Genomic DNA, 57449 nt, shown 5'->3' with positions numbered 1-57449 from the left:
CTAAGGATTGGGCGATTTCGGGCGAGTTCACCGGCGCTCGGCGGTGTGTTCGTCAGGCGCCTTCGGGATCGATGAGGTCCGGATCGACGCCGAGATAGGTGGCGATCTGTTGGACGAGGACCTCGCGCAGTAGATCGACCAGATCGTCGGGATCGCCCGCGCGAAGTTCGAGTGGCTTGCGGAACAACACAACTCGGGCGCGGGTGGCCACTCCGTGCCGGTCCACTCCAGCCGGAATGAGTCGCGAAAGCGGCACCGGTCCGTCGGCCACCACCTCATCCGGCCAGGTGACCGAATCCGGGTGCAGCGGACGAATTTTCGGCACATCGTCGACTGCGATATCGAGCTTGGTCAGTCGATCGTGCCACCGGGTGTCCAGGGGTGCGAAGGCTTCGAGGACCAGCCGGTCGAACTGCTGCCCCCTGGTGCGCCAGGCCGGCACCGTCGGTGGGAGCATCGGCCCGCGCACCCCGCGCCCACGACGGATCACCGATCGTGCGGTCGGTGGACGACGATTACGTGAACGGGCCATGACTAAAACTTAGGCTAATCCGCTTCCCCGGACCTGCGGTGCCCCGCCGGGGTGCCGTATCCGCCGCATCGGCGGCCGATGGTCGGGTTCGGATCGACTTCTGGGCGTGCCCCCGGAGTTACCCATTTGCCAGCGAAATCAGGTGTCACCTCGGTGACTCGCCGTGTTCGAAGGCAACTCCGGGGCAGGCCCCAAGTCTCTAGCCGATGCCGCGCTTCAGGCGGCGCCGCTCTCGTTCGGAGAGGCCGCCCCAGATACCGAAGCGCTCATCGTGTGCGAGTGCGTATTCCAAGCACTCGTCGCGTACCTCGCAGCCCATGCAGATCCGTTTGGCCTCACGGGTCGAGCCGCCCTTCTCGGGGAAGAACGCCTCCGGATCGGTCTGTGCGCACAGGGCACGTTCCTGCCACTGCTCCTCGATCGATTCGAACATCTCGTCGAAGCCCGTCACGATCAAGCTGAGCCGGGGGGCTGTCACTCCGTCGGCCAGCTCGGGCCCGATCCGATCCGGTTCGATCCGACCGATCTCTGCGCAGACGCCACGTGCTGCGCCTGCTGTGGAATCGGTTTGCGATACGCCGCCCGGCATGCCCGAAGGGGCCAGCTCATTGGCCATCGCTCCGCCTCCTCACTGTGTGTTAGCGCAGATTGATTCTTTCCGTCGGACCAACACGCACACCGACGGCCGTACCCCGCGATGTTGTCCCGCGGACATCCCCGAGCTTGCCACCTCGGTGCGAACACTTGTTCGAAAAGCTGTCCGCGCCTTGAACTCTCGCGCGAACCCGAAATGACATGACTGTGATTAGACACGCCGAACGTGTCGATGGTCAAGCCGCCGTCGCAATTCCGTTACTATCCGCTACCGCTTTCCCGAGCTGATCTTGAACGTGGAATAGCAAATGAACAGCAAATACGGGGCGAACCGCGGCCGCTCGGGCAGCGCATAGGCTGTGTCGATGTGACTCCACAACAAGCGGACACCGCACCCGCAAGTGGGCCCAAGATCGCCGTCCTGGTGGGCGGGGTCGGCGGCGCGCGCTTCCTTCAGGGCGTCCGGGAACTACTGCCCGACGCGGACGTTTCCGCCATCGTCAACGTCGGTGACGACGTCTGGATGCACGGCCTCCGGATCTGCCCCGACCTCGATACCTGCATGTACACCCTTGGCGGTGGAATCGATACCGAACGCGGCTGGGGCCGGGTCGCCGAAACCTGGCACGCCAAGGAAGAACTGGCCAAATATCATGCCCGACCCGATTGGTTCGGTTTGGGGGATCGCGATATCGCGACACACTTGGTTCGGACCGAAATGTTGCGCGCCGGGTACCCGCTCTCTGCGGTCACCGAGGCGTTGTGCAACCGATGGCAGCCGGGCGTAAAACTCATCCCGGCTACCGACGATCGTTGCGAAACACATGTCGTTGTCAGTGACCCGGACAACCCTGGCGAACGTCGCGCGATCCATTTCCAAGAGTGGTGGGTTCGCTACCGTGCGGACATCGAGACGCACGGATTCGCCACAATTGGGGCCGATGACGCTAAACCGGCGCCAAATGTGACGCAGATCATATCCGAGGCCGACGCCGTGCTGCTGGCCCCCTCCAACCCGGTGGTGAGCATCGGCGCCATCCTCGCGGTGCCCGGCATTCGCGGCGCACTGCGCACCACCGAGGCGAAGGTGATCGGCATCTCCGGCGTGATCGACGGAAAACCGCTGCGCGGCATGGCCGATGAATGCCTTTCGGTGATCGGTGTGGAAACCACCGCCGAGGCGATCGGGCGCCACTACGGTGCGCGCTCGACCACCGGCATCCTGGACGGGTGGCTGATCCACAGCACCGATACCGCGGATGTGCCGGGTGTGGAAGTGCGCAGCGTGCCGCTGTTGATGACCGATCCGCCGACTACCGCCGAAATGGTGCGGGAGGCGCTCGACCTCGCCGGGGTGAAGTGATGACCACGCAAGAGCCATTGACGGGACAGGCCGATCACGCGGCGGGGGAGTTGCGCATCCTGCCGATCACCGGTCTGCCGGAATTCCGGCCCGGTGACGATCTCGCCGAACACATCGCCGCGGCGGCGCCCTGGCTGGCCGACGGGGACATCCTGGTCGTCACGAGCAAGATCGTCGCCAAGGCCGAGGGGCGCATCGTCGAAGCACCGCTGGATCCGGAGGAGCGCGATACCGCGCGCCGCGCGCTGGTGGAGCAGGAAGCGGTGCGCGTGCTCGCGCGTAAGGGCCGCACGCTCATCACCGAGAACAAGCTCGGCATCGTGCAGGCCGCCTCCGGAGTGGATGGATCCAATGTCGAGCAGGGCGAACTCGTCCTGCTGCCATCGGATCCGGATGCGAGCGCGAAGGCCTTGCGCACCGCGCTGTCCGAGCGACTCGAGGTGAATATCGCGGTAGTCATCACCGACACCATGGGGCGCGCCTGGCGCAACGGGCAGACCGATACCGCCATCGGCGCCTCCGGCTTGCGGGTGCTGCACGACTATGCGGGCGCGGTCGATGGGCAGGGCAATGAACTGCATGTCACCCAGGTGGCGGTGGCCGACGAATTGGCCGCGGCCGCGGATCTGGTGAAGGGCAAGCTCGGCGGCGTCCCCGTGGCGGTGGTGCGCGGGCTGCCGGTCACCGACGACGGCTCCTGCGCCGCGGACCTGCTGCGCGGTGGCATCGACGACCTGTTCTGGCTCGGTACGGCCGAGGCGATCCAGCGAGGACGCTCCGAGGCGCTGCTGCTGCGTCGCTCGATTCGTCAATTCGCCGATACCCCAGTCGATCCCGACCGTATCCGCGCCGCGGTGGCGAAGGCGCTCACCGCGCCCGCGCCGCATCACACCCGTCCGGTGCGTTTCGTCTGGGTCCGCAAACCCGCTCTGCGCGCCCAACTGTTGGATGCCATGGCCGAGAAGTGGCGGGTCGATCTCACCGCGGACGGCCTCGAGCCAGAGCGGGTGGCACGCCGGATCGCCCGCGGCCGCATCCTGCACGACGCGCCCGAGGTGATCATTCCGTTCTGCGTGCCCGACGGCGCACACGACTATCCGGACGAGCGGCGGCGCGGGAACGAGCGCACCATGTTCACCGTCGCGGTGGGGGCGGCGGTACAGGGCCTGCTCGTCGCACTGGCCAGCGAGGGCATCGGCAGTTGCTGGATCGGCTCGACCATCTTCGCCCCGGAGATCACCCGCGACGTCCTCGGCCTCGCCGACGACTGGAATCCCTTGGGCGCCATAGCGATCGGCCATCCACTCGAAGAACTCACGCCACGTCCGGTCTTCGGCCCCGGCCCCGGCCTGGTCGAACTGTGACCGCGAGTTCGCTGCACACCTCGGCCACGGGGTTGCTCGAGGCGTGGAAGCCGACGGGGATCGATGCCTCGCTGCGCGAGGCGATGCTGGCCTTCCTCGGAGCCGCGCCGCGCGGGTGTCTGCGCGAACATGCACCCGGGCACATCACAGCCTCGGCCGTTGTCTTCTCGCACGACGAGCGCCAGGTGCTGCTGACGCTGCATCCGCGGGTCGGCCGTTGGATCCAACTCGGCGGGCACTGCGAGGAGGGGGACGAGACGGTGGCCGACGCCGCCCTGCGCGAGGCGACCGAGGAGTCCGGCATAACGGACCTGCGCATGGATCCGGAACTTTACGGGGCGCAGGCCCATCCGATCACCTGTTCGCTCGGCCTCCCGACCCGCCACCTCGACCTGCTGTTCCGCATTGCCGCCCCGCCCGGTGCGGTCCCCGTCCGCAGCCACGAATCCACCGACCTGCGCTGGTGGCCCATCGATGCGCTGCCCGACAACGCCGACGTCCTGCTTCGCTGATCGACCGACTCGCGCACATCAGCGCACGATCGCCGCATCGCCCCGCATTCGAGGGATGGTGCGGCGATCGTCGTTTCGGCCCCGCCGCACTGCCGCGGGTGTCCGATTTGCCGTTTCCGCCAGACTTTACAAATTGATAAATTTGTATAGACAGAAGACAAGTTGATCTCTAATGTCCAGAGTGAGTGGTACTGCACATCACATGTGATGTGTCGCTTGAATGAGGAGACAACGATGTCAACGGAAACCCATGCGCCCGGTCGCCAGGCTGCGGCAACAGACTGGCGCGACCGCAAGCGATACCTGTGGCTTTGGGGACTGTTCGCGCCGACCGGCCTTTTCACCATCGGCCTTCCGCTGATCTGGGCGTTCAACGAATTCGGCTGGCACAGGCTGGCCCAGGTCCCGTTCTGGCTGGGCCCGGTGCTGGTCTACGTGGTGATCCCGCTGGCCGATATCTTCTTCGGCCCGGACGGCGACAATCCGCCCGACGAGGTGATGGAGTACCTGGAGAACGACAGGTACTACCGCTATCTCACCTACCTCTACCTGCCGTTCCAGTACGCGACGCTGGTGATGGGGTGCTACCTGATCACGGCCGACAACCTGAGCTGGCTCGGCGTCGACGGCGGACTGCACATCATCGACAAGATCGGCCTGGCCATCACCGTCGGCATGATCGGTGGCATCGGCATCAATACCGCGCACGAACTCGGCCACAAGAAGGTCGATCTGGAGCGCTGGCTCTCGCGCATCGCCCTGGCCCAGTCGTTCTACGGCCACTTCTATATCGAGCACAACCGCGGCCATCACGTGCGGGTCGCGACGCCCGAGGATCCCGCGAGTTCCCGTGTCGGGGAATCGTTCTGGGCCTTCTGGCCACGCACCGTGTGGGGCAGCTTGCGCTCGTCGTGGCGGCTGGAGCGGATCCGGCTGGATCGGCTCGGCAAGAAGTCCTGGAGTCTGCGCAACGAGGTGCTCAGCGCCTGGCTGATGTCGGTGGCGCTGTACGCGGTCCTGCTCGCGGTGTTCGGCATCGGTCTGCTGCCGTATCTGGTACTGCAGGCGATCGTCGGCTTCAGCCTGCTGGAGGCGGTGAACTACCTCGAGCACTACGGTCTGGTCCGCCAGCACACCGCATCCGGTCGGTACGAGCGGCCCGCTCCCGTGCACAGCTGGAACAGCGACCACATCGTCACGAATATCTTCCTGTACCACTTGCAGCGGCACAGTGATCACCACGCGTATCCGACCCGCCGCTATCAAACGCTGCGCAGTTGGGACGGTGCGCCGAATCTGCCGAGCGGCTACGCCAGCATGATTCTGCTCGCCTACTTCCCGCCGCTGTGGCGACGCGTGATGGATAAGCGGGTGCTCGCGCACTACGGCGGCGATATCACCCGCGCGAACATCCATCCGGCCAAGCGGGACAAGGTGATCGCGCGCTACGGTACGACCGCGTCGGAGGCGTGATCATGAGCAGGTTTCGTTGTCCCGTCTGCGATTACGTCTACGACGAGCTGAAAGGCGCACCACACGAAGGGTTTCCGGTGGGAACCGTGTGGGAAAAGATACCCGATGACTGGTGCTGTCCCGACTGTGGCGTCCGCGAGAAGATCGACTTCGAACCGATGGAGGTTCCCAAATGAGTGAAGCATCGCGAAGCGATTCGATGAGGGTGGTGGCCGGGTGACGGGTGGTCGTGAATACAAACTGTTTCAATGCATCCAGTGCGGCTTCGAATACGACGAGGCGAAGGGCTGGCCGGAGGACGGGATCGAGCCGGGCACCCGCTGGGACGACATCCCGGACGACTGGACCTGCCCGGACTGCGGCGCCGCCAAAGCCGACTTCTATATGGTCGAGATCGAACGGTCGTGAATTTTGACTGCGGCAACCACCCGTGACAACCTCGCGGGTATGCCGCGCAACGGACCCCCGCGGCGCGAGCGACGGTCCCGGAGGCGGGAGCCGAGCGTAACCACGGAGGACCCGGGAGTGACGCGAATCAGACCCAAGCTTTCCTATCAGGAGGCGGCGCGGGAACTTCTGCGCACCTCTGTCCTGGATTCGATGCGCGAGCTGCTCACCGAGCGGGACTGGTCCAAGATCACCCTCGGTGATGTGGCCACCCGCGCCGGTGTCAGCAGACAGACCCTCTACAACGAATTCGGTTCGCGCGCGGGGCTCGCGCAGTCCTATGCGCTGCGCCTGGCCGACGATCTGGTCGATCATGTCGGCTCCGCGATCGACGGCAATATCGGCGACGCGCGCGCCGCATTCGAAGAGGGGTTACGCGATTTCTTCCAGGCGGCCGCCGCCGACCCGCTGGTACAGTCGCTGGTCGCCGGTGAGGTGAAGCTGGATCTGTTGCGGCTCATCACCCTTGATGCCGAGCCGTTGCTCGAACATGCGACCGCACGGCTGTCCATCGCATTCGAGCACAGCTGGGTACAGGCGACCACCGCCGAATCCGATGTGCTGGCACAGGCTCTGGTGCGTATCGCGCTGAGCTACATCCCGACGCCGCCCGCGGCCGGCCGCAATGCGCCCGCCGAATTGAGTGCCGTCTTCAGTCCGTATGTCGAGGCGATTCTGGCCTCGCGCGAGCGGCACTGATGCCACCGCTGGGAAGTTGACGGTTTGCGATGTGTATGCCCAAATTATGACCACATGTGAGCGTGCTTGAAAACCAACTGCCAGGCATGTAACAGTTGTCGCTTTTTGGCGCCAAGCTGCTGTTGTAACGGCCGTAGGGCCTGTATGTATTGTCATGCGTCGGAGTTAGGGTTACTTATTTAGCGGGGCAAACGTGCAAGCGGTTGGCAAACCGGCGGGGTCGCCCGACCCCAAACGCCATCTGTGGGTCCTGGGACTGATCGCTCCTGCGATCGCATTGTTGCCGTCGCAGCTGGTCTTGCGCACCGGCTCCCCGGTCTTCTGGTGGATCGGACCGATCATCGTGCTGATCGTCATCCCCCTGCTGGATTGGGGCGTCGGTGTGGACGGCACCAATCCACGCGACGAGGATTACGAGCTGCTGTCCAACGATCGGTACTACCGGTGGTGTACCTACCTGTTCCTGCCGGTCCAGTTGATCGGCCTGATCGTCGCGGCCGCCATGTGGGCGGGCGACGAGCTGGCAGTGGTCGACAAACTCGGGCTGGCCGCGACTCTCGGGTTCGTCAGCGGTATCGGCATCAATGCGGCGCATGAACTCGGGCATCGGGTCGAACATCTGGAGCGCTGGTTGGCCAAGATTTCGCTCGCGCAGTCCGGATATGGACACTTCTTCGTCGAGCACAATCGCGGCCATCACGCGCGCGTGGCGACACCGGAGGATCCGGCCAGTGCCAGGATGGGTGAATCGCTCTGGGAGTTCTTGCCGCGCAGCATTTCCGGCGGTTACCGCTCCGCGATGCGGCTCGAGCGCGAGCGGCTCGCCCGCAAGGGCAAACGCTGGTTCTGCGTGGAAAACCACATCCTGCAGGCGTGGGCGATGAGCGGGGTGCTGTTCGGCACGCTGCTCGCGATATTCGGCTGGCGCGTGCTGCCGTATCTGGCGCTGCAGGCGGTGATCGGCGTCATGCTGCTGGAGACGGTGAACTACATCGAGCACTACGGACTGCTGCGGGCCCGCCGACCCAATGGCATGTACGTGCGCTGCTCGCCGCGCGACAGCTGGAACAGCGACCATCTGGTCACCAACATCTTCCTGTTCCATCTGCAGCGGCACAGCGATCACCACGCGAATCCCGGGCGCCGGTACCAGACCCTGCGCAGTTCGATGCAGGCGCCGCAGTTGCCTGCGGGCTATCTCTCCATGATCGTGTTCGCGGCCATTCCGCCGCTGTGGCGGCACATCATGGATCACCGCGTACTGGCCCATTACGGCGGCGATATCACCCTCGCGAATATCCAGCCGCGTAAGCGACGTCGGATCCTGATGTCCTATGGCGTGACCGCGTAATCCGTCGGGGGCGCTCAGCGGTTAGCCTTAACCCGGTACTGACGAACCAGGAGAGGCTGATAGAGGCAGATGACGACCTCAGAACTTCCCGCACGCACGTCCCTGACCGCCGATGTCCGCAACGGCATCGAATACAAGGTGGCGGACCTGTCGCTGGCCGAATTCGGTCGCAAGGAGATCCGCCTCGCCGAGCACGAGATGCCGGGTCTGATGGCGTTGCGCCGCGAGTACGCGGAGGTGCTGCCGCTGAAGGGTGCGCGCATCTCCGGTTCGCTGCATATGACAATCCAGACCGCCGTGCTGATCGAGACGCTGACCGCGCTGGGCGCCGAGGTCCGCTGGGCCTCGTGCAATATCTTCTCCACCCAGGACCACGCCGCCGCGGCGGTCGTCGTCGGACCGCACGGCACCGTCGACGAACCCAAGGGCACCCCGGTCTTCGCCTGGAAGGGCGAGACCCTGGAGGAGTACTGGTGGGCCGCCGAACAGATGCTGACCTGGCCGGGCCAACCGGCCAATATGATCCTCGACGACGGCGGCGACGCCACCATGCTGGTGCTGCGCGGCGCGCAGTTCGAGAAGGCGGGGCTGGTACCGCCGGAGGACGAGGACCACTCGGCGGAGTACAAGGTCTTCCTGAACCTGCTGCGCGAGCGCTTCGAAACCGATAAGACCAAGTGGGGCGCGATCGCCGCATCGGTGCAGGGCGTCACCGAAGAGACCACCACCGGCGTGCTGCGGCTCTACCAGTTCGCCGCGGCGGGTGAGTTGGTGTTCCCGGCGATCAATGTCAACGACTCGGTCACCAAGTCCAAGTTCGACAACAAGTACGGCACCCGCCACTCGCTCATCGACGGAATCAACCGGGGCACGGATGTTTTGATCGGTGGCAAGAAGGTACTGATCTGCGGCTACGGCGACGTCGGCAAGGGCTGCGCGGAATCGCTTGCGGGACAGGGCGCCCGGGTGCAGGTCACCGAGATCGATCCGATCAACGCGCTGCAGGCGCTGATGGACGGCTACGACGTCGTCACCGTCGAGCAGGCGATCGACCAGGCCGATATCGTCATCACCTCGACCGGCAACAAGGACATCATCACCCTCGACCATATGAAGGCGATGAAGGACCAGGCCATCCTCGGCAATATCGGTCACTTCGACAACGAGATCGATATGGCGGCACTGGAGCGTTCCGGCGCAACGAAATTGAATATCAAGCCGCAGGTCGACCTGTGGACGTTCAAGGAGTCCGGCAAGTCCATCATCGTGCTGTCCGAGGGACGCCTGCTGAATCTCGGCAATGCGACCGGACATCCGTCGTTCGTGATGTCGAACAGCTTCTCCAATCAGGTGATCGCGCAGATCGAACTGTGGACGAAGCCGGACGAGTACGACAACGAGGTCTACCGGCTGCCCAAGCATCTGGACGAGAAGGTCGCGCGCATCCATGTCGAGGCGCTCGGCGGCACGCTGACCAAGCTCACCAAGGACCAGGCCGAATACATCGGCGTCGACGTCGAGGGCCCGTACAAGCCCGAGCACTACCGCTACTGAGCCGCCGCCGGTAGCGCGGAAAGACCTGTGCCCCGTCGACCGAGTCCGGTCGGCGGGGCGCTGTCGTTCGGTGTCGTGCCCTGGCGGTAGCCTGCTCGCCATGGGTGGCTTGATTGCGGTCGAGGGCCTCGACGGCGCGGGGAAGCGGACGCTGATCGACAGTGTCATCGCGAACCTGCGCGCGCGGGGTCTGCGTGCGGAAACACTTGCTTTTCCGCGCTATGACCGGTCCATCCACGCGGATCTCGCGGCCGAGGCATTGCGGGGCGCGCATGGCGATCTCGCCGATTCGGTACACGGTATGGCGCTGATGTTCGCACTCGATCGGGCCGCGGCGCGTGATGACCTGTCGAAGTTGTTGGCCGACAACGACATCGTGATTCTGGACCGCTACGTGGCCTCCAATGCCGCGTATTCGGCTGCGCGCCTGCATCAGTCGGCGGACGGCGAAATCGTGCGCTGGGTGGGCGAATTGGAGTTCGGCCGATTCGAGTTGCCGGTGCCGACGCTGCAGCTGTTGCTGGACGTGCCGACCGAGGTCGCCGCCGAGCGTGCCCGGCTGCGTGGCGAACTCGACGACACTCGTGCGCTCGATGCCTACGAGCGCGATGGCGGACTACAGCGGCGCACCGGTGAGGTGTACCGTGAGCTGGCCGAACGGGACTGGTACGGGCCGTGGTCGAGATACCGATCCGGTGACGATCCGGCGACGCTCACCACTCGTTTGGTCGAAATTGTTGCTGGATAAGGTTGGATGTGCGGCGGGATTGCACCAGTGTTGGCGTGGCGGCCCGTTCCGAGCGCGAGAGATGACAACATAGTACTTATGAAGCCGAAGATTCTGGTCGTCGACGACGATATGGCACTCGCTGAGATGCTGACGATCGTCTTGCGCGGGGAAGGGTTCGACCCGCATGTGGTCGGCGACGGCACGCAGGCACTAGCGGCGGTTCGGGAGATCCGTCCCGATCTGGTGCTGCTCGACCTGATGCTGCCCGGTATGAACGGTATCGACGTGTGCCGGGTGCTGCGGGCCGACTCCGGAGTTCCGATCGTGATGCTCACGGCGAAGACCGATACGGTCGACGTCGTGCTCGGTCTGGAGTCCGGTGCCGACGATTACATCGTCAAACCCTTCAAGCCGAAGGAACTCGTCGCGCGGGTGCGTGCCCGCCTGCGCCGTACCGAGGAAGAGCCGGCCGAACTGCTCTCCATCGCCGATATCGTCATCGATGTGCCCGCGCACAAGGTGACCCGCGGTGGTGCACAGATCTCGCTGACGCCGCTGGAGTTCGATCTGCTCGTCGCGCTGGCGCGCAAGCCGCGCCAGGTCTTCACCCGTGAAGTACTGCTCGAGCAGGTCTGGGGCTACCGGCACGCCGCCGACACCCGTCTGGTGAACGTGCACGTGCAGCGGTTGCGCGCCAAGGTCGAGAAGGATCCGGAGAATCCGGAGATCGTGCTGACCGTCCGCGGTGTGGGCTACAAGGCCGGACCCCCGTGATCGGAGGCGACGCGGATCGTTCGACCGCCTCGCCCGGTGTGGTACAGCGTCTCGAACGATCCCTCGCGCCGGTGGTCGCCTGGCTGAAGGAAGTCGGCAGCGCACTCGGCCATGTTTGGCGGCGTTCGCTGCAATTGCGCGTCATCGTGTCCACACTCACCCTGTCGCTGATCGTCATCACGATCCTCGGCGTGGTGCTGACCAGTCAGATCACCGATCGATTGATCGACGCGAAGATCAACGGTGCGGTCGAGGAGATGGATCGCGCCCGCAATACGGTGGAGAGCCAGCTTGCCGGTGTGCACGATATCGGCACCCAGCAGCAGCGGCTGATCGATGCGCGCAATGCGCTGTCCAACCGCGGTGGGACCGGCCAATCCACCGGTGTGGCAGGCAGTTTCGATTCGGCGCTGAGCATTGTCGGCGGTACGCCACAGCAGCAGATCTCGACCGGGCCGATCCAGGAGGTACCCGAGGAACTGCGCCGCTTCGTCGCGCGCAACCAGGTCAGCTACCAGTTCGCCACGGTCGCGGACCCGGATGGCTATCACGGTCGGGCGCTGATCATCGGCAGCCCCAGCGCGGAGATCCCGACGTTGCAGATCTATCTGATCTTCCCGCTGACCAATGAGGAGCGCAGCCTGGCGCTGATGCGCGGCACCATGCTGATCGGCGGCATCGTGCTGCTGGTGCTGTTGGCCGCGATCACCGCACTGGTCACCCGGCAGGTGGTGCTGCCGATCCGCTCGGCCGCGCGGATCGCGGGCCGTTTCGCCGACGGCAGGCTCAAGGAACGCATGCTGGTGCGCGGTGAGGACGATATGGCCCGGCTCGCCCAGGCATTCAATGAGATGGCCGAAAGTCTGTCCAACCAGATCAACGAGTTGGCGGAGTTCGGAAATCTGCAGCGCCGCTTCACCTCCGATGTCAGCCACGAACTGCGCACCCCGCTGACCACCGTTCGCATGGCCGCCGACCTGATCCACGGCAGCAGCGACGATCTCGATCCGGCGCTGGCCCGCAGCTCCGAATTGCTGGTCACCGAACTCGACCGCTTCGAGGGTCTGCTCAACGATCTGCTCGAGATCAGCCGCCACGACGCCGGTGTTGCCGAACTGCAGGTCGAATCACTCGATGTGCGGATGTGTGCGCGGGCGGCGATATCGACGGTACGACATCTGGCCAAGGAAACCGGTGTCGAGGTGATCATCGATATGCCGGACGAGCCGCTGGTCGCCGAGGTCGATCCGCGACGGGTGGAGCGGGTGCTGCGCAATCTGCTGGCCAATGCGATCGACCACAGCGAGGGCAAGCCGGTGCTGATCCGGATGCGCGGCGATCTGGAGGCCAACGCGGTCGCGGTCCTCGTGCGCGATCAGGGGGTCGGCCTGCGGCCCGGTGAGGAGAAGTTGGTCTTCAACCGGTTCTGGCGCTCGGATCCGTCCCGGATGCGGCGCTCCGGCGGCACCGGACTCGGTCTGTCGATCAGCGTCGAGGACGCCAATCTGCACGAGGGCAAGCTCGAAGCGTGGGGCGAGATCGGTATCGGCGCGAGCTTCCGGCTCACCCTGCCGCTGGTGCGTGGCAAGAAGATGGGTGTGAGTCCGCTGCCGCTGGAACCGGTGCTGCGCAAGGCATTGCCCGCGCCACAGGTGGATCCGGAACCGGCCGAGTATGCGGCCGCCGATGAGGCGGACACCGAAGCAACGGTCACGGAGCTGTCCGTGATCCGCGTCGAGACGAACGGTGGTGCGGCTGCTTCGGGCGGAACCGGTGCGGCCGCCGAGGATACGGCGGACAGCGATGCGGTGGATGCGAACGACTCGAACGGCGTCGGTTCGACCAATGGCACGACACCGGAGGCCGAGGAAGCCGAATCCACCGAACCGAAGCAGGCCGGGCACAGCGTGCCGGGTGACGGCGGGGACGTACAGTCATGAGGATGCGTAGCTGGTATCCGAGGCGCAAATCGCTACGGCTGTCCGCCCTGAGTGCGGTTGCCGTGGCGGCGCTGTTGGTACTCACCGGATGCGCGAGCCTGCCGGAATCCTCCGCACCGCAGGCACTCGGCACCATCAACCGCCAGCCCACCTCCGACGGGCCGCCACCACCCATCGCCGGTCGTGACCCGGACCTGTTGTTGCGCGATTTCCTGCAGGCCACGGCCGATCCGGCGAACCGACATCTGGCCGCGCGGCAGTACATGACACAGTCCGCCGCGACGCAGTGGGACGACGCAGCCGGCACGCTGATCGTGGACAAGGCCGATACCCTGCGCGAATCGCGCTCGGGCGATAAGGCGACCTATGTGATCCGGGCGCACAAGGTCGGCGAACTGGCCGCCGACGGCGCCTATCGGGCCATCGACGCACCCTTGGAAAACAAGATCGAGATGACCAAGGTCGACGGCGAATGGCGCATCGATGAGCTGCCCGACGGCGTCGTGATGGAGCAGACCGCCTTCGCGAAGTCCTACCGTCGCTATGTCCTGTACTTCGTCGACCCGACGGGTACCACGCTCGTCCCCGATCTGCGCTGGATCTCGGTGGCCAAGAATCAGCTGACCCAGCGCCTGCTCGGCCTGCTGGCCGAGGGCACACAGCCCGCGCTCGCTCCGGTCGTGCGCAATGTGCTCGCACCACCGGTGACCGTGCGCGGACCGATCACCAAGCCGAACAACGACAACAACGATGTCGGTGTCGGGCTCGGCGGCGTCCGCATCGATTTCGCCGGTGCCTCCGGGTTGTCCCCGCGCGATAAGGAGCTGCTCGCCGGACAGGTGGTGCTCACGCTCGCGGGCGCGGAAATCCTCGGCCCGTACATGCTGCTCGCCGACGGTAAACCGTTCGACGATCGCTTCGCCGCCAACGGTTGGTCGGTCGCCGATGTCGAACAGCTGAGCCCGGCTGTCTATGCGCGTAACCAGGTCGGGCTGCACGCGCTGCGCAATGGCTCGCTGGTGCAGGTCACCGACAGCGGGATGATCACCCCGCCGGGCTACTTCGGCGCGGTGAACAATCTGCAGTCGGTCGGGCTCTCTCCGGACGGTCAGTTGGTGGCCGCGGTGGCCGATGCCGGACGTCCGCCACCGGAGCCGCCGCGCACGCTGATGGTCGGCAGCTACGGCGGCAACGCCTTCCCGGTCGCCGAGGGGTCGACCATCAGCCGACCGTCCTGGAATGCGGACGGCACCGCCGCCTGGGCCGTGATCGATGGCGAACGGGTCATCCGCGCGGTCAACGATCGAGCCACCGGAACCGTCTCGAGACAGGATGTGGACATCTCGGCGCTGACGGCCTCGGCCCAGGGAGCGGCGCTGCGACTGCCGATTACCGAGCTGCGGATCTCGCGTAGCGGTGTGCGTGCGGCGCTCATCGCCGACGGCAAGGTCTATGTGGCGATCGTCGAACGACATCCGGACGGCAAGTACGCGCTCACCTCACCGCTACAGCTGGCGCTCACACTCAGTACGCGGGCGGTGTCGTTGAGCTGGCTCACCGCGGACACCATCGTCATCGCGCGGGAAGGCAATGTCGATCCGCTGACGACTGTTGCGATCGACGGATCGCAGCCGACCCCGCAGATCAGCCAGAACCTCACCGCACCCGTTCGGGTGGTCAGTGCCTCGCCGGACGCGGAGTATGTGGGAGATTCACGCGCGGTGCTCCAACTCCAGTACAGCGATCAAACCGCCGACCGCTTCTGGCGCGAGGTGCCCGGCCTCAACGGCGACAACTCGGTCCCGGTACTCCCCGGCTGATCGTCGGCGCCGAAACGAATACCACGGCACCGATATTCGCGAATCTGTCGGTGGGTGGGCGCAGACTCGGGCGATGCGAACCCTGTTGGATCTGATCCTGGCCACCAGCTGTGCCGGATGCGGTGCGGTCGGGGTCGGCTGGTGTGCGGACTGTGCGACCTCCCTGGTTCGGCCGCCGATGCGAGTGCGCCCGCGTACCGATCCGGGGGTGCCCTGTTGGGCGCTTGCGTCATATGGGGGTCCGGCGCGGCGGGCGGTGCTGGCGGCGAAGGAGCACGGGCGTCGCGATCTGTCCGAGCCGCTGGGGCTGGCACTCGCCGATGGTCTGACCCGGCTGCGCGCGGCCGACCGGCCACTGGTATTGATTCCGGCGCCCAGTCGGCGGGTGGCCGCGCGCCGCCGCGGCGGGGATCCGGTGGTGCGCACGACGCGGGCGGCGGCGAGATGGCTACCGGATAGCCGGGTGATACCGATGTTGCGTATGTGGTGGGGTGTGCGCGATTCGGTGGGCTTGACAGTCGGTGAGCGGCAACACAATCTGCGCGGTCGGATTGTGGCGCGAGCTGGTATCGGAGCCGTGGCGGCAATCTCGGCGAATGCCGAGGTCGTACTGGTCGACGATGTGCTCACGACCGGTGCGACAGCCCGCGAATCGGTCTATGCGCTCGGTCGGGTCGGAGTGCCGGTACGTGCCGTGCTGGTGACGTGTTCGGCTTGACTCCGGGAAATTTGCGTGAACACTGGCGGACCGCCCGTTGGCGTACTAGCGTCGCGATCACACACCCGAACCGGGAGTTTGGAGGTGGCGCCTCGGACATCATGTGCCGAGAGATTGTCTATCGGCACGGCTCATCCCGCCGCACGCACGTTGGTCTGTGCGGCCATATCCGGGAGGTACGCGTGACGACTTCTTCACGACCTTCAGTGAAAGACGCCCTCGCTGTGAACGAAACACAGGCCTCGGTGCTGGATGACAGCGCCCTGGATGCGACAGAGCAATCCACAGCGGACCGACCTCGCGCGCCGCGCGGCGATGTCGTGGTGAAGGGCCGCAACGTGGAGGTTCCTGACCATTTCCGAATTTACGTCGCGGAGAAACTCTCCCGTCTCGAACGTTTCGACCCGTCGATATTTATCTTTGATGTGGAGTTGTTCCACGAACGCAATCGTCGTCAACGCAAGAGCTGCCAGCGCGTCGAGATCACCGCGCGCGGCAAGGGCCCCGTTGTCCGGGCGGAGGCATGTGCGGACAGCTTCTACGCTGCTCTCGAATCGGTGACCGCGAAGCTGGAGAGCCGATTGCGTCGGACGAAGGATCGCCGCCGCGTCCATTACGGGGACAAGACCCCGGTCTCGGTGGCCGAGGCGACCGCCGATCTGATCGATGAATCACTGTTCGCTCAGGCGAACGGGACTATCGCACATGAGCATCCCGAGGCCGATCGCGGTCGGTCCGGATCGGAATCTGCGGAGTATGCGGCCGGACCTGGCCATATCGTCCGAACCAAGGTCCATACCGCGACCCCGATGTCCGTCGACGACGCCCTCTACCAGATGGAACTCGTGGGCCACGACTTCTTCCTCTTCCAGGACAAAGAGACCGACCGACCGTCGGTCGTCTACCGTCGCCACGCATTCGACTACGGCCTGATCAGGCTCGCGTAGGACTCCTCCGCCTCCCCGCGCCTTTTGCCGGTCGTGGGTGCCCGCGACGTTACGTCGCGGGCTGGCCGGTGAAGTGCCGGTCGATTTCTGGGTGTACCCGACGAGTTACCCATGTTCGTCCGAGATCAGTCGTCACGTCGGCAAGCCCATAGCGAGGCCCCTCAGTGCCGCCGTTCGCGGAAAAAGGTTCTGTGCAGCAAGGAGTCTCGGCGCTGCGGGCGCATGGCCTGCAGCATGACCAGGTCGGCGAAGGTTTCGGCATCGCGTTCGCGGGCGGTTGCGTAATCGCTGCGCCCGAGTACATATGCGATGGACTCCGGGGAGATCGACGGGAGCAATTCCGCGAGGGCCGACATCGGCTGTGGTGCAGGGGTTTCGGTCGCCGATTCCGGTCCGTGACCGAGCAGCATATGGCCCAGTTCGTGGACGATGATGTGCTCGGCATGCCATTCGGTGGTATCGGCGCCGTAGACGATGATGTCGCTGTCGCGCTTGGCAATCCACAGACCGCTGCCGGTACCGCAGCCGGTGCCCGCGAGTAATGCGGTATCGACCGGTTGCAGGGTGATGGTGCGACCGCGATGGTCGGCGACGGCATCGAGGTACGCGGTCAGATTCCACGGGGACGGTATCGGTACGTCCCGGGATACCTCCCGGAACCGGTTCTCCATACCGGGCATTCGTCGGCAATCTCCTACAGCGCTGCGGTCCCGCCCCATGCAACCGACGATGCTACCGAGGATCCTGACCGGAGGTCCACGGGGCGCAGTCCCGCAGCGCCGGGGTCTTCCCCACAGTGTTCGGAAACTGCCGGTCTACGGTTGCTCGACCGGCTGATTCGTGCGGTGGACGAGCGCGGTGAGCGTGGCTGGATCGACATCGGATCCGCGCAGCGCGATGCTGGCGACATTGGCATCGCGCATGGTGGCAAGCAATTCGAGTTGCCGATCGATCGCGGCCGCCGCCGCGCCGGTGGTGGTCAGGTAGTCGGCGCTCACGCCGAAGCACTGTGCGATGGCGGTGAGTAGTTCGGATCCGACCGGCGCCGAATCGAATTCGCCGCGCCGCAGCCGGTCGAGCTGATCTTCCGGGACGGTGTGGCCCAATTGCGCGCCGACCTGTGCGGCCACCACGGCCGTCGTGCGCTCGGGCTCCGACCGCGGGTGCACGGTCGCGAATAGTCGATTCACCTTGTGGCTGAGCGTCAGTCGTGCTCGGCTCGTCACATCGTCGGTCATCTTACTGCCTTCTACTGCTTGCCGTTTCGAATCGGTGCCGCACCGGCCGCCAGCCAGCGTGCTCGGAAGCGGGCCTCGGTGCCGGCGTCCACATCCTCCGCGCGGCCGGCCAGCCAGCGGCGATAGCGGCGTTCCTCCAGGTCGGCGGGATCGCTGGACTCGGCGGGTACGTCGAGCAGATGGGAGAACGCCATCGCGACCAGCGGGTGCAGGGTTTTGCCTGGTCCGCCGTTGCGTTCCAGCATCGCGGTGGCGTAGCGCGCGGAGAGCCGGGAGACGACCCCGTTGAGATCCGAAATGGCCGACACCACATGCGGTTCGGTGGTCCGGCCGCGCTCGACCGCATCGTTGAGCCGACCGGCGGCGGCGAGCAGTCCGGTCAGGTCGGATAGTTCGAAGCGGATCGAATCGGGTCCGGAGACGATCGACTCGTCGGTACTCGGGGTGGGCGCCTCGACCTCACGCGCGGTCGGATCCCCGCCCGCGTAGGCGCGTGCCGCACTGCCGGGCAGCCAGCGCAGTGGTGCGTCGAGTTTGTTCAGGGTGTGTGTGCTGATGGTCGCATCGCCGTCTTCGATCTTGCGGATCGTCGGCGCCGAAGGCCCTCCCAGATCGCCGATCTGCATCTGGGTGAGGCCGAGTTCGTCCCGGCGCTCCTTGATGATTCGGCCGAAGCGCTTATGTCGCGACAGCTCCGAAGGGCTTTGCATAGTGAGCCTCATGCTAGAGCTCATCGGGGAAAAAGCCAACTTCATAGAAAATATTTGAAAAACCAATGGAAAGATTGCTACTGTTTGTTCGCGCCGAGCAGTGTCGAGTCGACCTTGCGGGTTCCGGGACGGGCAGGGGCGTTCGCCGGGACGGGCGCTCCGGTCTGTTGTGCAACGACGCGCGGCAGGCCGGGTCCGCGGTGTGGGGACCCGGCTCAGCGGCGATGGAGGGGATCGCTGAGCCGGGTGTTCCAGGTATCTGTCATTGGATCCATCAGCGACAATTGATTTCGTGCGTACATGGGTAACTCGTCGGGTACGCCCAAAACTCGGCTGGCCACCCAACACAGGATCTGAACGCTGATCTCGCGGCTCACAACCTGTATGGCCTGAATATTCGGAGAGGCGGATGAGCCCACATGGCTACCGATATCGCTCGTCGTGCCGTCATCGTTTCCGGTGCGCGGACGCCATTCGTCAAGGCGTTCGGTGCGTACACGCGGCTGGATTCGATCGCGCTTGCCGATGCCGCGGTGCGTGGGCTGTTGGAGCGGACCGGACTGCCCGGCGGGCAGGTGCAGGCGATCGTATGGGGTGGTGTGATTCTGCCGAGTGCCGCGCCGAATATCGCGCGGGAGATCGCCTTGGATCTCGGCCTCGACGCCGGATGTGAAGGGTACACGGTGACGCGGGCCTGCGCCTCCGGGTTGCAGGCGATCACCTCGGCGGTGGCGGCCATCGAGCGCGGCGAATACGACATCATGATCGCCGGTGGTAGCGATTCGACCAGCAACGCCGAGGTCAAGCTGCCGCAGAAGCTGGTGCATGCCGGTGCGCCGCTGGCGCTCGGCAAGCCGAAGCCGAAGGACTATCTCGCGGCAGCACGCCAGCTCGCGCCGTTCACCGATCTCTTGCCGAGCCGACCGAAAATCGCCGAACGCACCACCGGTGAGGTGATGGGGGAGTCGGCCGAGAAAATGGCCCGCATCCACGGGATCAGCCGTGCGGATCAGGACGAATTCGCGGCGCGCTCACACCAACGGGCCGCCGCGGCCATCGACTCGGGCCGCTTCGATGACGAGGTGCTGCGGGTGCGCACTCCGGACGGCGTCGATGTCACACGCGACGGACTGGTGCGCGCGAACACCAGCGTCGAGAAGTTGGCCATGCTGAAGCCGGTCTTCGCCCGCGACGGCAGCGTGACCGCGGGCAATGCCAGTCCGCTCACCGACGGCGCGTCGGCGGTGCTGCTGATGAGCGAGGAGCGTGCGCACGCCCTCGGCTACCGTCCGCTGGCTGCCTTCCGCTCCTGGAGCTACGTCAGTGTGGACCCGACCGATCAGGTGCTGATCGGCCCGGCCATCTCCATGCCACGTGCACTCGACAAGGCCGGAATGTCCCTGGGCGATATCGATTTCGTCGATATTCACGAGGCCTTCGCGGCCCAGACGCTGTCCGTGCTCGCCGCATTGAACAGCGATGAATGGGCCAAGACCCGCCTCGATCGCGATACCGCGGTAGGCGAGGTCGATGTCGACAAGCTCAATGTGCACGGCGGCTCGGTCGCCCTCGGACATCCATTCGGCGCGACCGGTGCGCGCATGGTCACCACAATGGCCAACGAACTCGCCCGCACCGGCAAGAACAGCGCCCTGCTCGGCATCTGCGCCGCAGGCGGGATCGGTGCATCTGCCGTGCTCGAGCGAGTCTGACCGTCAGGCGTTCCCCGACAGTGCCGCCCCGCTGCGCTAGGTGGGCGGCAACGGGACGCGGTTGCGTCGGCGCCGATCGGTTGTCGTAGACGCAGCGGTCGCCGCACACCGGCTATGCGTTGTGCGAGGCGGTGGCGCCTTCGTGGGGCCGGGCGCGGAAGGTTTCCTGGTGGACGGCGTCGGTGAGTGGACGGCCGGTGCGCCAGCCGAAGCGTTCGAGGTCGGGGATGCGTTGGAATTCGTGTACCGGGCCGACGCACAGCCATGCGACGGGGCGGATGCCGTCGGGTAGGCCGACCAGGTCGGACAGGAATTCGGCATCGTAGAACGAGACCCAGCCGACGCCGATCTGCTCGGCGGTCGCGGCCAGCCACAGGTTCTGGATGGCGAGAACCGCCGAGTAGATGCCGGTTTCGGGGACGGTGGCGCGGCCGAGGACCTGCGGGCCGCCGCGGTTGTGGTCGTAGGTGACCACGATGCCGGTGCCGCTCTCGGTAATGCCCTCGATCTTGATCGGTTCGAAGGTTGCCGCCCGTTCCGGTGGCAGCGCATCCCGGAATTCGATCCGCCGCTGCGCGACATGCTCGGCGAACTTCCGCAGCGTCGCATCCTCGCGCACCACCACGAAGTCCCACGGCTGCGAATTGCCGACACTCGGCGCGTGATGTGCGGCATCGAGTATCCGCCACAGCGTCGCATCGTCAACGCGGTCACCGGTGAATTCGGCCCGTACATCCCGCCGTATCCGGATGGCCTCGTAAACGCTCAGATCTTCCGCACCCACGCCCTCAGTCAACCAGTACCAAACCAGTTGGCATCAACCACTGGCCCTTATCACCTTTTGCGGTGCACCCGACAACTGATTTCGTACGAACATGGGTAACTCGTCGGGTACGTCGAAAACCGAGCCAACCGTCTGACCGTCGGCCCGCAACGGTGCTGTCGACCCACTTACGACCGGCTGAATTCCCGGGGAGGCGGGGGAGTCACGGCCCGCCGCGTGATCCGGCGACGGCCCTGCTTCAGCGCTGTGCGCAGCCCGCGACGCTTACCGGTGACCGGGTCGAAGCTCGGCATGGTGGCGCCGTCGAATTTGCGCTCCGAGGCGGTTTCGGGGGCGTCGTCGGCGGTCGCACGCAGGTACTTGTTCGGCAGTGCCAGCTTCAGGATGGTGCGCCAGGACTTGAAGTACTGCACCGGAAGCGAGCCGGTGGTGTAGGGCAGGTCGTATTTCTCGGCTAAGGCGCGCACCCGCACCGCGATATCGGCGTAGCGGTTGCTCGGCAGATCCGGGAACAGGTGGTGTTCGATCTGGTGGCTCAGATTACCGGTCATGAAGTGCATGACCGGACCGCCGGAGATGTTGGCGCTGCCCAGCATCTGGCGCAGGTACCACTGGCCCTTGGATTCGCCGTCGATATCGGCCCTGGTGAATTTCTCCGCGCCGTCCGGGAAGTGGCCGCAGAAGATCACCGCATTGGTCCAGACATTGCGGATGATGTTGGCGGTCAGGTTCGCGGTGAGTGTCGAGAAGAAGGCGGGCCCGGTCAGCAGCGGGAACAGCAGGTAATCCTTGCCGACCTGCTTGCCGATCTTGACCAGCACCTCGCGGCGCTTGACCTCGAATTCGGCCCGCTCCGGCGAGCCCTCCTTGTACCGATGCACCTTGCCCAGCTCGAGATGCTGGATCGCGACGCCGTATTCGAAGAACAGCTGCAGCACCAGGTTGTAGACCGGATTGCCGATATTGAACGGCTTCCACCGCTGATCCCTGGTGACGCGCAGCAGGCCGTAGCCGATGTCGTCGTCCATGCCGAGCACATTGGTGTACTTGTGGTGCAGATAGTTGTGCGTCTGCTTCCAGTGCTTGGACGGGCCGGTGTTATCCCATTCCCAGGTGCTGGAGTGGACTTCCGGATCGTTCATCCAGTCCCACTGCCCGTGCATGACGTTGTGCCCGATCTCCATGTTCTCGATGATCTTGGCCGTGCTGAGCAGGGCCACACCGGCGAACCAGGCGGGCGGCAGGAAACTGGCGAACAGCACTGCGCGGCCGCTGATCTCGAGCGCACGCTGCAGGCGGATGACATTGCGGATGTACCGCGCGTCCCGAGCACCGCGCGTGGCCTCGATATCGCGCCGGATCGCGTCGAACTCCGCACCGAGCGCCTCCACATCGGCTTCGGTGAGGTGCGCGTATTCCTTGACATCCGAGATCGCCATGGCGGCTACAGTACCGTAAGTTACGAGACCGTAGGTTGTGAGCGAGGTCTCCGAAATGTGGTAAATCCCGCATTGCGAAATGTGGCTGCGAGATGTTAGCTCACCTGCGGCGTCGGCTGCGGCGGAGAGCCCGCTCGCGCATGGCCCTGCGCTGCAATGTCGCCTTCTCCTGACGTGCCTTTTCCTGCAGCACCAGCTTGGCCTCGCGCAGCACTTCCTTCTCGTGCCGAGCCTTCTCCCGCAGCACCACCTTGGCCTCTTTGAGCGCGGAACGCAGGCCGCGGCGCTTGCCGGTCTCGGGGTCGACGGGCAGCCAGTGCGTCTCGTTCCATTTGTCGGCCCAGCGCTCGGCATTCGGCATCGACGGCAGGGCGGGCAGCGAGACACCGGCGAATTTGCGCTCCGAGGAGGTCTCCGGTGCGTCGTCGGCGGTGCGCTTGAGGAAGCGGTCCGGCAGTGCGAGCTTGTGGATGGTCCGGAAGGCCAGCAGATACTGCTTGCCGAGGGAGCCGGTGGTGTAGGGCAGGTCGTACTTGTCGCACAGCTCGCGGACCCGCTCGGCGATCTCTGGATAACGGTTGCTTGGCAGGTCGGGGAACAGGTGATGTTCGATCTGGTAGCACAGGTTGCCGCTCATGAAGGCCATCGCGGGTCCGGCCTTGAAGTTGGCGCTGCCGAGCATCTGGCGCAGATACCATTCGCCACTGGTCTCGCCCTCGAGCTGTTCGATGGTGAATTTCTCGGCGCCGTCGGGGAAGTGGCCGCAGAAGATCACCGCGTAGGCCCACAGGTTGCGCACCAGATTGGCGGTCGCATTCGCCTTCAGCGTGGACATGAACGCCGGTCCGGTGAGCGCCGGATAGATCAGGAAGTCCTTGGCCACCTGACGACCGATCTTGCGACCGAAGTCCTTATTCGGCTCCGACATGAGCTGGTAGCGGGGCGCGCCCGAGAGCTCCTTCTCGATGCTCCAGTCGTGCAGTGCGATACCCCATTCGAAGGTGGCCGCGAGCAGGATATTGGCCAGCGGCTGGATCAGATGGATCGGCCGCCACTGCTCGTCGCGGGTCATCCGCAGGATGCCGAAGCCGAGGTCCTCATCCTTGCCGAGCACATTGGTGTAGGTGTGGTGCGAGTAGTTGTGCGCACGGCGCCACTGCACCGACGGCCCGGTCATATCCCACTCCCAGGTGCTGGAGTGGATTTCCGGGTCGTTCATCCAGTCCCATTGACCGTGGCTGATGTTGTGCCCGAGCTCCATATTCTCGATGATCTTGGCGACCGAAAGCAGTGCCGTCCCGGTCAGCCAGGCCCACCGATTGCGGCTGCCGAACAGCACCGCGCGCGCGAGCACTTCGAGGCCGCGCTGTGCGGCGATCGTGCGCCGGATGTACTTGGCGTCGCGCTCGCCGCGCGACAGTTCGACCGAGCGCCGGATGGAATCGAGTTCCTGCCCCAGTGTTTCGATGTCGGCCGCCGTGAGATGGGCGAATGCCTTGATATCGGTGATGGCCACCGGGGTCCTTTCCCCTGACTGGATGTATCTCGAGGGTACCTGTCGGATCCCCCGGACGGTGCGTCTGTGAGCGTCGCTGTCTCAGACGTCGAGTGTGCAGTCGCCCGCCGCGGCCGAGATACAGGTCTGCACCTTGTCACCCTCGCGACGCTCGTCACCGTTGCGCAGATCGCGGGTATGCCCGGAAGCCAGTGTGACGACACAGGTTTGGCAGATGCCCATCCGGCAGCCGAACGGCATCTGCACACCGGCGGACTCGCCCGCCTCCAATAGGCTGGTCGCGCCGTCGACCGTCACGGTGCGACCGGTCTTCCCGAATGTCACGGTGCCGCCCTCACCGACGGCGGAGCGTTCGATCTCGAAGCGCTCGACATGCAGGCGGTCGCCGATGCCAGCATCGCGCCAGTGCTGCTCGATCTCGTCCAGCATCGCGGCTGGACCGCAGGCCCAGCTCTGACGCTCACGCCAATCCGGGAAGTGTTCGTCCAATGCCGTGAGGGAAAACCGGCCCTGCTCATCGGTGAGGTGCAGCTGCGAGGAGAAGCTCGGGTGTCGATCGTGTAGATCGCGCAGTTCGGCGCCGAACATCACATCGTCGCGGGTGCGCGCGGAGTGCACATGCACCACATCGGTGACCGCATCGCGGCGGTCCAGCGCGCGCAGCATGGCCATGACCGGGGTGATACCGCTGCCCGCGGTGAGGAACAGCACCTTTTCCGGCGGCGGCGACGGCAGTACGAAAGCGCCCTGCGGCGCGGCCAATCGGACGATGGTGCCCGCGGCGACACCGCTGACAAGGTGGCTGGACAGGAAACCCTCTGGCATCGCCTTGACGGCGATCGAGATCAGGCGCTTTCCGCGATGTTCCGGATCGGTCCAATTGGGCGGGCAGGTCAGCGAGTACGAGCGCCAGTGCCAGCGGCCATCGATCAGAATGCCGATCCCGATGTACTGACCTGGCTCGTATTTCCAGTCGAAGCCCCAGCCCGGTTTGATGACCAGGGTGGCCGAATCGGCGGTTTCCTTGCGCACCTCGACAATTCGGCCGCGCAACTCACGCGCCGACCACAGCGGATTCGCCAGGTGCAGGTAGTCGTCGGGCAAAAGTGGCGTGGTGACACGGGCGACGGCGCCGCGCAGTACGTTCAGCCGGCCACCGCGTTCGGCGACCTCGGCCGCCGGAGCCTCCAGCCACTCCCGGACCGTACGCACCGAGGATGCCGCTTTTTTCAAGACCATTGCCGCCGTTCGTCTCCCTGTCGTAGCGACCGGTGGGTCGCCTCGCAGCCAGGTTACGGCATCGTAGGTTAGTCCGGGGTGCGCAGGTTCGCCGTCACAGCAATTCGAGCAGGAACGGCAGCTCTTGGGCCGCGTACCAGGCCAGCTGATGGTCCTCGGCGTCCCCGAGCACGAATTCGGCATCGGCGTCGCCGAGGTCGGCGGCGTCGACGACGTCGACCGCCTTGGCCACCTCGGGTTCGGCTTCGGCCAGGTCGACATGTACCGAGGCGATCCGGTCGTAGCCGATCGGTCCGGTCAGCCGGACAACCGCGTCGTCGAGGTCGGGGCGCAGCTTCGCACCGGTCACATCGGCGGCGATGACCGCACGTCGATAGACCGGGCTGTGATAGGTCGTTTCGGGGTCGTCGGCGTCCTCGTCGTCGGACGCCTCGGTGGCCTCCTCGCGCTCGGCCGCCAGCAGACGCAGCGAGGCCCGCGCTGCCTCGGCCATCGCCACTTCGGCCAATTCGTCGTCGTCACCGGAGGCGTAGGCCTCGCGCAGGGTCGGTGTGACCGCGAACGCGGTGCCGCCGGCTGCGCGCAGTTCCCGATTCGCGACGAGCTCACGCAGCATCGGCACGGTGGCGGGGATATATACCCGCATGGTGTTCTCAGACGCAGGCACCGAGCATCTCCTCCATGGACTCGTGCACCGACGCGGCCAGTACGGCGATATCGGCCATCGCGTCGCGGTCGGCGTTGAGTCCGTAGAAGACGCGTCCGTCATAGGACGTGATCCCGATGCTCGAGGCCTGGTTGCGCAGCAGCGGCGACACCGGATACATCTCCAGCATCCGCGCGCCGCCGATATACATCGGGGTCTGCGGACCCGGTGCGTTGGTGATCACCAGATTGAACGTGTGCTCTGCGAACGTACTCGCCGCCCGCACACTCATCGCATGCAGGCTTGCCGGAGCGAAGCCGGCCAGGTGCACCAGGGTGCGCGCTCGCACGCCGCGCCGGTGCTTGCTATCGGCCTCGGTGGCATGCGAGATGTGCGAAAGGCGGATCACCGGATTCGGTTCGCCGACCGGCAGATCGATGAGGAACGAGGAGACCTCGCTGGCCGGTTTCGGCTGCTCGTCGATCCCTTCGACATAGACCGACATGGGCACAACCGCGCGCAGTACGGTCGATTCGGTGAGCGCCTCACCGCGTGAGAGCAGCCAATTGCGCAGCGCTCCGGTGACGACGGCCAGGATCGCATCGTTGATGGAGCATTCGAAGCGCTTGCGGATCTTGCGGTAGTCCTCCAGATCCGTGCGCACCACATCGAAGCGCCGGTTGCGCGAGGTCTTGGCGTTGAGCGGGCTGTCCGGTGCGCCGATGGCGGCCGCACGCACGGCCGAAACCATCGAATCCACCGCCTTGCCCGCGGCCTCCACCACCGAGAACGCGTGCGTGCTCGCGTCGCGGGCCACCTCGAGCGCCTCGCGCGGCTGCGCGGCCAGGTGGCTCAGCGCGCCGATCAGCAGTTCCATCTCGTTCGGTTCGCGTGGCGCCACCCAGGCGTCATCGGCGATACCGCGCGGGGACGGGCTGGTATCGAGGATGACGTGCCCGATCTCGAGTGCGGTATCCCCGTCGACGAGTGCCGAATGGGTTTTGGTGAAGATCGCCGACCGGCCCTCCGCCAGGCCCTCGATCAGATACATCTCCCACAGCGGCCGAGTCTGGTCGAGCGGTCGTGACGCGAGCCGGGCCACCAGATCGTGCAACTGGGAATCGGTGCCCGGGGCGGGCAATGCGGAGCGGCGGATGTGGTAGGTGATATCGAAATGGCTGTCCTCGACCCAGACCGGGCGGCCGAGTGCGAACGGGATTTCGCGGACCTTCCTGCGGTAGCGGGGGACCAGGGAAAGCCTGCTCTCCACCAGATCGACAAGTCCGTCGTAGTCGAGCGCCGTTTCCCCCGGTGCGGAGTCGCTACCTCGGACGATCGCGAGAGAGCCGATATGGATCGGATTGCTGCTCGACTCGAGCCCATAGAACGACGCGTCCTGCGGCGTCAATCTCGTGATCACGCTGCCCGGTGCTCCTTCCGATGCGGCTCCCACCCGAGCCGTCTCACCGCCCATTGTGGTCGCCCACAACGGTTCGTCCTGCCCCCTGTGGCATATCCAGCGATATTCGCGCATCCCTTTACCCACGCCCGGTTCCGTGGAAGGCTGCGTTGGCTCGCGACCGGCGGAACTCGATTCGCTCACACTAATCGGGGTGCCGTATGACGGATGCCTTTTGAGCCGCGCTGCCCCTTGGTGTCGTCACGTGCCGTCGGATAACGGTTCGGCCCTGGTGAACAGGGTTCTCGGCGTCCGGAACGACGAACGACTCACATCGTATGACACCTGCGCTGAAACAGGTTCCGGTCCATCGGATTCGCACCCGCTCCGACGACCGACGCACGACACGCGGGTACGGTGAGAGGAAACGGCTGCCACCTCGGCGGTAGTGGCGGATGCGGCGCTATGTCGCCGGGCCATCGGCGCTGGCCCTTTCCAGCGACCGGCAAGCAGTCGCTACGGCTACCATGGGTGCCGCATTACCATGAAGCGTGCTGCGGATTCCGCCATGCTCGGCGGGGGCCATGTGCACACTGCCCGCTCCGGGTGACGGCCGAACATTTGACACACCGACCAGAGGACTGACGAGACCCGTGCCTGCGCTGACACTGACGAGGTTGCTACGGATTGGTGAGGGACGCACGGTCAAGCGGCTCGCCCACCTCGCGGATGAGGTCCTCGCGCTCGGGCCCGAGTTCGAGGAGCTCACCGACCACGAGCTGCGTGCCAAGACCGATGAGTTCAAGGAGCGGTACGCGGACGGCGAATCGCTGGACGACCTGCTCCTCGAGGCATTCGCGGTGGCCCGTGAGGCGTCCTGGCGGGTGCTGAACCAGAAACACTACAAGGTGCAGGTGATGGGCGGCGCCTCGCTGCACCTCGGCAACATCTCCGAGATGAAGACCGGTGAGGGAAAGACCCTGACCTGTGTGCTGCCCGCCTACCTCAACGCCATCTCCGGCGACGGTGTACATGTGGTCACGGTCAACGATTACCTGGCCAAGCGCGACGCGGAGTGGATGGGTCGCGTGCACCGCTTCCTCGGCCTCGAGGTCGGCGTGATCCTGTCCGGTATGACACCGGCCGAGCGGCGGGTAGCCTACAACGCCGACATCACCTACGGCACCAACAACGAATTCGGCTTCGATTACCTGCGCGACAATATGACCCACTCGCTGGACGATCTGGTCCAGCGCGGGCACAACTTCGCCGTGGTCGACGAGGTCGACTCCATCCTCATCGATGAGGCCCGCACCCCGCTGATCATCTCGGGTCCGGCCGACGCTTCCTCGAAGTGGTATGCCGAATTCGCCCGCATCGCACCGCTGTTGAAGAAGGACCTGCACTACGAGGTCGATATCAAGAAGCGCACCATCGGTGTGCACGAGGCGGGTGTGGAGTTCGTCGAGGATCAGCTCGGCATCGACAACCTCTACGAGGCGGCCAATTCCCCGCTGGTGAGCTACCTGAACAACGCCATCAAGGCCAAGGAGCTCTACCACCGGGACAAGGACTACATCGTCCGCGACGGCGAGGTCATCATCGTCGACGAATTCACCGGCCGCATTCTGGTCGGGCGCCGCTACAACGAGGGCATGCACCAGGCGATCGAGGCCAAGGAAAACGTCGAGATCCAGCCGGAGAACCAGACCCTGGCCACGATCACGCTGCAGAACTACTTCCGCCTCTACGACAAGCTCTCCGGGATGACTGGTACCGCCGAGACCGAGGCCGCCGAGCTGCACCAGATCTACAGCCTCGGCGTGGTCCCGATCCCGACGAATAAGCCGATGGTCCGCGCGGACCAGTCCGATCTGATCTACAAGACCGAAGAGGCCAAATTCGCGGCCGTGGTCGACGATGTCACCGAACGGCACGAGAAGGGCCAGCCGGTGCTGATCGGCACCACCAGCGTCGAGCGCTCGGAGTACCTGTCCAAGCAGTTCACCAGGCGTGGCATCGCGCACAACGTGCTGAACGCGAAGTTCCACGAGAAGGAAGCCGAGATCATCGCCGAGGCCGGTCGGCCGGGCGCGGTCACGGTCGCGACGAATATGGCCGGTCGTGGCACCGACGTCGTGCTGGGCGGTAACCCGGACATCATCACCGACATCATCCTGCGCAAGGAGGGGCTGGATCCGGTGGAGACGCCGGAGGAGTACCAGGCCGCGTGGTTGCCGACGCTGGAGCGGGTCAAGGAGCAGACCGCCGAGGACGCCGACCTGGTGCGCGACGCCGGTGGCCTGTATGTGCTCGGCACCGAGCGCCACGAATCGCGGCGTATCGATAACCAGCTGCGTGGTCGCTCCGGCCGGCAGGGTGACCCGGGTGAGTCCCGGTTCTACCTGTCACTGGGTGACGAGTTGATGCGGCGCTTCAATGGTGCCGCGCTCGAGGCCATCATGACCAGGCTCAACCTGCCCGACGATGTGCCGATCGAGGCCAAGATGGTCTCCAAGGCCATCAAGAGCGCGCAGACCCAGGTCGAGCAGCAGAACTTCGAGATCCGCAAGAACGTGCTCAAGTACGACGAGGTGATGAACCAGCAGCGCACCGTCATCTACGGCGAGCGCAATCGGATCCTGCGCGGCGAGGATATGGAGGGCCAGGTGCAGGAGATGATCACCGACGTGATCACCGCCTACGCCGACGGCGCCACCGCCGAGGGCTATGTCGAGGACTGGGATCTGGAAAAGCTGTGGACGGCGCTGAAGACGCTGTACCCGGTGACCATGGATTACAAGGACCTGACCGGCGAGACCGGTGTCGGCGAGGCGGGCGACCTGACCAAGGACGAGCTGGTCGAGGCGCTGCTCGACGATGCGCACGACGCCTACGAGAAGCGCGAACAGCAGATCGACGGTCTGGCCGGCGATGGTTCGATGCGCAATCTCGAACGCCAGGTGCTGCTTTCGGTGCTGGACCGCAAGTGGCGAGAGCACCTCTACGAGATGGATTACCTCAAGGAGGGCATCGGTCTGCGTGCCATGGCGCAGCGCGATCCGCTGGTCGAATACCAGCGCGAGGGCTTCGATATGTTCGCCGCGATGCTCGACGGCCTGAAGGAAGAGTCGGTTGGCTTCCTGTTCAACCTGCAGGTCGAGGTGCAGCAGCCGCAGCCCGAGGGGGTCGCGGTCGATCCCGGCCTGCGCTCGCCGGTCGGCGCCACCGCGCCGCGTCCGCTGCCCACCCAGGAGGCGCCGGTCGCCAATGGCGCACCGGCGGCGTTGCGTGCCAAGGGGATCGCCGATTCCCGGCCCAACAACGGCTTCCACTACTCGGGTCCGGACGAGGGCGGCCACGCCGCGGTGCACAGTGACGCCGAGGAGTACGGCGACGGCACCACCCGCCGTGAGCGCCGTGAGGCGGCCCGCGCGCAGGCCAAGCCGAAGCGTGCCCCGAAGTCGCGTCGTCGGCACTGATCCATGAATCACGAACGCGCCCATGAGCCTTCATGGGCGCGTTCGTCGTCTCGGCTCTCTGCGTCTAGTGTTCATAGATATCGCGACGGTGTCCGGCGGTGACGACGAGGATGATCAACTTGCCGTCATCGACCTCGTAGACCAAGCGGTAGTTGCCGACTCGTAGCCGGAATCCTGGTCGGCCGGTTAGGGCTCTGACGTCTACTCCGTCGCGTCGGTATGGGTCATCGCCCAGCAGCGTGAGCGCGATCAACAGGCGCATGGCATCGGGATGCGGAATATTGCGCAACGCGCGACGCGCGGCCGGGGTCCAACGGAATTCGTATTTCACGCAGCACCTTCATGCCCAGCGGCGAGAATCTCATCCATCATCTGGCCGAGGGTGAAATTTTCCGGTTCACCACCTTCGGCGAGTGCTTCATCGGCCATGCGTCCGAGTTGTTCGTCTTCCCACTCTTCGAGCTTGGCGAGCATATGCAGCGGGATGACTGCGGCTGCGGGTTCCCCGGCACGCGTAATCACGGTCACGTGCCCGTCCTGAACCGCGGCGTTGACAACAGCGGGGAGCTGGGCTCGGGCCTCACGGATGCTGAGCTGGTCTTCCATATCTGGAGTGTACACTCGGATGTGTACACCGCGATTCGGGTTGGCAGGCCGAGTTACCAGGATTCGTTGGAGTTCAGCGCGATCAGCAGGAGGCGGATGGCGGCGACGCGGCGCTCCTTGCCGGGCAAGGCATCCAGCGCACATTCGGGATCCGCGGGTGGTCCGAGATGGGTACAGCCGCGGGGACAATCCTCGATGGCGGCGGCCAGATCGGTGAAGGCGGCGATGACATCGTCGGGCGTGATGTGGGCCAGTCCGAAGGAGCGGACACCGGGTGTGTCGATGACCCAGCCGCCGTTGGGCAGTGGCAAGGCGACGGATTGAGTCGAGGTGTGTTTGCCCTTGCCCACACCGGAGACTTCGCCGACGGCTCGATCCGCGTCGGGCACAAGGCGATTCACCAGCGTGGATTTGCCGACGCCGGAGTGGCCGATGAAGGCGGTGAGTCGGTCGGTGAGCAGGTCCAGTATCGGTTCGATGGGGTCGTCGATACCGCCGTAGATGATGGTGAGGTCGAGATCGTCGAACGCGGCCGCGAATTCGGATTCGGCGACCAGATCGTGTTTGGTCAGACACAGAATCGGTTGCAGCCCACCGGCATACGCGGCGACCATGGCTCGTTCGACGAAACCGGTGCGCGGCGGCGGATCGGCGAGGGCGACGACGATGAACAGCTGTTCGGCATTGCCGACGACGATCCGTTCAAAGGGGTCGGTGTCATCGGCGGTGCGGCGCAGAACCGTTCGGCGTTCGGCGACGCGGACGATGCGGGCGAGGGTATCGGGTTTGCCGGACAGGTCTCCGACCACGTCGACCTGATCGCCGACCACGATCGGGGTGCGGCCCAGTTCCCTGGCCCGCATGGCGACGATCAGCTTGTCCGGATCGCCGCCGAGCACGCAACCCCAGCGACCACGGTCCACCGAAACGACCATGGCCGATACCGCATCATTGTGCTGCGGACGGGTTTTCGTGCGTGGACGAGAGGATTTGCCAGGGCGTACCCGGACATCCGACTCGTCGTACTCGCGTTTTCTCAGCGGGCCGCTCCCTGATCCGTGAGCGTGGGATCGAGCATCTGCTCCCACAGGCCGACGAATCCGGGCAGCGTCTTGGCCGTGGTGCCGATATCCTCGATCGCCACGCCGGGCACCCGGAGTCCGAGAATTGCTCCGGCCGTTGCCATTCGGTGGTCGGCATAGGAATGCCAGTTGCCGCCGTGCAGCGGGGCCGGGGTGATCTCGAGTCCGTCCTCGGTTTCGGTGACCTTGCCGCCGAGCCGGTTGATCTCGGTGGACAGGGCCGCGAGCCGATCGGTCTCGTGGCCGCGCAGATGTGCGATACCGCGCAGCCAGGACGGCGAATCCGCAAGTGCCGCAAGGGCGGCCACGGTCGGGGTCAACTCACCGACATCGTGCAGATCGATATCGATACCGGCCAGGCGCTCCGGGCCGCGCACGGTCAGTACGCCGTCGAACCTGGTGACCTCGGCGCCCATGCGCACCAGGATCTCCCGGATCACATCGCCGGGCTGGGTGGTAAGGCGCGGCCAGTGCGGGATGCGGACCTCGCCCCCGGTAATGGCGGCCGCGGCCAGGAATGGCGTGGCATTGGACAGATCCGGTTCCACATCCCAGTTCACCGCGCGGATCGGACCGGGTGCGACGGTCCAGGTCTGGGCCTTGCGGCTGTCGGCGGGGGCGTCGACGGCGACCTCGGCGCGCCGCAGCATCTCCACCGTCATTTCGATATGCGGCATCGACGGCAGCGCCTTGCCGTCGTGGTGTACCACGATGCCCTCGTCGAACCGGGCCGCCGACAGCAGCAGCCCGGAGACGAACTGGGAGGATCCGGACGCATCGATGGTGACCGCGCCGCCGCGCAGCGCACCCTTGCCGTGCACCGTGAAGGGCAGTGCGTCGCCCTCGATATCCGCGCCGAGCCGGCGCAGTGCCTCCAGGATGGTGCCGAGTGGGCGAACCCGGGCCTGCTCGTCACCGTCGAAGGCGACATCGCCGGTGGCCAGGGCCGCGACCGGCGGCAGGAAGCGCATGACGGTGCCGGCCAGGCCGCAGTCGACGGTGCCGCCGTGCAGCGGCGCCGGTGTCACGGTCAGCGTGTCGGTGTCGCCCTCGATCCGCGCGCCCAATGCGCGCAGGGCGGCGATCATGAGTTCGGTATCGCGGCTACGCAGGGCGCCGGAAATGGTCGAGGGGCCCTCGGCGAGTGCGGCGAGGATCAGGGCCCGATTGGTGATCGATTTCGATCCGGGCAGGGTCACGGTCGCGTGCACGGGGACATCGACATGGGGCGCTGGCCAGAAACTCACCCGTCCATCTTCGCCCATCGCCCGCCCGGACACGCGCGGGGTGGCTGTGTTGATTTGCCGCGCCTGCGGCGCGGCGGGTTCGCGGCCCCCTGCTGTCTCGCGTCCGAGCCGTCGAGACTCGCGACTTCGTCGCATGCGCTTCGACGGATCGGACGCGAGACGGGCCGCGAACGTCGCTCGTAAGACTCGCTCCGTGGTGGTTACTTATGGCGGGGCGTTCGGCGCCTGGTGTACACGCGCCGGATGGGGGCAGTCTCGTGCCTGCGTCTCATGCGCTTCGACGGCTCGGCTGTGTTCGATGGCCGCGCCTTCGGTGCGGATGCGAGACGGGCCGCGAACGGTCGCTCGTAAGACTCGCTCCGTGGTGGTTACTTATGGCGGGGCGTTCGGCGCCTGGTGTACACGCGCCGGATGGGGCCGGTCTCGTGCCTGCGTCTCATGTGCTTCGACGGCTCGGCTGTGTTCGATGGCCGCGCCTTCGGTGCGGGTGCGAGATGGGCCGCGAACGTCGTTCGCAGGACTTGCTCTGTGGTGGTCGGCAATGCGGTGGGCTCGCAGAGGAACGCGGGCCCACCGCGCAGCCTACTTGTGTCGCCCGTGCAGGATCGGGACCAGGCGACGCAGCAGCTTCATGGTGGACTGGGTCCGCGAGTAGCTGAGCAGTGCCATGCCGGGAATCGCGAAGCGCTGCACCGCGATCGAATGTGGCCGGGCGAATTCGCGCAGGCCGGGCTCGCCGTGGATGCGCCCGATTCCGGAATCGCCGACACCGCCGAAGGGCAGGCCGGCAATGGCGGCGAAGGCCAGCACCGAGTTCACCGAGGTGGCGCCGACGCGCAGCCTGCGCGCGATCTCCAGGCCGTTCTTCTTCGAGTAGACCGCCGAGGACAGTCCGTACTTCGACTTGTTCGCCAGCTCTACCGCCTCGTCGACGCTGTCCACGGTGCGAATGGTGACGGTCGGGCCGAAGGTCTCCTCGGCCACGGCCTTGGAGCTCTCGTCCACATCGACCAGCACGACCGGCTCGATGAACGGACCCTTGACCGACTCCGGCCCGCCGAGCACCGCGGTGCCTCCGCTCTTCAGCGCGTCATCGATATGGCGGCGCACGATATCGATCTGGCTGGGCATGGTCATCGGACCGTAGGCCGCATCCGCGTCCGAGCCCGGCTTGACGTCCTTCAGGATCCGCTTGACCTCGGCGACGAAGTCATCGCGCACCGCGCGGTCGACATAGACCCGCTCCACCCCGGCGCAGGTCTGACCACTATTCGCGGTGGCGCCCCAGGCGACCGCATCGGCCGCGGCCTTGATATCGGCATCGCCCGCGACGATCACCGCATCCTTACCGCCGCATTCCAGCAGTACCGGGGTCAGCGAGTCGGCCGCCGCGGCCATGATCTTCTTACCGGTCGCGGTGGAGCCGGTGAACGCGATCTTGTCCACACCGGCCTGGACCAGTGCGGCGCCGGTCGCACCGTAACCATTGACGGTCTCGAAGACGCCTTCCGGCAGCTCCGGATTGGCCTTCTTGAACGCATCGGAGAGGAAATTGCCGATGCCGGTGGAGAATTCGCTGGGCTTGAAGACGACGGCATTGCCCGCGGCCAGGGCGTAGGCGATGGAGCCGTTCGGGGTGTAGACCGGATAGTTCCACGGACCGATCACGCCGATGACACCGAGCGGACGCTGCTCCAATCGCGCGGAGAAGTTCGCCATCAGCGCGCCGGGGCCGATCTTCTTCGGCGCCAGCACCTTCTTGGCGTTCTTGGCCGCCCAGGCGATGTGCTCGAGCGCCAGCACCAACTCCAGGAATGCGTCGTCGAGCGGTTTGCCGTTCTCCTTGTGGATCAGCGCGGTGAATTCCTCGGAGTCCTCGACCAACTGACTCGACCAGCGCAGCAGATGTTTGCGCCGCTCGTCGAAGCTCAGCCCGCCCCAGGTGGCGGCCGCGGTACGGGCCTTGGCGACGGCGGCGCGCACCGTGTCCGCATCCGCGATGGTATGGGTGGCAATGACCTCTCCGGTGGCCGGATCGACCGACTTCAGCGCCGTCTCCGGTGCCGCCGGGGTGGTCTCTATGGTTGTCACGGTTGGTCTCTCCTCTTGCCGAGATAAGTTAACGACCATTCTCTGAGATGATGCTATGCCACAACTCTCACCAGGTCACCCCTGACATCAATTCTTCCCGAGTCTGTCGGCGCCGCGTGGAAGTATCGAGACATGTGCGGCAGATATGCGACAACTACCGATCCCGGTCGGCTGGCCGCCGAACTGGACGCCATCGACGAGACGCCGACCGGTAGCAACGGCGGTTTCACCAACTACAACGTCGCGCCGACCACCCAGGTGCTGACCGTGGTGGAGCGGCATGCGCATGGCAACCCGGACGACGACCCGAAGCTGCGCATTCGGCGGATGCGCTGGGGCCTGATTCCGGTCTGGACCAAGGCCGCCGAACCGGGCGTACCGGTCAAGGGCAAACCGCTGTTCAATGCCCGCGCCGATAAGGCCACGACCACGGCATCGTTTCGCGATGCGGTGAAGCATCGCCGCTGTCTGGTCCCGATGGACGGCTGGTACGAGTGGTTGGTCGAACCGGATGCCGGGGCCGAGGGCAAGGTCGCGAAACAGCCGTACTTCATGTCTAATGCCGATGGCTCGCGGTTGTATATGGCCGGGTTGTGGTCGGTGTGGCGGGACCGTGCACAGCGGGAAAGTGAACCGCTGCTGTCGTGCACCATCCTGACCACCGACTCGGTCGGCGAGCTCACCCGCATCCACGACCGGATGCCGCTGCCCATGCCGCAGGAGAATTGGGCGGCCTGGCTGGATCCGGACCATCCGGCACCGGCCACCCTGCTCGGGACGCCGAGGGTCGAATCGGTGGCTGGCATTGTGGCGCGGCCGGTCTCGTCGCTGGTCAACAGCGTGCGCAATAACGGTCCGGAACTGTTGGCGCCGTTGGACTCTCAGGGCGGTACGGAAAAGGCCGGGCAGATCAGCTTGCTGTGATCGCCCGGCCCGCCGTTCATCGACTCAGAGCTGGCACTTCACGCTGTCCGTCACGATATTCAGCACGCACTTGGTGATACCGCCGCCCAGGTCGATGACCTTGCGAGCGACGCCGCCGCTCAGGTCGATGACCTTGCCGGCGACGCCGCCGCCCAACTTCTCGGCCTTGTCGGCCTTCTCATCCTTCGTCGGGGTGTTGTTCTTCTTCGGCCCGTCGTCAACGACATGCTCGTCGAACGGGAAGTCGTTGACGTCGATCACCAGGGGGCCGCCAGGTGCGGCGGTGGCCGTGGGCGCTAGCAGCGTGGCCGGGCCGTTGGTGAGCAGGAGAACTCCGAACAGAGTGACGATCACGGTGCTGCACAATCGCTGGCGCGCGGACATTTCACATCACATCCTCGAGTCGGACGATCTGGGCCCGTTCAGTAACGCACAAATGTTGCTGGTGTGGTGCGGATTTATACGGATGTGACTGGTGCGGTTACCGCATCGGTGAGCCGGACCAGGTCCGCCGGTGCCAATTCGATCTCGAGACCGCGCCGTCCCGCACTACAAAACATGCGGTCCCAGGCCAATGCGGAAGCGTCGACCACGGTGGGCAGCAGCTTGCGCTGGCCGAGTGGGGAGATGCCGCCGAGCACGTAACCGGTGATTCGCTCGGCCTTCGCCTTATCCGCCATCGCTGCCTTGGGCGCACCGAGCGCCGTGGCGGCCGCCTTGAGCGACAAGGTATTCGGCACCGGCAGCACCGCGACCGCGAGTGCGCCGGTCGACAATTCGATCACCAGCGTCTTGAAGATCTGCGCCGCCGTCACCCCGACCTCGGCGGCAAGTGCGTCGACCGCCTCGGTGCCGTAGGAGTCGGCGCGCGGATCGTGCTTGTACGCGTGCACGCGATGGGCCACACCTGCCTTGGTCAAGATGCGGATCGCCGGGGTCGAGGCTCCTGCCATGCCGGTCACCCTAATGGCGACACCGGCCCGGTCGGCAAGGTGATTTCGGTGCGGCGAGTTCGCTGTGGGAACACAGTCGGGCGCGGACATGTTGCATGCGATACAGAAGGCCGCACGGCTGTAGACGTGAAGGAGAGGTCGGTGTCGGTTCTGCTCGAAGAACGCCCGGTGACGTCGCTGGTGTCCGATTTGCGGCACTCTCGGCGCCCTGCGTGGCTACGCTTCGCGACCGCCTCCGGGGGCGTCGAGAGCGCCGCGGGGGACGATCGGTTCCCAATCGTTTCGACCGCGCCTGTAGATTTGGCAGGTACGGCGATCGAAGGGATTGGTGTGACTAGCGACGATGACGTGGTGACCGACGGTGCGGTCGGCGCCGCGGTCGACGATGCCGAGCTGGTGCCGCGGTTCGAGCGCGATGCGCTCCCGTTGCTCGACCAGCTCTACGGTGCCGCGCTGCGCATGACCCGGAATCCGGCCGATGCCGAGGATTTGGTGCAGGAGACCTATGTCAAGGCGTTCCAGGGCTTCAAATCCTTCAAGGAAGGCACCAATCTGCGTGCCTGGCTCTATCGGATCCTGACCAACACCTATATCAACTCCTACCGCAAGAAGCAGCGCCAGCCCGCGCAGTATCCGACCGACGAGATCACCGACTGGCAGCTCGCCGCCACCGCCGAGCACACCTCGACCGGATTGCGTTCGGCGGAGGTCGAGGCGTTGGACGCGCTGCCGGACGACGACATCAAGGCCGCACTGCAGGAGCTGCCGGAGGAATTCCGGATGGCGGTGTACTACGCGGACGTCGAGGGATTCCCATATAAGGAAATCGCCGACATCATGGGCACCCCCATCGGTACGGTGATGTCCCGGCTGCATCGCGGCCGCAAGCAGCTCAAGGGTTTGCTCGCCGATGTGGCGCGCGAACGTGGATTCAACCGCAACGGCGCGGAACGCCAGGAGGTCAAGCAGTGAGTACGGAGCGTGACCCCGATATGGAGTTGGACTGCACGGCTGTGCTCGCCGATGTCTGGCTCATGCTCGACGGTGAATGTGACGATGCCACCCGGGCTCGGCTGCAGCACCATATGGACCACTGCTCGCCGTGCATCGAGGCCTATGGCATCGAAGAGAAGATCAAGCGCCTGCTGAGTCGCAAGTGTGGCGGCGATCGGGCACCGGATTCGCTGCGTGATCGACTGACCCTGGAGATCCGCCGATCCGTCACGGTCACGCGGGTCGAGACCACCGAGTAGTTCCGGATACGAAAACACCGAGGGCGCATCCTCCACATGGAAGATCCTGGCCCTCGGTGTTTTTCGTATTGCTGAAACTATTCGAGCGACCTGCGAGCGGTCGCTACGGCCTCGGCTCAGGCGTTAGGACGCTTGCCGTGGTTGGCCGCGTTTCCCTTGCGGCTGCGCTTCTTACGACCACGCTTACCCATCGGTAGTCTCCCTTCTGCGGATCACCCCCGCGTCCGCGGGGAGCACTCTGATCGAAGGCCATTGTTTCATGTGTGGTTGGCTGTAGTTTCAGCGGATACGGGCGCGAACGAGTGAATGGGGTGTCATGGCGGAGGAAGTGCTCTCGGAGCTGGTATCGGTCGTGCAGCAGGTTGTCGTTGCCGAGGGCGACGAGGTACACGAAGGCGACACCCTGGTCATCCTGGAGTCGATGAAAATGGAGATTCCGGTGCTCGCCGAAAGCGGTGGCACGGTGACCTCGATCGGCGTCAAAGAGGGCGATGCGATCAAGGCCGGGCATCTGATCGCCGTCATCTCTTAACTTCCGAAGCGGGTAGATCGAATATGGCGACACTGAGTGAGCTGCTGGCCGAACACACCGACCTACCCGGCGTCGCCGTGGACCATTTGCAGCGGGTGGTCGGCGATTGGCAGTTGCTCGCGGATCTGTCCTTCGCGGATCTGCTGCTGTGGGTCGGTGCGGGACCGATCGCCGACGGCGCAGATATCGTCTGTGTCGCACAGTGTCGCCCGACTACCGCACCCACTGTCCATCCGGAGGATCGGGTCGGCGGTGTCGCCTCGCAGGCCGATCATCCGCAGGTCTTCGACGCGCTGATGACCGGGAAGATCGTGCGGGCGGACAGCGATGTCGAGGCCGAGGGTGTCTACCATCCGCATCCGGTGCACGCGGTCCGCGAGGCCATCCCGGTGCGCTGCGGCGACGATGTCATCGCGGTGCTCAGCCGCGATACCGATCTACAGCGTTCGCGGGTGCGCAGCACGCTGGAGATCGCCTATGTCGCCTGCGCCGACGATCTGTGCCAGATGATCGCCGACGGGACCTTCCCGACCACCGAGGACCGCGCCGCGACGCACTCCAGTCCGCGCGCGGGCGACGGCTTCATCCGGCTCGATACCGAGGGCATCGTGGTCTACGCCAGCCCGAACGCGCTGTCGGCCTATCACCGGATGGGGCTGCAGTCCGATCTGGCCGGTCAGGATCTGGCCGTCACCACCCGATCGCTGATCACCGATCCGTTCGACGCCCAAGAGGTCGTCGGCGATATCCAGGCCGCCCTGGCCGGCCGGACCGGGCGCCGCATGGAGGTCGAGGCGCGCGGTGCCACCGTACTGCTGCGCACCCTGGTGCTGCGCCCGCACGGGGAACTAGCCGGGGCCGCGGTGCTGGTCCGTGATGTCACCGAGGTCAAGCGCCGCGACCGCGCCCTGCTCAGCAAGGACGCGACCATCCGCGAGATCCACCACCGGGTGAAGAACAATCTGCAGACCGTGGCCGCGCTGCTGCGGTTGCAGGCGCGGCGCACGGAGAACGAGGAGGCGCAGGTCGCGCTGACCGAATCGGTGCGCCGGGTCACCTCGATTGCCTCGGTGCACGAAATGCTGTCCATGTCGGTGGACGAAGAGGTCGATCTCGACGAGGTGGTGGACCGGCTGCTGCCGATCATGGCCGATGTCGCGACCGTGCACACCGCGAGAATCAAAGTGCGCCGGGCCGGTTCGCTCGGTGTCTTCTCCGCCGAACGCGCCACCCCGCTGGTGATGGTGCTGACCGAATTGGTGCAGAACGCCATCGAGCACGCCTTCGATTCCGGCGAAAACGGCACGGTGACAATCCGTTCCGAGCGTTCGGCGCGCTGGCTGGACGTGATCATCAGCGATGACGGCCGCGGCCTGCCCCCGGGTTTCAGCCTGGAATCCTCCGACCGTCTCGGCCTGCAGATCGTGCGCACTCTGGTGACGGCGGAACTCGGCGGTTCCATCGGTCTGCACCCCGGCGCTGACATCGGTACGGATGCGGTATTGCGGGTACCGCTGGGTCGCCGCTCGGGGCGCTAACTGGCTGGTGAGATTCATGCTTACTGATCCCACTGGTAGTCAACGACTTTCGAGCGAAGCGAGATCGAGCATGCGAACACGCGGCGCCGCAGGCGCCGCAATCAGACACAGGCACAAAATAGCCCGGCACCTGAGTGCCGGGCTTGACTGCGTTACCGGGCCGGGCTGAAGGGTCCGGTAACGCCGGTCGTCTACTAGACGACGGTGCGGGTGCGCGTGCGGGCGTTGCGACGTTTGAGCGCCCGACGCTCGTCCTCGCTCATACCACCCCACACGCCGGCGTCCTGCCCGGACTTCAGGGCCCAGGACAGGCAGTCAGCGGTAACGGGGCAGCGAGCGCAGACCAGCTTGGCATCGGCAATCTGCGCGAGCGCCGGACCACTGTTACCCACCGGGAAGAACAGCTCGGGGTCCTCATCGCGACAGATGGCCTTGTGGCGCCAGTCCATTCCTCTGCTCCTTTGCTGGGCGCCGCAAAGGGCGCCTACGGTTTGTGGATCGTTCACTTGTGCGACTCGAATGTTTCCGCACGGTTGCTTGTGAATGCTTTCACGAACACCGTAGATGTCAATAGGTATCCGGTGCACCGTGGGGAAGCTCACGCTCTGAAGGGACCCCTAGGGGAACCTGCCCGGTCCTTTGTACTCGCTCTACCTGGTTTTCGCAGCACAACACCGGGTTTTTTCGCGCGTTTCGTGCTCATTCGGGGCGTGGAGCGACGACATCGAGCACGTCGGGCACGGCTGTGAAATCCACCATGTTGCGTTTTCCGATAAAGTCGCCATCGATTTGCAGGCCGATCGGTTCGCTGGCCTCGATATGCACGGACGGCACGTCGTCCTCACGAAATAGGTTGCGGGACTTGGGATTTCCATCGGCCGCGAGAAGCTGTCTGGCGAGCAACAGGGTGGACACCACCGACATCGACCGCACGGCAAACACGCCGAGACCCGTTTCGAAGGCCGTGCCCGGATTGGTGTGCACCGGGGTGGCGTTCAGGTAGGTCCACGGACTCGTGTTCGTTACGAAGGCGTAATGGACCTCACCGATGGGTTCGAATCCCGGGATCTCGATCCGAACGCTCGGCTCCTTGCGCCGCGCCTTGAAGAATTGTCGCACAGTTGTTCGAACATAGCGGCCGGGGGTGGCGGCATGGCCATTGGCGCGGCTGTTGTCGATCGCCTCGCAGACATCGGCGTCCAGACCCACGCCCGCGCTGAAGCCGAACCAGCGATCATCGGCGAGGCCGAGGCCGATTTTGCGGTCCCGGTCGAGGGTGAGCAGGTCGATGAGCTGGTTGGTCGCGGTCACCGGATCCGGGGATATGCCGAGGGCGCGCGCGAACACATTCGCCGATCCGCCCGGAATCACGCCGAGGCGCGGCAGCCAGGCCTGTCCGTCGTCGACCTGGGGCAGCGGCAGGTAGCCGTTGATGGTCTCGTTGACCGTCCCATCGCCGCCGTGCACCACGATCAGGTCCATCTCGTTGGTTGCTGCCCACTGCGCCAGTTCCGCCGCGTGGCCGCGGTGCTGGGTATGCGCGACGGTCAACTGAGTCCGGCTCTCCAACGCGTGCGCCAGCAGGTCCCGCGTCGCCGGCGTAGTCGAGGTGGCATTCGGATTCACGATCAGCAGCGTCCGCACGTTGGGCAGCCTAATCGGCGGGCGGCCCGGTCCGAAAAGCCGCCGAGTGCGTTCTAGGCTTGGCCCGTGGCGGACAGCGGCAAAGACGAGGTTTCGGCGGGTGTGCCCGTGACGGTGCGCGGTGCGGGCGGATTGGTCGCGCTGGAAGGTGCGGTAGCCGTGGTCGTGGCGATCGTGCTGGTCGTGCGTGGCCTGCTCGGACACGATCAGAGTGCCGCGAGCGGGTACGGCACGGCCGCGTGGTTCGGCATTCTCGGCGGCGCGGTGCTGGCGGCGGGGATCGGGCTTTTTCTCGGGCACCGCTGGGGGCGGGCCATCGCCGTGATCGCACAGGTGCTGCTGCTTCCGGTGACCTGGTCGCTGTTGACCGATTCGCATCAGCCCGTGCTCGGCGCGGCGCTCGGCATCGTCGTGGTCGCCGCACTGGTGCTCTTGTTCGCGCCCGCGTCGAATCGGTGGATGGCCGAGGTGTACGGGATCGGACCGGATGCGCCCGAATCGAAGTAGCCGGAATCAGGCGGTGGCGGCCCGCAGTGCCTGACGGCACAGGTGGTCGGCCTGCCGGGTGGTTTCCGGCTGGCGGAAGCGTGGAGTGAGCGCGAGCACCTGGGCGCATCCGGTCTCCAGGTCGATGAGGTGGCCGACCGAGACGAAGACCGGTCTGACGCCGCGTCGAGTGCGCAGCGCGCGCCCGACGATCTGACCGTCCATCGTGATATCGCTGACCGCGCCGCGTTCCGGACCGGGCTCCGAGTAGTCGCCCCACGGCGTCTTGGCTACGCCGATTGTCGGTGTGCCCGTGAGGATTCCGACATGGCAGGCCAAGCCGAAGCGGCGCGGATGGGCGAGTCCCTGTCCATCGCAGATCAGCAGATCTGGTGTGGTAGTGAGCTTTTCGAGTGCAGACAAGGTTATCGGCAGCTCGCGGAAGGATAGTAGTCCCGGCACATAGGGGAAGGTGACCGTGCCGTGCGCGACCGCGGTATCGATGGGATCCAGTGTGGCACAGTCCAATACGACGGCGGCTGCGGCGGCGATCCCGGTTTCGTCGTCATAGGCGGAGTCGAGTCCGGCGACGGTGTGGAATTGCGGTGGCCGCGGATCGGCCGCGATCACCGATGGCCGCAAGGCATCCTGGATGGCCATGGCTTCGTCCGCGGTGGTTGGCCATTCCGTGGGCGCGGTAACCCTCATTCGCTCATGCCTCCACCTCGTTGGCCCGCACTCACCAGGCTTCGGCGGCGAGCTTATCGATGGCCGCGCCGGTGAGCCGGTAGCCGACCCACTCATCCTGCGGGTTGGCGCCGATGGATCGGTAGAACTCGATGGCGGGCGTATTCCAGGTCAGCACGGACCAGTCGATCCGGCTGTAGCCCTTGGCGGCGGCCTCCTCGGCGAGGGCCGCGAGCAGCGCCTTGCCGTAGCCCTTGCCGCGGGTCTCCGGCTTGACATACAGGTCCTCCAGGTAGATGCCGTGCACGCCGGTCCAGGTCGAGTAGTTCAGGAACCAGATCGCGCAGCCGACCACACCGGTCTCGTCCTCGACGACATGGGCGAAAACCGCGGGCGCCGGCCCGAACAGCGCGACGTCGAGTTGTTCGGCGGTGAGTGTGCACTCCGCGCGGGATTTCTCGTACTCGGCGAGCCCCTCGACCAGGCTCACCATGGCGGGTACGTCGGCGGGGGTGGCGCGGCGGATCGTGCCGGGGCGAGTCATAGTGCGGCTCCATGGTTTGCGGGCACCAGGTTGTGCGCCAGGATGGTTCGGTCATCGTGTTCGTAACCGAGCACCGTGATCGCGGCGGTCGACATCGCAAAGCGACGCCCCTCCCTGATATCGAGTTCGGCCCAGCGGGCGATCAGCGCCCGGGAGAAATGACCGTGTCCGACCAGCACGATATCCCGGTCCGGCAGTGCGGGTTCGACCGATGCCAGCACCCGATCGGCGCGTGCGCTGACCTGCGCGGCCGTCTCGCCGTCCGGGACGACTCCGGTCCAGATGGTCCAGCCCGGATCGTGCTGGCGGATCTCGGCGGAGGTCTGCCCCTCGTAGTCGCCGTAATCCCATTCGGTCAGATCGTCATCGACGACGGCGTCGGTGAGCCCCGCGAGCGCCGCCGTGCGCACGGCGCGTTGCCGCGGACTGGTGAGCACCAGCGGGTCGCGCAGTTTCAGCTCGTTCAGCACTCCGGCCGCGGCGCGGGCCTGTTCCGCACCCCGCTCGGTGAGCGGCAGATCGGTGCAGCCGGTATGGCGTCGCTGATTCGACCAGGTGGTTTCGCCGTGCCGGAGCAGGACAAGTCGGGCGTCGTCGCGTGCGGACATGATTTCCATCATGGAGTACCGGTCCGACAGCGCCCTGGACGGGCGGGTGCTAGCCGAGCGCGAAGATCTCGGTACCGCGCTTTTCCAGCACGGTTGTGCCGAGGACGGCGAGCGAGATAGGGGAGCCGTCGTAGCCGGGGCGGGCCACCGGAATGCGTGACACTTCGGCGCCCGAGGCGGGGTCGAGGACCGCGATCGCGCCCTCGACCGGCACGAGTAGTCGGCCCGCCATGAAGGCCGGACTGCCCAGTGCGCCGGGGGCGGCCCAGATCGGATCGAAGGTGCCCGCGTTCAGAGCGATCAGGCTGTTGCCGGTGAATACCAGGAACAGCGAACTGATTCGCGTGGTCGTCGCCTTATCGCTCAGCGGTGCGGAAAGTTGGTGCACCATAAGCGCATTCCCGGTGCCGTCGAAAACCTCCAGCCGCGGCGGCACCGCTTCGGCGGTCGCGGTTGCGGGTGTACCGGGCAGGTACAGCACGATTCGGTTGTCGGAGACCGCGATTATGCGCCCGTCGGGGGAATCCGCACCGGATCCGTTGAGCACATGCGAGCCGTATTCCTCGGGCACCGTATTGTCCTTCGGCGCCGGATTGAGCACGGTCAGCCGGTTGGTCGGATCCTCCGGGCAGCGTTCGAGGACGGCGAGCCGGGTGGAACTCGAACTCGACGAGATCAGCTTGCAACCCTTGCGCGGTTGGGTTTTCACGTTCACCGGTGCGTCGACGTAGCCGTATTCGAGGGTGCGCACCAGATCCGAGCGCCACATCTCCAGCCGCCGCGGGCCCAGTGCCAGCACGTAGGTGCCGTCGACCGATAGCTGTACGGTCGGATCCATATAGCTGCTGCGCGCGGTCCGGCGCGAGCCGTCCTCACCGGCCAGCAGTGTGGCCTGGCTGCAGCCGCGCTGATCCTTGTACACCGCGACCACCGTGCCGAACTGCGACTCGACGCCGCACAGCGGTAGGTCGCGCCGGTAGTGCCACAGCGGCGCACCGCTGCGCGGATCGTGCCCGGTGACCGTGCCGTCCGCACCCGTGACGACCGTGCCCGCGGCCACCAGTGCCCGGTTCGCGGCCGCGTCGGGCGCGTGCCACAGCTCTCGCAGACTCGTCGGAACCTGATCGGCCGCGGCGGGCGTGGAAACCGGATGCTCCGCCGTCACCGATTCGGTGCCCCTGGCATCACTGCGCGCCCACACCACCACCGCCGCGATCACCACGACCACGGCGATCGCGACTGCGGAGATGATGTCGGCGCGCGTTCGCCGCTCGGGTGCGAGCACGCTTGCGAGACTACAACGTATCGTCCGGCCGATGCGATCGGTCTCACCGTGGATATCCGCCGCCGCGTGCCCGCCGCCGCGGCGTTCAATGGTGCCGACCTGCCGATACCTCCACCTTCGAGGACCCATCGACGTTCGCCCTTGACCGTCCTTCGGCGACGCGGCTGCGCTGGGACACCCGAGACGTTGGGGCGGCCCGAGACGTTGGGGCGGCCCCAGACGCCACAGGCGCGCCTGTCCGCGACAGACGCGCCTGCGCAATCGCCCTATGCCGAGGCGGTAACCGTTGCGGGAGCGGTATCCGCGGCCCCTGCGCCGGCGGCAGCGTCGCCGGCGGGCTTGCGACGGCGCCGTCGACGGCGCGCGGGCTGACCGGTGGTCTCGTCGTCATCGGCATCGCCGTCCGAGCCCACCTCGGCGGTCACCTCGGTGCCGTTGTCGCCGTTGCCATTCGACTCGGTGCCGTTTTCGGTGGCCGCGGCGGACCTGCGTCGACGGCGGCGTCGACGGGCGGGCTTCTCCGCCGTCTCGTCGTCGGTCGCGTCGGCGAGTGGGGCTGCGGCGGTATCGGTTTCGGCTTCGTCGGTTTCGGTGCCGTTGGTTGCACCGTCGATCGGCTGGCCCGCGCGGGTGCGGCGACGAGTGCGCGTGCGCGGGGTCCGGGCGGGGCGCTCGACCACTTCGGCGTCCTCGTCGCGGACCGGCTTCGGCTTGCGGATAGTGCCGGTGACGCCCTCCGGAATGCCGAGGTCGGAGAACAGATGCGGGGAGCGCGAATACGTTTCGACCGGGTCCGGGATGCCGAGGCCGAGGGCGGTGTCGATGGCGGCCCAGCGGTTCAGTTCATCCCAGTCGATCAGCGTCACCGCGACACCGGTGCGTCCGGCCCGGCCGGTGCGGCCGATCCGGTGCACGTAGGTCTTCTCGTCCTCCGGGCACTGGTAGTTGATGACGTGAGTGACATCGTCGATATCGATACCGCGTGCCGCGACATCGGTCGCGACCAGCACATTGATGGCGCCCCTGCGGAACTTGGCGAGCGCCTTTTCCCTGGCGATCTGGCCGAGGTCACCGTGTACGGCGCCGACGGCGAAGCCGCGATCGGCCAGGTCGTCGGCGACTTTCTGCGCGGTGCGCTTGGTCCGGGTGAAGACCATGGTCGCGCCGCGGTTCTCGGCCTGCAGCACCTTGGCGATCAGCTCGCTCTTGTCCAGTGCGTGTGCACGGTAGACGAACTGCGCGGTGCGATCGTGCACGGCGGAATCGTGTGGTTCCTCGGCGCGGATATGCGTGGGCTGGCTGAGGAAGGTGCGGGCCAGGGTGATGATCGGGCCCGGCATGGTGGCCGAGAAGAGCATCGTCTGGCGCTGTGTCGGCACCATGCCGAGAATGCGTTCGATATCGGGTAGGAAGCCCAGATCCAGCATTTCATCGGCCTCGTCCAGGACGAGTACGCCGATCTTGCCCAGAATCAGATGGCCCTGATCGGCCAGATCCATGAGCCGGCCGGGAGTGCCGACGACGACGTCGACGCCGGCGCGCAGCGCGGCGATCTGCGATTCGTAGGGGCGGCCGCCATAGATCGAGAGCACGCGCAGCTGGCCCTGGTGGTTGCGCAGGTACTTGCTCGCGTTTTCCAGATCCTGGGTGACCTGGATGCAGAGTTCGCGCGTCGGCACGATGATCAGCGCCCGCGGGGTGCCGTCCAGCGGGGTCGTCCCGGTGTCGGCGGTGGCGATCCGGTGCAGCAGCGGCACACCGAATCCGAAGGTCTTACCCATACCCGTGCGGGCCTGACCGATCAGATCTTCACCGGCGAGAGCCAGTGGCAGGGTCAGTTCCTGAATTGCGAAAGTGCGTTCGATTCCGATCTCGCCGAGCGCTCGCACGATTTCGTCGCGAACCCCCAATTCGGCGAATGTCGGGGCGGTGTGGGTTTCGTCCAGTTCGGCGGTCAGTAGCGTATCCGCCAGACCAGGTTCCTGTTCGACAGTGATCTTGCTCAGGTTCGTGCCTTTCCTCGTTATCGCGTCACGCGCGCACGAGGTGTGGGGCGGACCGGCCGGCCCGCGACAACCACATATCCGCCTGTGATACTCACCTCGGCCACTGCCTGTGATGTCTGCGGCAGCTCGTCGTTTCGGCGGCTGACCTCGGCAGATATCGGCGCGGCGCAAGGGTGATGCGGATCTGGTGCGCGCACATATTCCCGGACTTCGAAAACCTCGTCGGCGACACTCGGGCGACCGTGAGATCCGGCGACTCGACGGACGATAATTTCCGTTGTCCGCAGAGATTGTAGCGTGATATTGTGCACGGCTCGAATTTGCGGTAGCGACAGCGTGCAAGTCGCCCGAAACGATCGGCCGCTGTAGCGACTGCTCGTAGGTCGCTCGAAATGGTCGGCAATTTCGGACAAAATGCGCGGTTTCCCTGCGTCGACTGTCGACGTACGCTGCGCCACATGGTAATTCATCTGGCGCGTCGAATCTGGCACACTCTCGAACCCATCCACGATGTGGTGTATTTCGGCGCGGAGGTCAAGCAGGCCGGAGTTGCGCTCGGACTGCGCGGATTCTGGCAGACCTACTTCGCGTTCCGGGCCGCTCCGCTCGGGCCGGTGAGCGCGGGCGCCGTACTGGCGACGTTCGCCGGATTCCATCCGGACATGGTTGCCAAGGCGGTGCCGGACGCCTGGGCCAGGGCGACGCCGGAGGCATGTCTCCAGGCTCGGCTCGGCTTTTCGGTCGGATTGTTGCGCGGGGCCGGAGCCGGTGACGCCGATTGTGCCCGTGCCGTCGAGTTGCTCGAACCGGTGGCGCGCACCGCCGATCCGACCGGCCGCCCGCTGTACGCGGCGAATGCGGAATTGCCGCGGTCCGCCGATCCGGTGGCCGCGCTGTGGCAGCTCGCCACCACCCTGCGGGAACATCGCGGCGACGGCCATGTCGCGGCCCTGGTTGCCCGCGGTCTGACCGGATCGCAGGCGCTGGTGCTGCAGGTCGCGGCCGGTAAGGCGCCCGAATCGGTGATGCGGCCCGCACGCGGCTGGTCGGAGCGGGAATGGTCCGATATCGCGGACGAGTTGCGTGCCAGGGGGTTGATCGTGGGTGAGCCGATCAGTCCCGAGTTGACGGGCACGGGTGCCGAATTGCTCGAACGAGTGGAGGCCGATACCGATGCGGCGGCCTGGAATGGCGCCTTGGCGGCGCTGTCGCAGGACGCTGTCGCCGAGCTGGCCTACTTACTCGATCCGTTGACGCGACGCGTCCAGGAGAGCGTGGTGCCGCCGCTCAATCCGATCGGCATGACTCGAGGCTGAGCCGTGCCCGATTGCGCACAAATCGGAGTTGCCTGTTACCGACGGTAACGGGATGTGAGAGATTCTTGATGTGAGTTTCACCGACACTGTCACTATCGCCGCGCGCAATGCCTGGGCGCTGACCTTCGGCCAAGGCGTCGAGGCACCGGATCCCGCCCCGTCGACGGTGCTGTGGGACGAACCGCATCGGCAGCTGCGCCGCTTCGAGGGTACCGGATCCGTCACTGCCGCAACGGATTCGGCAGTGCTGCTGGTGCCGCCGCTGGCCGCGCCCACCAGTTGCTTCGATCTGCGTCCGGATCAGAGCCTGGCCAGGTTCCTGCTGGAGACGGGCCGGTCGCCCTACGTCATCGACTACGGCGAGATCACCTTCGCCGACCGGCGGATGGGCTTCGAGACCTGGATAGATGACATCCTGCCCGAGGCGATCCTGCGCACCTGCGCCGATCGCGACGGCCGCCCGGTCGATCTGGTCGGCTGGTCCATCGGCGGCACCCTCGCACTGCTGAGCGCCGCCGCGCATCCGGAACTGCCGATCCGCTCCATCACCGCGGTCGGTTCGCCGCTCGACTACGACAAGATGACCGGCATTCCGCAGGTGCGCGCGGTGGCCAAGCTGACCGGGGGCATTGCCACCTCGACGGCGGTGCGCGCGGCGGGCGGCATTCCGGCCACGCTGACCCGAATCGCCTACAAGGTCACCGCATGGGACCGCGAACTGACCCGGCCGTGGTTCGTCGCCAGCAATATCGCCCGCACCGAAACCCTGGCCAAGATGGAGTCCGTCGACCGCTTCATGTCCGAGATGCCCGGCTATCCGGGGCGCTTCTACGGCCAGCTGTGGGGCCGCCTGATCCTGAACAACGACATCGGCCGCGGTGTCGTGCGGCTCGGCCACCGCCGCATCGAACTGGCCGAGGTGACCGCGCCCGTGCTGCTGGTCGGCGGACCCGCCGATGTCATCACTCCCGCCGCCGCCGTGGCGGCCGGACAGCGCATCCTCACCGGCGCGCGGTCCGTTCGCTACGAAACCGCACCCGGCAGTCATCTCGGCATCCTCACCGCCGAAACCGCGCGCGACACGACCTGGACCTATCTCGACAAGTTCCTGTCCGAGCTGTCCTGAACGATCATGCCCCGGGTGTTCGCCGGGATGACGGCGACATGTACCGGGATGACGGCGATCCGTAACTGACCCGGACTAGGCTGTGTCGACATGGGAGCACAGTCACCTGCAGCGGTAGGGGTTTCGTTGTCCGGCTCGTCCATTTCCGCCGACGATTCGGGCGTGATCGACCTTTTCGCGGTGCTCGCCTACGGTGAGCTCTCCGCGTTCTACCGGCTGGCCGAGGAGGCCAAGCTGTCGCCGACACTGCGTGGCAAGGTGGCCGTCGCGAAGATGGCCGCCGCCGAGATGCGGCACTTCGAAACCCTGGAGTCCGCGCTGGCCGAACGCGGTGTGGACATCTTCGACGCGATGGCGCCGTTCGTACGCGCCCTGGACGCCTACCACGACTCCACCGATCCCTCTACCTGGCTCGAGTCGATGGTGAAGTTCTACGTCGGTGACGGTATCGCCGCCGACTTCTACACCGAGATCGCCGGCGCCCTGTCTCCCGAGGTCGCCGCCGTGGTCCGGGATGTGCTCGCCGAGACCAGCCACTCCGAATTCGTGGTGGAGGAGGTGCGCCGCGCGGTGGCGACGAGCCGCTCCGAGCGCGACCGGCTGACGCTGTGGGGTCGACGACTGCTCGGTGAGGCGATCACGCAGGCGCAGTACGTCATGGCCCAGCGTGACGAACTCACCGAACTGGTGCTCGCCGCGACCGGTGACCTCAACGGCATTGCCGCGCTGTTCGAGCGCATGCAGGCCAGCCATGCCGAGCGCATGGCCGTCTTGGGGATCTGATTACTCGTTGACCGCGCGGACGAGTCGCAGGCCAGGCGATTGCGCCTGCGCCTGGTCGGTGAGCCAGACGACGACGCACTGATCCTTGTCGGCATTCAGTGCCTCGAACGGGATATCGATATGGCCGTATTCCGGGTGGTCGAATCGCATCGTGCCCGTGGTCAGGTCGTCGATATGCTGTGGCTGCCAACGCCTTTCGAACTCCGGATAGGCCAGCAGCGCGTCGATCAGCTCGAGTAGGCGGTCCTCGCCGGGCCAGCGGATCGTCGCGCGCCGCAGTGCGGCCGAGAAGATATCGGCCACCTCGTCCCAGTTCCGCAGCGCCTGCTCAGCGCGTGGATGCGCGAAGGTGAACCAGGCCAGATTCACGACATCCGGATCATCGAGCAGCCCAACGGGTTTCGCGATGTCCTCCCACGCCGGATTCCAGCCGAGCACATTGAGCCGCCGCCCGACCACGAAGGCGGGCGTGGGATGCAGCGCGCGCAGAATGGCCTCGATAGCGGGCGTCGGCTGCTCCTCGACGGATTCGGTGGTGGGGCAGCGGGATTCGTTACTCGAGGTGACGGCGAGCCAGCCGAAGTGGTGTCGGTCCTTACCTTCGATCAGCAACGCCTCGGCCAGGGCATCGATGACCGACGGCGACGGATTGGTATCGCGGCCCTGCTCGAGCCGGGCCAGATAGTCGGCGCTCACCCCGGCGCGCACCGCGACCTCTTCGCGGCGCAATCCCGGGGTACGGCGGCGACCGCCCCCGGGAAGTCCCACGTCCGCGGGCCGCAATTGGGCGCGGCGGGCGATGAGGTATTCCGCGAAGGGATTAGGTGCCATACGTTTCATCGTGCCTCGTCCTGGGATGGTTATCCGCGCCCTGACGGGTCCAGGATAACGGCGGTCTGGTTAACGGACCACGGTCCGGTCATGGTCTATGGCATGACATCTTCCGCTGAATCCACCACTGCCACCGCGCTCACACCCGGTTCCTGGACCCTCGACACCCTGCACTCCCAGGTCGAATTCACCATTCGCCACCTCGGCATCTCCAAGGTCCGCGGCCGCTTCGCCAAATTCGAGACCGAATTCGTCGTCGACGACAAGGGCTTCGCCACCCTCGGCGCCACCATCTACCTCGACTCCTTCGACACCGGTAATGCCGATCGCGACAAGCACGTCCGCACCGCCGACTTCCTCGATGTGGCCAACCGTCCCACCCTGAGCTTCCGCGCCGTCGAGCCGGTCCTGATCGCGGAGTCGTTCGTGGTCGAGGGTACGGCCACGCTCGGCGGGATCACCAAGCCGGTCACCCTCGATGTCGAGTGGGGCGGTGTCCAGGAGTTCGCCGGAACCGGCGACCGGCATGCCGGTTTCTCCGCGACCGGCACCATCAAGCGCACCGATTTCGGTGTCGGTGGTCCGCTGCCCGGCATGCTCAGCGATACGGTGAAGATCGAGCTGGAAATCCAGCTCATCGAGCCCAAGTAACGGCATGTCCGCCGAGCGGGTGCGGCGTTCGCGACAGGCGAACGTCGCACCCGCGTGCTCGGTGGACAGGGCCGACGAGTCCGGACGTGACTACTGATTTCGCAGGTACACGGGGAACTTGTCGGGGACGCCCGGAGTTGATTTGTTGCCTGACCGCCGGCCGCCGATGTGGGTTTCGTGGTTCGGAGTGGGGCGCTGAATACCCGGGGAGGCGGGCGAGCATTAGCCTTGATTCGACAGCACACAGGACTCTAGGTTCGGAGGTTGGCCGTGGAGGTCAAGATCGGTATTTCGGATAGCCCGCGCGAGCTCGTGATCAATAGCGGGCAGACCCCGGACGAGGTCGAGGCGTTGGTGTCCGGTGCGCTGAGCGGCGAGGGCGGCGTCGTCGCCCTCACCGACGAGAAGGGCCGCAAGTTCCTGATCCAGGCCTCGAAGGTCGCCTACGTCGAGATCGGCGCCGCCACCGGCGGTCGTGTCGGCTTCGCGGCGGTTTGAGCCGAACCGCGACGCAATAAGACGCGAGCCCCCGCACTCGGTCGAGTGCGGGGGCTCTGTGTCTGACCGGTCAGTTGATCGGATGCAGCGGCACGTGCGACAGACCGCCCCATGCCAGCGCGACCGTGGTGTCGACCGCCTCTTCCTTCGGAATCGGCCGATCCGCCTCCAACCAGTATCGTGCGGTGAACTGGCTGGTGCCGACCAGTCCGACCGCGAGGATCCTGGCCCGGTAGGGGTCCAAACCGGAATCGTGGGCGACCAGATCGAAGACCGCGTCCACACAGGCCTCGGTGGCCTGCTCGACCCGGCGCTGCACCTGCGGCTCGCTGATCAGATCGGATTCGAATACCAGTCGGAAGCCCTGCATTTCGTTGTCGACGAAATCGAAGTAGGCCTGGACCGCGGCGCGTACCCGCTGCCGGTTGTCGGTGGTCGAGCGCAGCGCCTGCCGCACACTCGACACCAGCATGTCGACGTAGTTCTGCAGCACCGCCAAGTAGAGCTCGAGCTTGCTGGCGAAGTGCTGATAGAGCACCGGCTTGCTTACCCCGGCGCACTGCGAGATCTCGTCCATACCGGCGGCGTGGTAGCCGCGCTGGACGAACACCTCACTGGCGGCCGCGAGTAGCTGTTGACGACGCTCGTCGCGCGGAAGCCGGGTACCGCGCTTGGTCGGCGCCATGGCGTCGGACGACGTTCTGCGCGACGTCATCCGGTCCGCGAGGTCAGTCATTTTTGGCTCTCCCAGTCGATGCCCCGGCAAATTGGGGTGTACACCGGGTATCCCATGAACGATACCCGGTTGTACCACGTCTGCCGATCTGGGCCGCAGATGCGGTCCACTCGGTGAGATATATCGCACCACTGTCGACCACTCGCAGGTCGCCCGACAGGGTCGGTATCGGGTCCGGTGGCCGGCTCGGTGCAGGGGTATTGCGCCCTGTGAGACTCTGGTTGACGTGACCGCCCGACCGGAAAGACCCTCCGGCGGCAGACGCAAAGCGCACCGCCGGGCTGGCTCCGACGCGTCCGGTTCCGTAGTCTCGGGCGCTGTGGAAAGGCCAGGCCCCGAGGTGCGTACGGGCGCAGCCACCCGAAACGGTGCCGCAGCCCGGGACGGCGCCGAGGGTGAGATCGAATGGAGATCGGGCTCGCCTCCGCGGGCCACGAACGGTGTCGAGATCTATGACCCACTCGGCTTGTACGAATCACCCGTCGATCGTTCTTATCAACCGCTGCGGGCCCGCTGGGATCCCACCGCCCCCGACGAGAGTCGTTCCCGCGCATCGAGACCCGAGCGCGATACCAAGAAGCAGAGCGCACTCGGTCGTTTCATCCGCACCTATGGCTGGCGTGCCTACGCACTACCCGTACTTCTCGTGGTAACCGTGCTGGTGATCGTGGATGCGGTGCGCGGGGCCACCGATCCGGCGAATATGGCAGGTGGGGCACCGGGATTCGGAAGATTGAGTCCGCGCGCGGCATCCGCGGGAATCATCGGCGCACCGCCCGGCGACGGCCACTTCCCGACGAATCTGCCGACCGGCGCGCTGCCCGACGGTGGACCGTTCACCGAAACCGGCACGGGCACATGGCATGTGGTGCCGGGGACGACCGGGCAGGTCGGTACCGGATCGCAGTTCCGGTTCACCTACACCGTCGAAATCGAGGACGGCGTAGACACTTCCGGATTCGGCGGTGACGAATCCGTGGCCAAGATGATCGACAGCACTCTCGGCAATCCCAAGAGTTGGGGGCACGACAGCAGGTTCGCCCTCCGGCGCGTCGATCAGGGGGCACCGGATTTCCGTATTTCGCTCGCCTCCCGCGAAGCCACGCGCAAGGCATGCGGTTTCGAGATTCCGATCGACTCCTCCTGCTTCAATGCCGATCTGCGCCGGGTGGTGCTTTCGGAGGTGCGCTGGGTGCGCGGTGCGCTGGCCTTCGAGGGCGATATCGGTTCCTATCGGCAGTACCAGGTCAACCACGAGGTCGGCCATGCCATCGGCTATCACCAGCATCAGCCCTGCGAGACCGACGGCGGGCTCGCGCCGGTGATGATGCAGCAGACCTTCGGCACCAAGAACAACGACATCGCGGCCCTCGAACCCGACGGTGTGGTCCCGATGGACGGTAAGCACTGTCGCTTCAATCCCTGGCCCTATCCACGTGGATGAGTGGGGGCATGCGACCCCGTCGATTCGGAACGGGTGGGGCAGGAGAGAATGGTCGGGAAGAACGGCCCGATTGTCGGTGTTGATTATTTAGGCGCTGAGCCACCACAGTGCGATCGGCCAATTGATTCGAGGAGCCCTGGACGTGTCATCACCGAAGTCCCTGCCGCCGCTGGTCGAACCGGCCGCGGAGCTGACCAAGGACGAGATCGCCCGCTACAGCCGTCACCTGATCATCCCGGACCTGGGTGTGGACGGGCAGAAGCGGCTGAAGAACGCAAAGGTGCTGGTGATCGGTGCGGGCGGGCTCGGCTCGCCTGCGCTGCTGTACCTGGCGGCCGCCGGGGTCGGCACGCTCGGCATTGTCGAATTCGACGAGGTCGACGCCTCCAACCTGCAGCGCCAGATCATCCACGGTGAATCCGATATCGGCCGCCCGAAGGCCGATAGTGCGCGCGATTCCATTCTCGAGATCAACTCCGGCATCGACGTGCGGCTGCACAAGATCCGCCTGGAGCCGGACAATGCCGTCGAACTGTTCGGCGAATACGACCTGATCGTCGACGGCACCGATAACTTCGCCACCCGCTACCTGGTCAACGATGCCGCGGTGCTCGCGGGCAAGCCGTATGTCTGGGGCTCCATCTACCGCTTCGAGGGCCAGGTCTCGGTCTTCTGGGAGGACGCACCGGACGGCCGCGGCATCAATTACCGCGACCTCTACCCGGAGGCCCCGCCGCCGGGCATGGTGCCATCCTGCGCCGAGGGCGGTGTCCTCGGCGTGCTGTGCGCCTCCATCGGTTCGATCATGGTGACCGAGGCGATCAAGCTGATCACCGGCATCGGTGAGCCGCTGCTCGGTCGTCTCATGGTCTACGACGCACTGGATATGAACTACCGGACCATCAAGCTGCGCCGCGATCCGGAGCGTCAGCCGATCACCGAACTGATCGACTACGAGGCGTTCTGCGGTGTGGTGTCCGAGGAGGGTCAGGCCGCGGCCGCGGGCTCGACCATCACCGCGCGCGAGCTCAAGGACCTGCTCGACGCGGGCAAGGAAATCGAGCTCATCGATGTGCGCGAGCCGGTCGAATGGGACATCGTGCACATCGACGGCGCCAAACTCATCCCGAAGGATCGATTCCTCTCCGGCGAGGCGTTGTCGGATCTGCCGCAGAACCGTCCGATCGTCTTGCACTGCAAGACCGGCATCCGCTCGGCCGAGGTGCTCGCGGTCCTGAAAAACGCCGGCTTCTCCGACGCCTCACATGTGCAGGGCGGCATCGTCGCATGGGCGAACCAGGTCGACAAGTCGCTGCCGGTTTACTAGATCGGGCACTCATGCCGAGCGGTTGCTTCGCGGCGTAACCACCACGGAGCGAGTTTTACGAGCGACGTTCGCGGCCCGTCTCGCGTCCGAGTCGTCGAAGCGCATGCGACGAAGTCGCATGTCTCGCCCGTCCGGCGCGTGTGCATCAGGTGCCGAACGCCCCACCATCAGTGACCACCACGGAGCGAGTTTTACGAGCGACGTTCGCGGCCCGTCTCGCGTCCGAGTCGTCGAAGCGCATGCGACGAAGTCGCATGTCTCGCCCGTC

General features: G+C 65.8%; 57 protein-coding genes. 30 read left to right on the top strand and 27 right to left on the bottom strand.

Going from position 1 to position 57449, the window contains the following annotated elements:
- Positions 1–52: 52 nt before the first annotated feature.
- The gene (locus tag AB0L58_RS08680; protein ID WP_330249994.1) at positions 53–532 is read right to left on the bottom strand and encodes a metallopeptidase family protein; all 480 of its coding nucleotides are present in this window, start codon (positions 530–532) and stop codon (positions 53–55) included.
- A gap of 199 nt (positions 533–731) precedes the next feature.
- Positions 732–965 carry a WhiB family transcriptional regulator gene (locus AB0L58_RS08675; protein WP_029901515.1) on the bottom strand — a complete coding sequence of 78 codons (234 nt, stop codon included), beginning with the start codon at positions 963–965 and terminating at the stop codon, positions 732–734.
- A gap of 528 nt (positions 966–1493) precedes the next feature.
- Here AB0L58_RS08675 and cofD point away from each other — a divergent pair.
- The 15 genes from cofD to raiA all read left to right on the top strand — a co-directional run bounded on the left by cofD (position 1494) and on the right by raiA (position 16818).
- A complete protein-coding gene (gene cofD, locus AB0L58_RS08670; RefSeq protein WP_364383372.1) occupies positions 1494–2489 on the top strand; it encodes a 2-phospho-L-lactate transferase in 996 nt (331 codons plus the stop codon).
- Entirely contained in the window at positions 2489–3853 is a 1365-nt protein-coding gene (locus tag AB0L58_RS08665; protein ID WP_364383369.1) for a coenzyme F420-0:L-glutamate ligase, read from the top strand. Before cofD ends, AB0L58_RS08665 begins: the two co-directional genes overlap by 1 nt.
- On the top strand, positions 3850–4365 hold the full coding sequence (locus tag AB0L58_RS08660) for an NUDIX domain-containing protein (RefSeq protein ID WP_364383366.1): 516 nt from the start codon (positions 3850–3852) through the stop codon (positions 4363–4365). The genes AB0L58_RS08665 and AB0L58_RS08660 overlap by 4 nt, the downstream gene beginning before the upstream one ends.
- Before the next feature lie 234 nt (positions 4366–4599).
- Positions 4600–5838, top strand: a complete 1239-nt coding sequence (locus AB0L58_RS08655; RefSeq protein ID WP_364383363.1) for an alkane 1-monooxygenase — start codon at positions 4600–4602, stop codon at positions 5836–5838.
- A 2-nt stretch (positions 5839–5840) separates the two neighbouring features.
- Positions 5841–6014 (top strand): rubredoxin, encoded by a 174-nt coding sequence (locus AB0L58_RS08650; RefSeq protein WP_364383360.1) that lies wholly within the window; start codon positions 5841–5843, stop codon positions 6012–6014.
- A 40-nt stretch (positions 6015–6054) separates the two neighbouring features.
- Positions 6055–6246 (top strand): rubredoxin, encoded by a 192-nt coding sequence (locus AB0L58_RS08645; RefSeq protein WP_364383357.1) that lies wholly within the window; start codon positions 6055–6057, stop codon positions 6244–6246.
- A gap of 117 nt (positions 6247–6363) precedes the next feature.
- Positions 6364–6984 (top strand): TetR family transcriptional regulator, encoded by a 621-nt coding sequence (locus tag AB0L58_RS08640; protein ID WP_364383354.1) that lies wholly within the window; start codon positions 6364–6366, stop codon positions 6982–6984.
- A gap of 280 nt (positions 6985–7264) precedes the next feature.
- Positions 7265–8335, top strand: a complete 1071-nt coding sequence (locus AB0L58_RS08635) for an alkane 1-monooxygenase (protein WP_364383351.1) — start codon at positions 7265–7267, stop codon at positions 8333–8335.
- Positions 8336–8404: 69 nt separating this feature from the next.
- Positions 8405–9889, top strand: coding sequence for an adenosylhomocysteinase (ahcY, locus tag AB0L58_RS08630; protein WP_364383348.1), 1485 nt, complete (start codon positions 8405–8407; stop codon positions 9887–9889).
- 100 nt (positions 9890–9989) lie between these two features.
- The gene (locus tag AB0L58_RS08625; protein ID WP_364383345.1) at positions 9990–10637 is read left to right on the top strand and encodes a dTMP kinase; all 648 of its coding nucleotides are present in this window, start codon (positions 9990–9992) and stop codon (positions 10635–10637) included.
- Positions 10638–10706: 69 nt separating this feature from the next.
- Positions 10707–11393 carry an MtrAB system response regulator MtrA gene (gene mtrA / locus AB0L58_RS08620; RefSeq protein ID WP_174555219.1) on the top strand — a complete coding sequence of 229 codons (687 nt, stop codon included), beginning with the start codon at positions 10707–10709 and terminating at the stop codon, positions 11391–11393.
- Between the two features lie 38 nt (positions 11394–11431).
- Complete coding sequence (gene mtrB, locus AB0L58_RS08615; RefSeq protein WP_364384484.1) at positions 11432–13333, top strand: MtrAB system histidine kinase MtrB; 1902 nt, start codon at positions 11432–11434, stop codon at positions 13331–13333.
- 2 nt (positions 13334–13335) lie between these two features.
- Positions 13336–15153 carry an MtrAB system accessory lipoprotein LpqB gene (gene lpqB / locus AB0L58_RS08610; RefSeq protein WP_364383342.1) on the top strand — a complete coding sequence of 606 codons (1818 nt, stop codon included), beginning with the start codon at positions 13336–13338 and terminating at the stop codon, positions 15151–15153.
- 73 nt (positions 15154–15226) lie between these two features.
- The gene (locus AB0L58_RS08605; protein ID WP_364383338.1) at positions 15227–15871 is read left to right on the top strand and encodes a ComF family protein; all 645 of its coding nucleotides are present in this window, start codon (positions 15227–15229) and stop codon (positions 15869–15871) included.
- 263 nt (positions 15872–16134) lie between these two features.
- A complete protein-coding gene (gene raiA, locus AB0L58_RS08600; RefSeq protein ID WP_364384481.1) occupies positions 16135–16818 on the top strand; it encodes a ribosome-associated translation inhibitor RaiA in 684 nt (227 codons plus the stop codon).
- A 161-nt stretch (positions 16819–16979) separates the two neighbouring features.
- Here the strand turns inward: raiA and AB0L58_RS08595 are convergent, their stop codons facing one another.
- The 3 genes from AB0L58_RS08595 to AB0L58_RS08585 form a co-directional block, all read right to left on the bottom strand.
- A complete protein-coding gene (locus tag AB0L58_RS08595) occupies positions 16980–17498 on the bottom strand; it encodes a hypothetical protein (RefSeq protein WP_364383335.1) in 519 nt (172 codons plus the stop codon).
- Between the two features lie 135 nt (positions 17499–17633).
- Positions 17634–18056, bottom strand: coding sequence for a hypothetical protein (locus tag AB0L58_RS08590; RefSeq protein WP_364383332.1), 423 nt, complete (start codon positions 18054–18056; stop codon positions 17634–17636).
- An 11-nt stretch (positions 18057–18067) separates the two neighbouring features.
- Positions 18068–18766 carry a helix-turn-helix transcriptional regulator gene (locus tag AB0L58_RS08585; protein ID WP_364383330.1) on the bottom strand — a complete coding sequence of 233 codons (699 nt, stop codon included), beginning with the start codon at positions 18764–18766 and terminating at the stop codon, positions 18068–18070.
- 419 nt (positions 18767–19185) lie between these two features.
- Between AB0L58_RS08585 and AB0L58_RS08580 the strand changes: the two genes are divergently transcribed.
- Positions 19186–20478 carry an acetyl-CoA C-acyltransferase gene (locus AB0L58_RS08580; RefSeq protein WP_364383327.1) on the top strand — a complete coding sequence of 431 codons (1293 nt, stop codon included), beginning with the start codon at positions 19186–19188 and terminating at the stop codon, positions 20476–20478.
- Between the two features lie 112 nt (positions 20479–20590).
- Here the strand turns inward: AB0L58_RS08580 and bluB are convergent, their stop codons facing one another.
- From bluB to AB0L58_RS08550, 6 genes are all read right to left on the bottom strand, one after another.
- Positions 20591–21262, bottom strand: a complete 672-nt coding sequence (gene bluB / locus AB0L58_RS08575) for a 5,6-dimethylbenzimidazole synthase (RefSeq protein ID WP_364383324.1) — start codon at positions 21260–21262, stop codon at positions 20591–20593.
- 167 nt (positions 21263–21429) lie between these two features.
- Positions 21430–22701, bottom strand: a complete 1272-nt coding sequence (locus tag AB0L58_RS08570; RefSeq protein WP_364383321.1) for a fatty acid desaturase — start codon at positions 22699–22701, stop codon at positions 21430–21432.
- Positions 22702–22801: 100 nt separating this feature from the next.
- A complete protein-coding gene (locus tag AB0L58_RS08565; RefSeq protein WP_364383318.1) occupies positions 22802–24217 on the bottom strand; it encodes a fatty acid desaturase in 1416 nt (471 codons plus the stop codon).
- An 81-nt stretch (positions 24218–24298) separates the two neighbouring features.
- A complete protein-coding gene (locus tag AB0L58_RS08560; protein WP_364383315.1) occupies positions 24299–25456 on the bottom strand; it encodes a ferredoxin reductase in 1158 nt (385 codons plus the stop codon).
- A gap of 94 nt (positions 25457–25550) precedes the next feature.
- Positions 25551–26102, bottom strand: coding sequence for a hypothetical protein (locus AB0L58_RS08555; RefSeq protein WP_364384478.1), 552 nt, complete (start codon positions 26100–26102; stop codon positions 25551–25553).
- Positions 26103–26109: 7 nt separating this feature from the next.
- A complete protein-coding gene (locus AB0L58_RS08550) occupies positions 26110–27522 on the bottom strand; it encodes a wax ester/triacylglycerol synthase family O-acyltransferase (protein ID WP_364383312.1) in 1413 nt (470 codons plus the stop codon).
- Positions 27523–28154: 632 nt separating this feature from the next.
- Between AB0L58_RS08550 and secA the strand changes: the two genes are divergently transcribed.
- On the top strand, positions 28155–30983 hold the full coding sequence (secA, locus tag AB0L58_RS08545; protein WP_364383309.1) for a preprotein translocase subunit SecA: 2829 nt from the start codon (positions 28155–28157) through the stop codon (positions 30981–30983).
- Between the two features lie 64 nt (positions 30984–31047).
- Here secA and AB0L58_RS08540 read toward each other — a convergent pair whose 3' ends face one another.
- The 5 genes from AB0L58_RS08540 to AB0L58_RS08520 all read right to left on the bottom strand — a co-directional run bounded on the left by AB0L58_RS08540 (position 31048) and on the right by AB0L58_RS08520 (position 36009).
- The gene (locus tag AB0L58_RS08540) at positions 31048–31314 is read right to left on the bottom strand and encodes a type II toxin-antitoxin system RelE/ParE family toxin (RefSeq protein WP_364383306.1); all 267 of its coding nucleotides are present in this window, start codon (positions 31312–31314) and stop codon (positions 31048–31050) included.
- Positions 31311–31589, bottom strand: a complete 279-nt coding sequence (locus tag AB0L58_RS08535) for a type II toxin-antitoxin system Phd/YefM family antitoxin (RefSeq protein ID WP_364383303.1) — start codon at positions 31587–31589, stop codon at positions 31311–31313. The genes AB0L58_RS08540 and AB0L58_RS08535 overlap by 4 nt, the downstream gene beginning before the upstream one ends.
- A gap of 53 nt (positions 31590–31642) precedes the next feature.
- Positions 31643–32629 (bottom strand): ribosome small subunit-dependent GTPase A, encoded by a 987-nt coding sequence (rsgA, locus tag AB0L58_RS08530; protein ID WP_364384475.1) that lies wholly within the window; start codon positions 32627–32629, stop codon positions 31643–31645.
- Positions 32626–33936: a 3-phosphoshikimate 1-carboxyvinyltransferase gene (gene aroA, locus AB0L58_RS08525; RefSeq protein WP_364383300.1), complete on the bottom strand. Its 1311-nt coding sequence runs from the start codon at positions 33934–33936 to the stop codon at positions 32626–32628. The genes rsgA and aroA overlap by 4 nt, the downstream gene beginning before the upstream one ends.
- Positions 33937–34500: 564 nt before the next feature.
- The gene (locus tag AB0L58_RS08520; protein ID WP_364383297.1) at positions 34501–36009 is read right to left on the bottom strand and encodes an aldehyde dehydrogenase family protein; all 1509 of its coding nucleotides are present in this window, start codon (positions 36007–36009) and stop codon (positions 34501–34503) included.
- Between the two features lie 132 nt (positions 36010–36141).
- On the opposite strand from AB0L58_RS08520, the gene AB0L58_RS08515 reads away from it, so the two are divergent.
- On the top strand, positions 36142–36933 hold the full coding sequence (locus tag AB0L58_RS08515) for an SOS response-associated peptidase (RefSeq protein WP_364383294.1): 792 nt from the start codon (positions 36142–36144) through the stop codon (positions 36931–36933).
- A 24-nt stretch (positions 36934–36957) separates the two neighbouring features.
- Here the strand turns inward: AB0L58_RS08515 and AB0L58_RS08510 are convergent, their stop codons facing one another.
- Entirely contained in the window at positions 36958–37317 is a 360-nt protein-coding gene (locus AB0L58_RS08510) for a hypothetical protein (protein WP_364383291.1), read from the bottom strand.
- A 74-nt stretch (positions 37318–37391) separates the two neighbouring features.
- On the bottom strand, positions 37392–37886 hold the full coding sequence (ybaK, locus tag AB0L58_RS08505; RefSeq protein ID WP_364383288.1) for a Cys-tRNA(Pro) deacylase: 495 nt from the start codon (positions 37884–37886) through the stop codon (positions 37392–37394).
- 348 nt (positions 37887–38234) lie between these two features.
- Here ybaK and AB0L58_RS08500 point away from each other — a divergent pair, with 348 nt between their 5' ends.
- From AB0L58_RS08500 to AB0L58_RS08485, 4 genes are all read left to right on the top strand, one after another.
- Positions 38235–38858: a sigma-70 family RNA polymerase sigma factor gene (locus AB0L58_RS08500; RefSeq protein WP_364384472.1), complete on the top strand. Its 624-nt coding sequence runs from the start codon at positions 38235–38237 to the stop codon at positions 38856–38858.
- A gap of 20 nt (positions 38859–38878) precedes the next feature.
- Positions 38879–39139 (top strand): mycothiol system anti-sigma-R factor, encoded by a 261-nt coding sequence (gene rsrA, locus AB0L58_RS08495; protein ID WP_364384469.1) that lies wholly within the window; start codon positions 38879–38881, stop codon positions 39137–39139.
- Between the two features lie 316 nt (positions 39140–39455).
- The gene (locus AB0L58_RS08490) at positions 39456–39671 is read left to right on the top strand and encodes a biotin/lipoyl-binding carrier protein (RefSeq protein ID WP_040694864.1); all 216 of its coding nucleotides are present in this window, start codon (positions 39456–39458) and stop codon (positions 39669–39671) included.
- Between the two features lie 23 nt (positions 39672–39694).
- Positions 39695–41209: a histidine kinase N-terminal domain-containing protein gene (locus AB0L58_RS08485; RefSeq protein ID WP_364383284.1), complete on the top strand. Its 1515-nt coding sequence runs from the start codon at positions 39695–39697 to the stop codon at positions 41207–41209.
- A gap of 194 nt (positions 41210–41403) precedes the next feature.
- On the opposite strand, the gene AB0L58_RS08480 is transcribed toward AB0L58_RS08485, so the two are convergent.
- Together AB0L58_RS08480 and AB0L58_RS08475 are read right to left on the bottom strand one after the other, a co-directional pair.
- The gene (locus AB0L58_RS08480; RefSeq protein WP_011211115.1) at positions 41404–41658 is read right to left on the bottom strand and encodes a WhiB family transcriptional regulator; all 255 of its coding nucleotides are present in this window, start codon (positions 41656–41658) and stop codon (positions 41404–41406) included.
- 250 nt (positions 41659–41908) lie between these two features.
- Complete coding sequence (locus tag AB0L58_RS08475) at positions 41909–42853, bottom strand: diacylglycerol kinase family protein (RefSeq protein WP_364383281.1); 945 nt, start codon at positions 42851–42853, stop codon at positions 41909–41911.
- A gap of 66 nt (positions 42854–42919) precedes the next feature.
- Here AB0L58_RS08475 and AB0L58_RS08470 point away from each other — a divergent pair, with 66 nt between their 5' ends.
- The gene (locus AB0L58_RS08470; protein ID WP_364383278.1) at positions 42920–43360 is read left to right on the top strand and encodes a hypothetical protein; all 441 of its coding nucleotides are present in this window, start codon (positions 42920–42922) and stop codon (positions 43358–43360) included.
- 6 nt (positions 43361–43366) lie between these two features.
- Here AB0L58_RS08470 and AB0L58_RS08465 read toward each other — a convergent pair whose 3' ends face one another.
- The 5 genes from AB0L58_RS08465 to AB0L58_RS08445 form a co-directional block, all read right to left on the bottom strand.
- On the bottom strand, positions 43367–44047 hold the full coding sequence (locus AB0L58_RS08465; protein ID WP_364383275.1) for an endonuclease V: 681 nt from the start codon (positions 44045–44047) through the stop codon (positions 43367–43369).
- Between the two features lie 31 nt (positions 44048–44078).
- Positions 44079–44570, bottom strand: a complete 492-nt coding sequence (locus AB0L58_RS08460) for a GNAT family N-acetyltransferase (RefSeq protein WP_364383272.1) — start codon at positions 44568–44570, stop codon at positions 44079–44081.
- On the bottom strand, positions 44567–45178 hold the full coding sequence (locus AB0L58_RS08455) for an acid phosphatase (RefSeq protein ID WP_364383269.1): 612 nt from the start codon (positions 45176–45178) through the stop codon (positions 44567–44569). Before AB0L58_RS08455 ends, AB0L58_RS08460 begins: the two co-directional genes overlap by 4 nt.
- A gap of 49 nt (positions 45179–45227) precedes the next feature.
- The gene (locus AB0L58_RS08450; protein ID WP_364383266.1) at positions 45228–46463 is read right to left on the bottom strand and encodes a hypothetical protein; all 1236 of its coding nucleotides are present in this window, start codon (positions 46461–46463) and stop codon (positions 45228–45230) included.
- A 266-nt stretch (positions 46464–46729) separates the two neighbouring features.
- On the bottom strand, positions 46730–48436 hold the full coding sequence (locus AB0L58_RS08445) for a DEAD/DEAH box helicase (protein ID WP_364384466.1): 1707 nt from the start codon (positions 48434–48436) through the stop codon (positions 46730–46732).
- A gap of 491 nt (positions 48437–48927) precedes the next feature.
- Between AB0L58_RS08445 and AB0L58_RS08440 the strand changes: the two genes are divergently transcribed.
- The 3 genes from AB0L58_RS08440 to AB0L58_RS08430 all read left to right on the top strand — a co-directional run bounded on the left by AB0L58_RS08440 (position 48928) and on the right by AB0L58_RS08430 (position 51694).
- The gene (locus AB0L58_RS08440) at positions 48928–49785 is read left to right on the top strand and encodes a hypothetical protein (protein ID WP_364383264.1); all 858 of its coding nucleotides are present in this window, start codon (positions 48928–48930) and stop codon (positions 49783–49785) included.
- 70 nt (positions 49786–49855) lie between these two features.
- On the top strand, positions 49856–50911 hold the full coding sequence (locus AB0L58_RS08435) for an alpha/beta fold hydrolase (protein ID WP_364383261.1): 1056 nt from the start codon (positions 49856–49858) through the stop codon (positions 50909–50911).
- A gap of 90 nt (positions 50912–51001) precedes the next feature.
- On the top strand, positions 51002–51694 hold the full coding sequence (locus tag AB0L58_RS08430; protein ID WP_364383258.1) for a ferritin-like fold-containing protein: 693 nt from the start codon (positions 51002–51004) through the stop codon (positions 51692–51694).
- Here AB0L58_RS08430 and AB0L58_RS08425 read toward each other — a convergent pair whose 3' ends face one another.
- Positions 51695–52525 carry a helix-turn-helix transcriptional regulator gene (locus AB0L58_RS08425; RefSeq protein WP_364383255.1) on the bottom strand — a complete coding sequence of 277 codons (831 nt, stop codon included), beginning with the start codon at positions 52523–52525 and terminating at the stop codon, positions 51695–51697.
- 102 nt (positions 52526–52627) lie between these two features.
- Between AB0L58_RS08425 and AB0L58_RS08420 the strand changes: the two genes are divergently transcribed.
- Both AB0L58_RS08420 and AB0L58_RS08415 read left to right on the top strand, forming a co-directional pair.
- Entirely contained in the window at positions 52628–53176 is a 549-nt protein-coding gene (locus AB0L58_RS08420) for a YceI family protein (RefSeq protein WP_364383252.1), read from the top strand.
- A 270-nt stretch (positions 53177–53446) separates the two neighbouring features.
- Positions 53447–53674, top strand: a complete 228-nt coding sequence (locus AB0L58_RS08415; protein WP_062984284.1) for a DUF3107 domain-containing protein — start codon at positions 53447–53449, stop codon at positions 53672–53674.
- A gap of 70 nt (positions 53675–53744) precedes the next feature.
- On the opposite strand, the gene AB0L58_RS08410 is transcribed toward AB0L58_RS08415, so the two are convergent.
- A complete protein-coding gene (locus AB0L58_RS08410; protein ID WP_364383248.1) occupies positions 53745–54410 on the bottom strand; it encodes a TetR/AcrR family transcriptional regulator in 666 nt (221 codons plus the stop codon).
- 448 nt (positions 54411–54858) lie between these two features.
- Here AB0L58_RS08410 and AB0L58_RS08405 point away from each other — a divergent pair, with 448 nt between their 5' ends.
- Both AB0L58_RS08405 and moeZ read left to right on the top strand, forming a co-directional pair.
- Entirely contained in the window at positions 54859–55854 is a 996-nt protein-coding gene (locus AB0L58_RS08405) for a DUF3152 domain-containing protein (protein WP_364384463.1), read from the top strand.
- Between the two features lie 142 nt (positions 55855–55996).
- Entirely contained in the window at positions 55997–57181 is a 1185-nt protein-coding gene (gene moeZ, locus AB0L58_RS08400; RefSeq protein WP_364383245.1) for an adenylyltransferase/sulfurtransferase MoeZ, read from the top strand.
- Positions 57182–57449: the final 268 nt, after the last annotated feature.

Origin of the sequence: Nocardia sp. NPDC052112, assembly GCF_040680135.1 — a bacterium.
Lineage (GTDB): Bacteria > Actinomycetota > Actinomycetes > Mycobacteriales > Mycobacteriaceae > Nocardia.
Note: the sequence above shows the minus strand (reverse complement) of the source record. Positions and strands in the feature narration are given on the sequence as shown.

What these genes read in the sequence shown, in the direction of transcription:
- AB0L58_RS08680 (WP_330249994.1), bottom strand. Translation starts at nt 532, where the DNA reads ATGGCCCGTTCACGTAATCGTCGTCCACCGACCGCACGATCGGTGATC.
- AB0L58_RS08675 (WP_029901515.1), bottom strand. Translation starts at nt 965, where the DNA reads ATGTTCGAATCGATCGAGGAGCAGTGGCAGGAACGTGCCCTGTGCGCA.
- AB0L58_RS08665 (WP_364383369.1), top strand. Translation starts at nt 2,489, where the DNA reads ATGACCACGCAAGAGCCATTGACGGGACAGGCCGATCACGCGGCGGGG.
- AB0L58_RS08655 (WP_364383363.1), top strand. Translation starts at nt 4,600, where the DNA reads ATGTCAACGGAAACCCATGCGCCCGGTCGCCAGGCTGCGGCAACAGAC.
- AB0L58_RS08650 (WP_364383360.1), top strand. Translation starts at nt 5,841, where the DNA reads ATGAGCAGGTTTCGTTGTCCCGTCTGCGATTACGTCTACGACGAGCTG.
- ahcY (WP_364383348.1), top strand. Translation starts at nt 8,405, where the DNA reads ATGACGACCTCAGAACTTCCCGCACGCACGTCCCTGACCGCCGATGTC.
- AB0L58_RS08625 (WP_364383345.1), top strand. Translation starts at nt 9,990, where the DNA reads ATGGGTGGCTTGATTGCGGTCGAGGGCCTCGACGGCGCGGGGAAGCGG.
- lpqB (WP_364383342.1), top strand. Translation starts at nt 13,336, where the DNA reads ATGCGTAGCTGGTATCCGAGGCGCAAATCGCTACGGCTGTCCGCCCTG.
- AB0L58_RS08605 (WP_364383338.1), top strand. Translation starts at nt 15,227, where the DNA reads ATGCGAACCCTGTTGGATCTGATCCTGGCCACCAGCTGTGCCGGATGC.
- AB0L58_RS08595 (WP_364383335.1), bottom strand. Translation starts at nt 17,498, where the DNA reads ATGCCCGGTATGGAGAACCGGTTCCGGGAGGTATCCCGGGACGTACCG.
- AB0L58_RS08590 (WP_364383332.1), bottom strand. Translation starts at nt 18,056, where the DNA reads ATGACCGACGATGTGACGAGCCGAGCACGACTGACGCTCAGCCACAAG.
- AB0L58_RS08585 (WP_364383330.1), bottom strand. Translation starts at nt 18,766, where the DNA reads ATGCAAAGCCCTTCGGAGCTGTCGCGACATAAGCGCTTCGGCCGAATC.
- AB0L58_RS08580 (WP_364383327.1), top strand. Translation starts at nt 19,186, where the DNA reads ATGGCTACCGATATCGCTCGTCGTGCCGTCATCGTTTCCGGTGCGCGG.
- AB0L58_RS08570 (WP_364383321.1), bottom strand. Translation starts at nt 22,701, where the DNA reads ATGGCGATCTCGGATGTCAAGGAATACGCGCACCTCACCGAAGCCGAT.
- AB0L58_RS08560 (WP_364383315.1), bottom strand. Translation starts at nt 25,456, where the DNA reads ATGGTCTTGAAAAAAGCGGCATCCTCGGTGCGTACGGTCCGGGAGTGG.
- AB0L58_RS08555 (WP_364384478.1), bottom strand. Translation starts at nt 26,102, where the DNA reads ATGCGGGTATATATCCCCGCCACCGTGCCGATGCTGCGTGAGCTCGTC.
- AB0L58_RS08535 (WP_364383303.1), bottom strand. Translation starts at nt 31,589, where the DNA reads ATGGAAGACCAGCTCAGCATCCGTGAGGCCCGAGCCCAGCTCCCCGCT.
- aroA (WP_364383300.1), bottom strand. Translation starts at nt 33,936, where the DNA reads ATGGGCGAAGATGGACGGGTGAGTTTCTGGCCAGCGCCCCATGTCGAT.
- AB0L58_RS08515 (WP_364383294.1), top strand. Translation starts at nt 36,142, where the DNA reads ATGTGCGGCAGATATGCGACAACTACCGATCCCGGTCGGCTGGCCGCC.
- AB0L58_RS08510 (WP_364383291.1), bottom strand. Translation starts at nt 37,317, where the DNA reads ATGTCCGCGCGCCAGCGATTGTGCAGCACCGTGATCGTCACTCTGTTC.
- ybaK (WP_364383288.1), bottom strand. Translation starts at nt 37,886, where the DNA reads ATGGCAGGAGCCTCGACCCCGGCGATCCGCATCTTGACCAAGGCAGGT.
- rsrA (WP_364384469.1), top strand. Translation starts at nt 38,879, where the DNA reads ATGGAGTTGGACTGCACGGCTGTGCTCGCCGATGTCTGGCTCATGCTC.
- AB0L58_RS08490 (WP_040694864.1), top strand. Translation starts at nt 39,456, where the DNA reads ATGGCGGAGGAAGTGCTCTCGGAGCTGGTATCGGTCGTGCAGCAGGTT.
- AB0L58_RS08485 (WP_364383284.1), top strand. Translation starts at nt 39,695, where the DNA reads ATGGCGACACTGAGTGAGCTGCTGGCCGAACACACCGACCTACCCGGC.
- AB0L58_RS08480 (WP_011211115.1), bottom strand. Translation starts at nt 41,658, where the DNA reads ATGGACTGGCGCCACAAGGCCATCTGTCGCGATGAGGACCCCGAGCTG.
- AB0L58_RS08465 (WP_364383275.1), bottom strand. Translation starts at nt 44,047, where the DNA reads ATGAGGGTTACCGCGCCCACGGAATGGCCAACCACCGCGGACGAAGCC.
- AB0L58_RS08460 (WP_364383272.1), bottom strand. Translation starts at nt 44,570, where the DNA reads ATGACTCGCCCCGGCACGATCCGCCGCGCCACCCCCGCCGACGTACCC.
- AB0L58_RS08455 (WP_364383269.1), bottom strand. Translation starts at nt 45,178, where the DNA reads ATGTCCGCACGCGACGACGCCCGACTTGTCCTGCTCCGGCACGGCGAA.
- AB0L58_RS08440 (WP_364383264.1), top strand. Translation starts at nt 48,928, where the DNA reads ATGGTAATTCATCTGGCGCGTCGAATCTGGCACACTCTCGAACCCATC.
- AB0L58_RS08430 (WP_364383258.1), top strand. Translation starts at nt 51,002, where the DNA reads ATGGGAGCACAGTCACCTGCAGCGGTAGGGGTTTCGTTGTCCGGCTCG.
- AB0L58_RS08425 (WP_364383255.1), bottom strand. Translation starts at nt 52,525, where the DNA reads ATGGCACCTAATCCCTTCGCGGAATACCTCATCGCCCGCCGCGCCCAA.
- AB0L58_RS08420 (WP_364383252.1), top strand. Translation starts at nt 52,628, where the DNA reads ATGACATCTTCCGCTGAATCCACCACTGCCACCGCGCTCACACCCGGT.
- AB0L58_RS08410 (WP_364383248.1), bottom strand. Translation starts at nt 54,410, where the DNA reads ATGACTGACCTCGCGGACCGGATGACGTCGCGCAGAACGTCGTCCGAC.